Below are 48,236 nucleotides of genomic sequence, written 5' to 3' on the forward strand. Positions count from 1 at the left end.
GAAGAGTCTTGGTGACGCGCCCGCGTGAGCGGGCCGAGGAGCTGTGCTTCCTCCTGGAGGATGAGGGCGCCGAAGTGCTGAGCGTGCCCTTGCTGGAGCTGCATCCTCCGGAGGACCCACGTCCGCTGGCGTCAGCGGCCGAGCACATCCAGCGCTACACCTGGGTGGTGTTCGCGAGCCCGTCGGGCGTGGAGGCGCTGATGGAGGCGCTGCGTGAGGCGGGCACCCAGGACCGGATTCAGCGGGTGAAGGTGGCCACCGTGGGTCCGCGCACGACGCGTGCCGCGGAGGGCTACGGCCTGGACGTGGTGGCCGAACCTTCCGAGGGCACGGGCGAGGCCCTGTTCAACCTCATCAAGGACGCGCTGCAACCGGGAGACGAGGTCCTGCTCCCCGCCGCCGAGGAGGGCCGGCGCGAGCTGGAGGACGGGCTGCGGGAGCGCGGCGTCCTGGTGACGCGGGTGACGGCGTATCGCGCCACGCCCGCGCCCCTGCCACCGGAGGCCCTGGCCCTGCTGGATGCCTCGCCGCCGGACGTCGTGCTCTTCGCTTCACCGCGCACGGCCGAGGCCTTCGTGGAAGAGGCCGGACGCGAGCGCCTGGCCACCGCGCGGGTGGTGGCGATTGGGCCGACGACGGCGTCCACCCTGGAGCGGCTGGGCGTGCCCGCGGCGGCCGTGGCGGAGCGTCCGACGCCAGAGTCCCTGGTGGATGCCGCCGTGCTCGCGGTGACGAGCACCGTGCACTGACGGTGGCGCGCCGCCGTGCCCGCACGGCCGCAGGACGGGCCTGACGGCGGCTCCATGCCTGGCTGGTGGCGCGGAGGGCGCCCTGGGTGTTTTCCGCTCGGCGCACCGCCGTGTGCCGAAGGTCGTCTGGTACGCTGTGGGGTCGCGCTCCGGCGGGCGGCCGGGGTGAAAGGAGACGCGCTTGGTACTGCCTGTGAGTGGCGTGGGGAGCACTGCTCCGAAGAGCCGGGATGACTTCACCACGCTGTTCGTGCTGGAGGCGCTCGTGGCCCAGGGGCTGCTGCAGCCCCAGCAGGCCCAGGAGGTGCTGGCCCGCGAGGGCGCCGCGCGCGCCCGGGTGCTCAAGGCGCACCAGGGGAGCACGGGCGGCAAGGAGGCCGCGCGGTACGACGTGTCTCCGGTGGAGGTCGTGGCGGCGTTCCAGGTGCCGCTGTCCAACGGCCGGGGCGTGCTGGACGAGGACCGCGTCACGGAGGCCGCCGCGCGCGCCGCCGGCATGAGCTACCGGAAGATTGACCCGCTCAAGCTCGACATGGCGCTGGCCACGCGCACCGTGTCCAGGCCCTACGCACAGAAGCACGTGCTGCTCCCCCTGGAGCGCACCCCGCAGGGCCGGCTGCTGGTGGCGGTGGCCAACCCCTTCGACGGGGAGCTCTTCGAGAGCTTCCACCGCCTGACGGGCCTGCCGGTGGAGCCCGTCCTCAGCGCGAAGGCGGACATCCTCAAGTCCATCAGCGACATCTACGGCTTCAAGAAGACGCTGGCGCAAGCCGCCGACGACTTCAGCGCCGCGGCCGGAGCCCAGGTCGCCAACTTCGAGCAGCTCGTCTCGCTCAGTGGCACCCAGGAGCTGGAGGCGTCGGACCGGCCCGTGGTGCAGGCGGTGGACTACCTGCTGCGCTACGCGTTCGACAACCGCGCCTCGGACATCCACATCGAGCCCAAGCGCACCACCAGCATGGTGCGCCTGCGCATCGACGGCGTGCTGCACCCGGTGCACACGCTGCCTGCGCCGGTGCATCCGCCCATCGTCTCGCGCGTGAAGATGCTGGCGCGCATCGACATCTCCGAGCGCCGCAAGCCGCAGGACGGCCGCATCAAGACGGAGCGTGATGGCCGTGAAGTCGAGCTCCGCGTGTCCACGCTGCCCACCGCGTTCGGCGAGAAGGTGGTCATCCGTATCTTCGACCCGGAGACGCTGGTGCAGGACATCGCTCAGCTGGGCTTCGAGCCGGACGAGAAGAGCGCCTTCGAGTCCTGGATTGACCAGCCGCACGGCCTCATCCTCGTCACCGGCCCCACGGGCAGCGGGAAGACGACGACGCTCTACTCCGCGCTCAAGGCGCTGGCGGGCCCCGACGTCAACGTCACGACGATTGAGGACCCCATCGAAATGGTGTGGGACGCCTTCAACCAGGTGCAGGTGCAGCCCAAGGTGGGGCTCGACTTCGCCGGGGCGCTGCGCCACATCCTCCGCCAGGACCCGGACGTCATCATGGTGGGCGAGATTCGCGACCCGGAGACGGCGGAGAACGCGATTCAGTCCGCGCTCACCGGCCACCTGGTGCTGTCCACGCTGCACACCAACGACGCGCTCGGCGCGGTGGCGCGCATGCGGGACTTGGGCGTGCCGTCCTTCCTCCTGGCGCAGAGCCTCCTGGGCGTCATGGCCCAGCGCCTGCTGCGCCGGGTGTGTAGCCATTGCGCGCAGGAGACGACGTTGACGCCGGACGAGCTGCTCGCGCTCCAGGCCCCCCTGCCGCTGCTTCCCGGTGGCGTGCGCCTGCTCAAGGGCGCGGGCTGTGTGCGTTGCCGTGGCACCGGCTTCGTGGGGCGCACGGGGGTCTTCGAAATCGTCACCAGCGCGGGCGAACTGAGAGACCTCATCGCCCGGGAGGCCCCCTATTCACAGATGGTGGACGCGGCCCGACGCTCCGGCATGCGGACGCTGCGCGAGGCCGCAGTGCGCAAGCTGGCGCAGGGCTTCACCGCCTTCGACGAGGTGGTACGGATGACGACCGTCTGACGCGCGACGGCCCGGCCTCCCACGAGGAGAGACCGGGCCGAGCAAGGCCTTTCGGCTGCCCCGGTGGGGCAGGGCGGTGGACTAGAAGCGCGCCTGGAGCAGCGTGTTGAAGCCCAGCGCGTGCGGGCGCTCGAAGCTCGGCTGCGCCACGCCCGTCACGTCGTCCCGGAACGTGGTCCGGTTGGTGTCGTAGGTGTAATAGACCTCACCGACGGCGGCGACGGAGTCCGATATGTCCCAGCGGAAGGTGGCCTTCGCGGAGTAGATGGGCTCCGCCTTGCACGCCGCGCTGCCGCGGCCGCACGTCTCCGGAAGGATGCTGAGCTGATTCACGTCACGCACCACGACGGTGCGCGTGCCGATGAGGCTCGGCGGCGGGTCGTTGCCGCCCAGCACCGGCGAGGGGCTGCGGAACGAGGCCGGCTGCTGCACACCGAGGATGAAGCCCGGCGTGATGTGCAGCTTCGGCAGGTGGTAGTCCGCACCCACCGCGAGGAACATCTCCGGCTTCAGCTCCGTGCCCTCCGGGAAGTCCTGGAACGGGGGGAAGCCCGGCACCTCGAACTGGATGAAGGACAGGCTGCGGTACAGGCCGAGGAGGCTGACGCGGAGCAGGTCATACTTCGCGCGCGCCTGGAGGGCCACGGCGGTGGCGCCCTGCGGCTTGGTGGCGCCGAAGTCGTTGGGCTTCTCCAGCGTCTGCGACAGGTAGCTGCCTTCCAGCGACACGGTGTACGACAGGCCGCCCGGGTACTGCTCCGGCGCGAAGAAGCGCTGATAGATGTCCGGGTCGTTCTTGTAGAGCCGGAAGTCCACGCTGGTGCCGACGGGCACACCCACGTGGTAGACGACCTGGCCGGACACGCCCGCGGCGTTCACCGGCGCCTCCACGCCGAGCGTCGCCAGGCCGGGCACCAGGCCCTTCTGGAAGTAGCCGCCGCCCGCTTCGACGCGCAGCGTCTCCAGGATGTCCCAGCCCGCGCCGGCCATGAGGCCGTACTTGGTCTCTTCCTCGCGGATGAGCTCGTTCTGCATCAGCGCCGTCTTGCCGCCGACGTACGCGTACCAGTTGTCGCGGGTGATCTGCAGCTTGCCGCCGGGTACGCCGTTGGTGACGGCGCGGGTGGTGAACACGCCGCTGCCACCCCAGGAGATGCGGTACGCATAGCCCAGGCGGAAGCGGTCCGCGGACACCGGGAAGCCGACGAGCGAGATGCCTTCCTTCTCGCTCCAGCCCGGCGGCTGGTAGTTGAGGCGGATGTAGCTGGAGTTGTCGCGGATGTCGACGCCGCCCGACGGCCGCTCCAGCACCAGCAGCGTCAGCGCCGCTTCAGTCGTCAAACCCTCGAAGAAGGCCGGTGCCCGCTTGTAGAGCACCACGTTCGACAGGGACTCGAAGCCGGAGAACCGGGTGTTGAAGTTGTCGTAGAACTGCGTGTTCTGGTTGCCGGCGCCGAACCGCGCATTGGGGCTGTTCGGCGTCGTCTCACCAGAGCCCGCGAGCACGTTGTCGTCCGCGAAGACGAACGACAGACGGGTGTCCACGAAGTCACTGGCCCACGCGGGCGCACTCAGGGAAATCAGGCCGGTCAGGGCCAGCTTCTGCAGCGTTTTCAATGTCCCTCTCCACGGAGCGGTCCGGGGGACCGCTCCTCCCTGCTTCCCGTCACCGGGTCGCGAGAATCATCAGAAGACTACGGAATGACGCAAGGCCGGATGGGCCGCGGGCACTCCATGCCCGGGCCGGGGTAGCAGCAGATGTCGTCCACGTCGCGAGGCAGCACGTTCCACCGCGGGCGAGCAGCGCTTACCTGCCGCAGGTGACCCACGACGTCGAAGCTGGCCGCGCGCAGATTGCGGCACTGCTGAGCCGCCTCGGCGTCCGGGTCATCCTCGCTGCAGTCGGGCGCCAGGTCCGGCACCGCGTCCTTGGTGACCAGGTTGATGCGCGTGCGCGCGTCCGCCGCCACCTTGCAGGTGAGGGTGCCGTCCTCGCGGTTCTGGACGGAGGCGTACACGGTGCCCTCGCCCGCCGCCATGGTGTGCTGCAGCGGCGTCTGGGCCGCCAGCGCCACCGGGGTGCCGCTGGCGCCGAAGCGCACGTTGGCCGGCTTGTCGCAGGACACGTTGATGCGCAGGTCCGTGCTGAACGTGTCCGACTGGGCCCAGTTGACGATGGTGGGGTCCGCGTTGACGGTGGCGGTGAAGGTCTGGATGCGGCCGGGGACGGACTCGTCCAGGCCCGCCTCGGCGGCGCCGGTGGGGTTCATCTCCACCACGAACTGGCCGAAGCCGTTGTACGTGTTGCGCTCGGCGCAGTGGACCCCGGCGAACTGGCCAACGCCCAGCGTGCAGTCGATGTTGCACTGCCGCTCAGAGATGTCCGGGTCGCTCGGGTTGTCCGTGCCGCAGCTGCCCCACGTGCCCGCGCGGGTGTTGGGACAGAAGAAGGGGACGGTGCCGTTGCCGTTGGCGTCACAGTTGTGGAAGACGCGCGGGAACTTCACCCGGCTGAGCTTCACCAGCGACGACTCCAGGCTCTCCATCTTGTAGTTGCCGTAGCTGTAACCACACAGCGGGTCCGTCATGTAGAGCGAGCCGCTGTAGCCGCACAGCCGGCCGTTGATCTCCACCGGCGGCGACAGCTTCAGGTACTTGTCCCACTCCGTCTGGGGCAGCAGCCGGACGCGCTCGCGCACCGTCCAGGCGGGGAAGGTGAGCTGCGTGGTGGCGGTGAACTCCTGCACGGAGCCGGACACCGACCACAGCAGGTCGCCCGGGTCGAGCCCTTCGGGGAAGGAGTAGTTGTAGATGTAGAGCGAGTTGAAGCGGCCGGGGTAGTAGCCGTCCGGCTCACCCGTCTGGATGTTGGCGCCCGGGACGCTGTTCTCTCCCACGCGGCAGGCCGTCATGTCCGTGACGAAGAAGCCGCCCGGGTCCGTGCCCGTCACCAGCAGCGTCACCGGCTGCTTGTCGTTCGGGTCGCCCTCGGGGCAGTTCTGCAGCAGCGGCGGTCCGGCCTCCGGGTTGCGCCCGATGCGCATGTACGTCCCGGCATACGCGGTGAGCTGATCGCTGTTCTGCGGAACCTGGACCGTGGGGATGGTCGGCTCCTCGAACTTCATCAGCCGCGACAGGCCGGTGGAGTTGGTGCGGGTCGCCGGCTCCTGGGGCAGCTCGCCGGGGATGACCTGCCCGTCGGCGTAGTCCACCTGGGGCGCCTCGTCCTGCACCCAGACGTGGGCGTCGCCGTAGAGCTGGCCGGAGCGCACCGTGCCGGTGCCCCGGCCGTTGGTGAGCTGGGTCCAGCGGTAGCGGTACTCACCGGTCAGGTTGCCCGGCACCGTGCGGAAGGACACCGGCCCGTTGAACGACTCCATGGGCTGGCCGTTCGCGTCCAGGGCGGTGATTTCCACGTCGAAGTCCACCGGCGTGAGGGGCAGGGACAGCCGGCAGTCCGCCGTGCCGCGGACCTCCAGCGGCACCTGGTCCTGGCCGCCGTGCGCGGTGGCGCATTCGTTCACCACCGGCAGCGGCGTCCGCGTGCCGCCGGTGTAGATGCCCGTGAGGTTGACCCGGAACGAGGCGACGCCCTCTGGCTGAGGTGTTTCCTGGGTGTAACAGCCGGCCGCCACCAGGGCCGACAGGAAGAGCAGGCGCTTCATTTACTTCACCCTCCGGCCGATACGGGAATCCTCAACCGCGTCCGCGATGGACACGGAGGTGGGGTTCTCACAGAAGTTCCGCAGCTGGTTCGTCACCGTGCCGCAGATGGGGTTGTTGCCCGCCAGCACATCCCGGCAGTTGCAGCGGCCGGTGTACGGGCCCTCGGGCACGTTGCACTGGCTCTGGATGTCCTCGGCCGTCAGGCCCGGCACGCCGCAGCGCTCCGCGGCGTCCGAGGGGAGCGACAGCAGGTCCTTGCAGGCGCAGCTGCCCACCTGCTTGTTCAGCGCGGCCTTGAAGTCGGAGGCGGCGCGGCAGGAGCCCACCACCTGTTCGTTCACCGTCCAGCGGCCATTGATGAGGTTGCCGCAGTAGTGGCCCGCCTTGGACGTCTGGTTGCCCGCGAGGATGTCCTCACAGGTGCAGAAGTCCTGCATGTAGCCGATGAGCGAGTCGCGCAGCGAGATGCCCGTCTCGATGCGGGTGGTGTTGCGCTTGAGGATGTTGAAGCCCGAGCCACCCTTGGCGATGTAGTCGTTGACGGCGATCTTGTACGTGCCGGTGATGTCCAGCGGCTTGCCGTTGATCTGGATGTCGGTGCCGGGGTGCGCGTAGCAGCGGCCCACGCTGGAGTCGGTGCTCTGGTCCACCAGGCACTGCCACGGCGCGTGGCCCTGGCGGTCCTGGTTGGGGCAGTCCGTGCCGTTGAGCGCCGGGTCGCAGGCGGTCTGCAGGTCGTTCACCTGCACCTGGGCGCAGTCCATGGTGAACCGGGCGCCGGAGATCTGCGCCTGGCTGACGCAGCCGCGCTCCGCGGAGCGCTCGGTGACGAAGTCGAACAGCTCCTGCATCTCCTTGCCGGAGAGGTACATGATGTTGATGGTGTTCTCGAACGGGAACACGTTGAACATCGACTCCTGGCTCACCACGCCCGCGTAGAGGTTGTCGCGGATGCCCAGCGAGTTGGTGAGCGCCATCTCCGCCTCGACGCGGCGGCGCTTGCGCATGGAGTCCGCGGCGATGTTGCCCAGCGGCGAGTCACCCCCCGTGGAGTTGTTGCGGCGCTGCACGTCGCGCGGCGCGTAGGAGAAGATGGACGTCAACTGCAGGTTGAAGTCCATGCCCAGGATGTACGGCTGGAGCAGGTGCGTGGTCATCCGGTCCTCCTGGTTCCTGCACGCCTGGATGGCCTGACGGACGCGCTCGTCGCGGAGGAACTGGCCCTCCTCCCAGAACACGCTGCTGTCGTGGCGGAAGCGGCGCATGGCGTCGTCGCACCACAGGGCGTCCATGGGGAACACGCGGAAGTCCTGGCTGACGATTTCGCCGCCCTCACCGGCGCCGAGCACCTCCGGCATCTTCACCACCAGATCCAGCCGGCCCACGTACTTGGCGAACGCGCCGGAGTGCGCGAGCACCACCTTGCGGCCCGCGGGGTCGGTGAGCAGCTGCGGCGGGTTGAGCACGACGTGCAGGTGGCCGCCCATCACCGCGTCCACGCCCACCACGCCGGGGATGCGCACGCGCACCACGGACTTGTCGTCCCCTTCGGGGCCGAACCACTCCAGGACCTCCCAGGGCTCCTTCTGGCGCTGCACGTAGGCCTTGGCGCGGCCGAACTCGTAATAGGCCTCGTAGCCCTGGATGACGTCCTGGTCCTCGTGGAGGCCCAGGTGGCTGACCAGGACGATGAGGTCCGTGACGGGGCGCAGCAGGTCCACGTAGGCGCGCGCCGCCTCGTTCTGCTCCAGCGGCGTCACCTGGAGGCTGTTGCCACCTTCGACGATGGAGTTGAGCGAGGAGATGTTGGCCATGCCGATGATGGCCACCCGGAGGCCCTTCACGTTGCGGATGGTGTACGGCTCCACTTCCAGGGCCGTCTGGTGGTTGCCGTTCGCCCGCCAGTCGTCCCAGAAGTAGTTGGCGGCCAGCAGCGGGAACACCGCGTGCTGCTGCGCCATCTGGGTGAAGTTGAGCAGGCCCGCGTCGAACTCGTGGTTGCCCACGACGGCCGCGTCGAGCCGCGCCTCGGAGAGGAACTTGAACTCCACCTCGCCGGTGTTGAGGTTGAAGATGGGCGCGCCCTGGAAGCAGTCGCCCGAGTCCACGTGCAGCACCCGCTCGCCACGGGAGCGCTCGCGCTTGAGCAGCGCCCCCATGCGCGTGGCGCCACCGAAGGGGCCCGCTTCCGGGATGGTCCCCAGGTCCACGTCCGTCTTCAACGGCGTGAAGTCGTAGGGGATGAGGCGCGAATGGATGTCCGAGGTATGAAGGAGCGTCAGACGCACCTCCTGCCCCTCGAGGTTGTAGTCCTGGCCTTCCAGCACCGGCATGCACGAAGCAGAGGCCAGGGCGCAGCAGAGGCCGAGCAGGAGGCGACGCATCAAGAGAATTCCGTGTTTCGGGGGGGAGACAGCGGTAAAGCGGGCGCAAGGTACGGGATCGAGCTTTGTCGAGCAAGCAACGCCACCATGGCGGGCCAGGTTCCGGCCATTGGCGTTCCTACTCCTCAGGAGAGCAGGCGGACATGCGGCAGCGTCATTCCAGTGTGACTGACATCGAGATCATCGAGGATTTCTCGTCTACCGCGAGATGCGACGAGGGCTTTCTCCGGGTTCGGCGGCTGCGCTGCCGCAACCGGCGCGCGGACGGCTCCTCCTCTCCCGTCTACCGGGTGGACGTGGTGGACCGGCCCCGGTTGGACGCGGTGGCGGTGCTCGTTTACCGCCGCGGTGCGTCAGGCCTGGAGGTCCTGACGCGGATGAACCTCCGGCCCGCGGCGTATTTCCGGAAGGACAACCGCGGCGCCATGACGGTTCCAGACCCCGCGTCTGGCTACTTGCGCGTGGAAGAAATCGTCGCGGGACTGCTGGAGCCGGAGGACAAGGGCGAGGAAGGCCTGCGTCGCCGCGCCGCGGCGGAGGTCCATGAGGAGGCCGGCTTCAGCGTGAAGCCGGAGGACATCCGGCTGCTGGGCGGCGCCTTCTTCCTGGCGCCGGGCATCCTGTCCGAAAAGGTGTTCCCCGCGGCGGTGGATGTCACCGACCTTTCACCCGAGGAGCCCGAAGGGGATGGGTCGCCGCTGGAGGAGGGCACGCAGCTGCACTGGCGCCCCATCCAGGAGGTGTTGGACGCGTGCCGGCGCGGTGACATCCCGGACGCGAAGACGGAGGTCTCCTTGACGCGGCTGCTCGCGCTCCCGTCCTGACGGGCGTGCATTGGTTTCGCGCCGTCGCGTGCCGGGGTAGGGTGCGCGGCGTTCCGAAATCCACCGCAGAGGTCGCTGCATGTCGTCGCTGCCCCCCTGGCTGGCCCAGTTCCTGCCCATCCTCATCCTCCTGGGGGCCATCGGCCTCGTCCTCGCGCGCCTGCCCAAGGTGGAGCTGGGACACTCGGAGGCGTTCAAGCGCCGCCGGCTCTTCAACTGGTTCCCGTTGGGCATGACGTACGCGTTCCTCTACATGGGACGCTACAACCTCAACGTGGCCACCAGCGCCATGGGGGACCGCACCTCCAACGCGGACTTCGGCACCATCTTCGCGTGGGGCACCGCCGTCTACGGCGTGGCCTTCCTGCTCAACGGCCCGCTGACGGACAGGCTGGGGGGCCGGAAGACCATCCTGATGTCGGCCGCGGGTTCGGCGGTGGCGAACCTGGCCATGGGCGGCGTGGTGTACGCGGTGCTGACGCGGGACTGGGCGCCGCCGGGCGGCCTGGTGGCGACGCTGTCGTTCCTCTACGCCGTCAACATGTACTTCCAGAGCTTCGGCGCGGTCTCCATCGTCAAGGTGAACGCGGCCTGGTTCCACGTGCGCGAGCGCGGCCTGCTGGGCGGCGTGTTCGGCATCCTCATCTCGCTGGGCGTCTACTTCGCCTACGACTGGAGCCGGCTCATCGTGAAGGCGGCGCCCACCTACTGGGCGTTCTTCGTGCCCGCGGCCGTCCTCGCCGTGTTCCTGGTGTTGGACTTCTTCGTCATCCGCGACACGCCCGGCCACGCGGGGCACCCGGACTTCGACACCGCGGACGCGTCCTCCGGAGAGACGGGGCCCGCGCTGGGCGTGGCGGGCGTGCTCAAGCGCATGCTGACCAACCGCGCCATCATCATCATCCTCTGCATCGAGTTCTGCAGCGGCTTCATGCGCAACGCCATCATGCAGTGGTACCCCAAGTTCGCGAAGGCGACGGGCATCGGCGAGACGTTCGTCGCGGCCAACTGGGGCATGCTGCTGTGCGTGGCGGGCATCACCGGCGGCATGTTCGCCGGCATCATCAGCGACCGCGTCTTCGACTCGCGCCGCGGCCCGGTGTCCGCCGTGCTCTACGCCGGCATGTCGGTGGGCGCCGTCATCTCCTTGTTCGTCCTGGAGAGCGTCGCCCTGGGCTGGACGGTCATCTTCATGTCCCTGTGTGTCATCGGCGTGCACGGCATGTTGTCCGGCACGGCCAGCATGGACTTCGGGGGCAAGAAGAACGCCGGCCTCGCGGTGGGCATCATCGACGGCGCCGTGTACGCGGGCACCGCGCTGCAGTCCATCCTGCTGGGGTCCATCCTGCCCATGGGCGACGAGGCGAAGACGGCCGCCAACTGGGGCAACTGGCCCTACGCCATGCTGCCGCTGTCCTTCCTGGGGCTGCTGCTGGCCACCCAGGTGTGGAACGCCCGGCCCCAGCCGAAGTCCACGCCCGTGCCGGCCACCCTGCCGGTGCCTCCAGCGGCGCCAGCGAACCGGACCGGCACTGGCGGGTGATATCCGTGTGGCCCCAACGAGGTGTGGCGTCGGGGTCACTCCCGCGTGACAGGGATGTAACGTAGACTCCAGGGGTGTCCCAGTTACCCGCACCCCTGCAGAGCCGCTTTGAGGTCCACGACCGGAAGCAGTTCGAAATCAAGCTCGAGTACCAGCCCTCCGGGGTGGAAGAGACGCGCTACCTCGTGGAGGCGTATCTCTTCCTGCCCGGGAGCCTGAACATCGACGCGGAGACGTACCCGCGAGCGGACTTCTACGCGGACATCCACAACTACGTGCGCTTCAAGACGCCGGTGATGGCGGTGAACGAGCTGCTGACCTCGGACACCTCGCCGCTGGTGCGCCTGGAGGCGTGGCTGCGCACGGGGATGGGGTCCGAGAAGGACGTCGTGTACCAGGCCAAGCTCCTGTCCTGTGTGCTGCGCGGGGCGCTGCGCCGCTTCGCCACCGGGGTGGAGTCGCGGTGTGAGGGGCCGGTGGCGCTGCCCACGGACGCGTGCGCGGTGCTGGAGTCCGAAGTCATCGCCATGCAGGCCGGCGTGACGCGGGTGCTGGAGCGCTTCCGCATGTGGCTGCGCGCGGTGGGGGAGCTGCACCTGCAGGAGCGCTCGCGGGCGTCGCTGCGGCTGGTGGACGAATACGTCAGCCTCCTGGTGGAGGGCGGCTTCCGGCGCTCGGTGGCGGACATGAAGGCGCTGCCCCGCGGCGAGCCGTGGCATGGGCTGCGCAAGGGCCTGATGGAGGCGGTGCTGCGGGAGGAGGCGTACCGCAAGGAGCACCGGCTGCGCAGCGTGCTCAGCCCCACGGGGGACAACGAGGAGTACATCCTCCGGCTGGGGTTCCTGAAGAAGTTCTGCATGAACGTGCTGTTCCTGTCGTCGAAGCGGCGGCAGAAGCGGCAGGGCTGGGAGGAGATGCTCTTCGCGCTGGCCGCGGGCGTGGCGATGACGGTGGCCACCTCGGTGGCCTTCTGGGCCCAGGAGCGCTACGCGCAGGCCAGCCTCAACTTCTTCCTCATCCTCGTGGTGGGGTACATGGTGAAGGACCGCATCAAGGAGGGCCTGCGGCGGATGCTCAGCCGGGTGGCGGCCATGCACCTGGCGGACCGGACCACGAACCTGGTGGACCCCGTCACCGGGCGCGTCATTGGCGCGTGTGAGGAGCGGGTGGACTACGGGCCCGCGCTGAAGGTGCCGGAAACGGTGTCGGCGCTGCGGCAGCGCGACGACTTCCTCACCGCGACGCAGGGCGAGCTGTCCGAGACGGTCATCCGGTACCAGAAGCAGATTGTCCTGGATGCCCGGCACCTGCCGCGCACGCAGCGGGGCCTGACGGGCGTGACGGACATCCTCCGCCTCAACGTGGAGCGCTTCCTGCGCGACATGGACGAGCCGGAGCTGGCGCTGGAGTACGTGGACCTGGCGGACCTGTCGGTGGGCCACATCCGGGGCACCAAGCGCTACCCGGTGGACATGGTGTTCCGCTTCACGGTGGTGGAGGAGGAGAAGGACCGCCGTCAGGACTCCGTCCAGTTCGTGCGCCTGGTGCTGGACCGCAACGGCATCCAGCGCATGCAGCGCTTCACGGACCCCGGCCCCGGGACGCCGCCCAGCCGTTCGGGGTGGAAGTCCGCGGCGTGAGGTGGGCGCGACGCTCCAGGCAGGGAGGGGGGCGCATGACGCCCCTGGTTGAGGTTTCGGCGGCACCCTGGCGCGCGCGCGGGTAATCTCCCGGGCGCACATGGCTTACGACGACTTCAAGAAGCGCATCCGCGACGACTGGCGTGACACCCTGCGTTCCATCCTGGCGCGCGCCAGCTCCCTGGGCTCCTCCGCCGTGCTGGCGTTCGACCTGGACTCCACCCTGTTCGACAACCGGCCCCGGCAGGCCCGCATCCTCCGGGAGTATGGCGCCGCCCGCTCGCTGGCCGTGCTGGCCGCCTGCGAGCCGCGCCACTGGGTGACGGGTTGGGACATGAAGGAGGCCATGCGCGCCTGCGGCCTGGAGGACGCCCTGGTGGAGTCCCAATTCGCCGATGCCCGCCGCTTCTGGGCCGAGCGCTTCTTCACCAGCGACTACTGCGTGGACGACGAGGCCATCGACGGCGCGGCCAGCTTCACCCACGCGGTGGTGGCCACCCGCGCGCGGCTCGTCTACGTCACCGGCCGCCACGAGGCCATGCGGGAGGGCTCCGTCTCCTGCATGCTCCGCCACGGCCTGGCGCTGCCGGATGACGACCGGGTGCACCTGGTGATGAAGCCCACGCTGGCCGAGGACGACGACGCCTTCAAGCGGGAGGCGCACGCGCGGCTGGGCCGGCTGGGGAGCGTGGTGGCTGCCTTCGACAACGAGCCCACGCACGCGAACGACTACCGGCGGAAGTTTCCAGAGGCCACCGTCATCCATCTGGCCACGGACCATTCGGGCCGGCCGGTGGAGTTGCTGGACGGCGTCATTTCCGTCCCGCACTTCGCGCTGGGCTCCTGACGCACCGCGCCTGAATAAGGCCCGGTGTTGACGGGGTTTGAAAGGCTTTGAAGTCCCCCTGCCGCGCGCTATTGAGTCGCTCGGCGTTCGCCGCCCCGGGAGCCCCGGGGGCGGCCTGCATGGAGGCATCCCGCGGTGGCCAGCCCGTACTCGAAAGAACTGCTGTTGGACATGTACCGGAAGATGTACCTCATCCGTCGCTTCGAGGAGCGCGCGGGTCAGCAGTACACGCTGGGGAAGATCGCCGGGTTCTGCCACCTCTACATCGGCCAGGAGGCCGTGGCGGTGGGACCGGCGGAAGCCCTGCGTCCGGACGACTACATGCTCAGTGCGTACCGTGACCACGGCCAGCCGCTGGCCCGTGGCAGCGACGCGGGCATGGTCATGGCCGAGCTGATGGGCCGGGGCACCGGCTACAGCAAGGGCAAGGGCGGCTCGATGCACATCTTCGACATCGAGCATCACTTCTATGGCGGCTACGGCATCGTCGGCGGCCAGATTCCCCTGGCGGCGGGCATGGCCTTCGCCAGCCGCTACCGCAACGAGGACCGCGTCACGCTCTGCTACTTCGGCGACGCGGCCGCCAACCAGGGCTCCTTCCACGAGACGCTCAACATGGCGTCCAAGTGGAAGCTCCCGGTCATCTACATCTGCGAGAACAACCGCTACGGGATGGGCACGGCCATCTCCCGGACGTCGGCGGTGCCGGAAATCTACAAGCGCGCCAGCGCCTACGACATGCGCGGCGAGCCGGTGGACGGCATGGACGTGCTGACCATGTACGAGGCCGTCAAGGACGCCGCCGAGTACTGCCGCGCCGGCAAGGGCCCCGTGCTGCTGGAGGCCAACACGTACCGCTTCCGCGGTCACTCCATGGCCGACCCCGCCACCTACCGCACCAAGCAGGAGGTGGAGGCGGAGCGCAAGGGCGACCCGATCCCGAAGCTGCGCGCCTACATCCAGAAGCAGGGGCTGGCCCAGGACGACGTCTTCGAGTCCATCGAAGAGGAGATCAAGGCGCGGGTGGACCAGGCGGTGAAGTTCGCCGACGAGTCGCCCGAGCCCAGCCTGGACGAGCTGTGGCGCGACACCATCGTGGAGGAGGGCGAAGAAGACGTGCGCCCCCGCGAGCGCGTGTTGGGTCAGAAGGTGAACTGGCCGAAGTACCCCAGTGGCCAGGAGCTGAAGGTGACGTGGGACCTGGAGCCGCGCGAGCAGGCCGAGGCGGCCGACAAGAAGGCGGGCCTCATCCGCTAGGCGCGCGCTGACCTGTCTACCAACCCTTTTTCAGATTCGAGTCGGAGCCGACGATGCCCGAGTTGATGTACCGCGAGGCGCTGAACCAGGCGCTCGCCGAGGAAATGGAGCGCGACGCCAACGTCTATCTGATTGGCGAGGAAGTGGGCCGCTACAACGGCGCCTTCAAGGTGTCGCAGGGCCTGCTGGACAAGTTCGGGAGCGCGCGCATCATCGACGCGCCCATCGCCGAGCTGGGCTTCACCGGCCTGAGCGTGGGCGCGGCCATGGTGGGCTTGCGCCCCGTGGTGGAGATGATGACCTGGAACTTCGCGATTCTCGCGATGGACCAGATCGTCAACAACGCCGCCAAGCTGCGGCACATGTCCGGTGGCCAGCTGCGCTGCCCCATCGTGTTCCGCGGCCCGGGTGGCGCCGGTGGCCGGCTGTCCAGCCAGCACAGCCAGGCGCTGGAGGCCAACTACGCGCACTTCCCGGGCCTGAAGGTGATTGCGCCCGCCACGCCCGCGGACGCCAAGGGCATGCTCAAGGCGGCCATCCGGGACGACAACCCGGTGGTCATGTTCGAGGGCGAGCGGCTCTACGCCATCAAGGGCGAGGTGCCGGAGGGCGAACACGTCGTGCCGCTCGGCAAGGCGGACGTGAAGCGCGAGGGCACGGACGTCACCATCATCACCTGGAGCCGCATGTACTACTTCTGCATGCAGGCGGCCGAGGAGCTGGCGAAGGAGGGCATCAGCGTGGAGGTCCTGGACCTGCGCACGCTGCGGCCCCTGGATGAGGAGGCCATCCTGGCGAGCGTGCGCAAGACGAACCGCGCCGTCATCGTGGAGGAGGGCTGGGTGCTCGCCGGCGTGGGCGCGTCCGTGGTGGACATCATCCAGTCCAAGGCGTTCGACGACCTGGACGCGCCGGTGGAGCGCGTCACGGGCCTGGACGTCAACATGTCCTATGCCGCGAACCTGGAGAACGCGACGCAGCCGGACGCACCGAAGATCATCGCCGCGGTGAAGAAGGTGCTGTACCGCGAGGGAGCCTGAACGCGCATGGCCATTCCCATCCAGATGCCGAGCCTGTCCCCGACGATGACGGAGGGGAAGATCGTCAAGTGGCTCAAGAAGCAGGGGGACAAGGTGTCCTCCGGCGAGGCCGTGGCCGAGGTGGAGACGGACAAGTCCAACCTCGAAATCGAAGCCTACGACGACGGGTACCTGGTGCAGGTGCTCGTCGGCGAGGGCGAGCTGGCCAAGGTGGGCGCGCCCATCGCCTACCTCGGCGCGAAGGGTGAGAAGGTGGACGCCGGCAAGCAGGCCGCGCCCACCCCCGCCGCCGCGACGCCTCCCGAGCAGAAGCCCCCGCCGGCGCCCGAGGCCCCCGCGCAGCCCGCGCCGTCGGGTGGCGGCGACAACCGCATCGCCATCCAGATGCCGAGCCTGTCCCCGACGATGACGGAGGGGAAGATCGTCAAGTGGCTCAAGAAGCAGGGGGACAAGGTGTCCTCCGGCGAGGCCGTGGCCGAGGTGGAGACGGACAAGTCCAACCTCGAAATCGAAGCCTACGACGACGGGTACCTGGTGCAGGTGCTCGTCGGCGAGGGCGAGCTGGCCAAGGTGGGCGCGCCCATCGCCTACCTCGGCGCGAAGGGTGAGAAGGTGGACGCCGGCAAGCAGGCCGCGCCCACCCCCGCCGCCGCGACGCCTCCCGAGCAGAAGCCCCCGCCGGCGCCCGAGGCCCCCGCGCAGCCCGCGCCGTCGGGTGGCGGCGACAACCGCATCGCCATCCAGATGCCGAGCCTGTCCCCGACGATGACGGAGGGGAAGATCGTCAAGTGGCTCAAGAAGCAGGGGGACAAGGTGTCCTCCGGCGAGGCCGTGGCCGAGGTGGAGACGGACAAGTCCAACCTCGAAATCGAGGCCTACGACGACGGCACCCTGGCGGAAATCGTCGTCGGGGAGAACCAGATGGCGAAGGTGGGCGCGCCCATCGCGTACCTCACCGCGAAGGGCGCCAAGGCGGCTCCGTCCGCGCCTGCGGCGAAGCCCGCGGTGTCCGCTCCGGCTCCCGAGAAGCCCGCGGCGCCCGCTCCGGCGGCGCCGAAGGCCGCGCCTGCTCCGGCGGCCCCGGCCCAGGCGGGGGGCCGGCGTCTGCGCGCCAGCCCCGTGGCGAAGAGAATCGCGCGTGAGAAGGGGCTGGACCTCACCCAGGTGAGCGGCTCCGGTCCGTCCGGCCGCGTGGTGAAGCGCGACATCGAGGAGGCGCTCGCGCGTGGACCGGCGGCGGCTCCCGCCGCGAAGAAGGCCCCGGCCGCGCAGCCCGCTCCGGGCGTGCGTCCCGAGCCGACCGTGGTGCCCCTCTCGTCCATGCGCAAGGTCATCGCGCAGCGGATGACGGAGGTGAAGCCCGGCGTGCCTCACTTCTACCTCACCATCGAGGTGGACATGGAGGCGGCGTCGAAGGTGCGCGAAGAGGCGAAGGCGTTGGACCTCAAGGTCTCCGTCAACGACCTCATCGTGAAGGCCGTGGCCATGGCGGTGCGCCGCTACCCGAAGATCAACGTCTCGCTGCAGGGCGACAAGGTCGTCCAGTTCCACAGCGTGGACGTGGGCATCGCGGTGGCGCTGGAGGAGGGCCTCATCACGCCCATCCTCCGGGATGCGGACCAGAAGGGCCTGCAGGCCATCGCGTCGGGCGTGCGGGAGCTGGCGGAGCGCGCCCGCAAGCGCGCCCTCCGGCCGGAGGAATACACCGGCGGCTCCATCACCGTCAGCAACCTGGGCATGTACGGCATCGACCAGTTCGTCGCCGTCATCAACCCGCCGCAGGCCTCCATCCTCGCGGTGGGCGCCGTCTCCGAGAAGGCGGTGGTGCGCGACGGTCAGCTGGCGGTCCGGAAGATGATGACCGCGACGCTGTCGTGCGACCACCGCGTCATCGACGGTGCCATTGGCGCCGAGTTCCTGCGCGAGCTGCGCGGGCTGCTCGAGCACCCCACGCGGCTGCTGTTCTAGGCCGTCCCGTTGCCCCGCTCCGCGCGCCCGTCCTGGGGCACGCGAGGGCGGGGCAGGGCCTGCCCTTGCTACTTGCGCGTCGGCTCCTTGCGGCCATGCGCCTCCTGCTCCAGCTTGCGCTGGGTCTCCGTCACGCCTGCCTGCCGCTCGCGCGACGTCCCCGTCGGCAGCTCGTTCTCCTCGTCGTCCGAGCGACCGCGGATTCCGGGCCAGGGCTGTGGGTGCGTTCCCTCCACATGCTCGATGCGCTCCGCGTAACCGTTGTCTCCGGCTGCGTTCTGCTTCGTCTCCTCGGATTTACCCTTGCTGTCCGCCATGTCGTGTCCTCCCAAGCAGGTGCCATCCGGCACGCTTCGTGGCGGTAACGGTGGGACGTGCGCCGTGCGCTGACCACCCACAAGCGGGTTGCATGGCTTGCCCCCCTGCCTGCCCCACGAGCGCGAAAAAAAGGTCGGCGGCCGTGGGTGTTCGCTGCTTAACTTGCTCCCAATGAACGACGACATGACACGCGAACGGCTTGCCCAGGGTGTGTCGGAGTTGGAGTCGCGCGGAGGCCCGCCGCTGCCGCTCGCGGCGTCGCTGCACCAGGCGCTGGAAGGCGCCGTCTTTCCGCTGTCCGCGCGGCAGTTGACCTGGGTGGCCCGTGAGAACGAGGCCCCGGCCCTGGTGCTCTCGCTCCTGGGTTCACTGCCCCGGGCCAGCTTCGGCTCCGTGGACGCCGTGGCCCGGGCGCTGGAAGGCGACCTGGAGGCCACGGTTCCGCAGCAGTCGGCTTCTTCGCGCTGAGAGGTGCGGCGCGTCAGGCGCTCGCTCTATCCTGGTGGTGCGCGCGGTACCCAGCAGATCGCGAAGGGGTTGAGGCGCTATCCTGGGCCTTACCAGCCTGGCCCCCTTCATGGGACGCTGGCCAGGAGGAGCGTCATGAACCCGTCTGAACTCCCCGCGGTCCTCTACGTCGACGACGACGCGCTGAACCTCCGGGTCTTCGACGCGAACTTCGGGCAGCGCTTCCGCATCTTCCGCAGCTCCTCGCCCAGCGAGGCCTTGGCGCTCCTGGAGCAGCGCAGGGGCGAGATTGGCGTCATCCTCTCCGACCAGCGGATGCCCGGCATGACGGGCGTGGAGCTGCTGGAGCGGGCGCGCACGATTGCGCCGGACGCCAAGCGCATGCTCGTCACGGCCTACGCGGACATGCAGGCCGTCATCGACGCCGTCAACCGCGGTCAGGTGACGCGCTACTTCGTCAAGCCGTGGGACCGGACGGAGCTCCAGGCCGCGCTCGACGACGCGCTCAAGATTGCCCGGCTGGAGCTGCGCATCCGCGAGGTGGAGGGCCGGATGATGAAGTCCGAGCGTCTGGCCACCCTGGGGCAGGTGACGGCGGGCATCGCGCACGAGCTGATGGGGCCGGTGGGCTACCTGTCGCAGAACGTGGTGTCGCTGCAGCGCGACCTGGGCAGCGTCATCCAGTACGTGTCGCGGCACCTGCAGACGGACCCCGACGCCACCGTGGCGGAGACGGTGGAGGACCTGCCCGCCCTCATCAAGGACCTGGCGGAGGGCGCGGAGCACCTGCGGCAGGTGGCGCTGGGCCTGCGCGCCCAGGCGCGCGGTGAGGACCTGGAGGCCACGGCGGACGTCGCGGAGGTGGTGTCCTTCGCGGTGAAGCTGGCGCGCGCCGAGGTGCGGGAGCGGGCGCGGCTGACCAGCAACGGCGAGGCCGTGCGCGTCACCTTCGGCCCGGTGAAGCTGTGCCAGGTGCTGCTCAACCTCATCGTCAACGCGGCGCAGGCCATGGGCACCACGGGACGTCCCGGGCGCATCGAGGTCCGGTGGACGGCGCGTGCCGACGACGTGGTGCTGACCGTGGCGGACAACGGCTGCGGCATTCCCATGGAGCTGCAGGAGCGCGTCTTCCAGCCCATGTTCACCACCAAGCCCGTGGGCGTGGGGACCGGCCTGGGCCTGTCCATCTGCCGCGAGCTCGTCACGCAGTTCGGCGGCAGCCTCCGGTTGTCCTCCACGCAAGGGGAGGGCACCGAAATCGAAATCACCCTCCGGCGAGCCCCGCTCCCCTGAGTCCGAAGGCGTTGCTGAGCATGCGCCACACGCGGTGCAGCGTCTGTGTCTCGGCGGCGCGGATATCCTCCACCAGCACCGCGCGGCGCAGCGGGCCCTCTTCGTTGTCTTGCGCGTACTCCACCACCAGCGCGTAGCGAGGCCCGGGACGCTCCACCATGTGGACGGCCCGCACCGCGTCGAAGGGCACCACCGCCGCGCGGGTGGCGCCGGGTGTCCGGGCCAGTTGTTCCAGCCGCAAGGACTCGGTGCGGAAGTGAAGGATGAAGCGCCGGCGGCCCAGCCGCGACTCCAGCTTGAGGGCCAGCCCCACCAGGGCCGCCGCCAGCAGGCCCAGTGTGAAGGCCGCCGTCGCGCCTTCCCGGACGCCCACCAGGATGGCGGCGCCCACCGCGCACCCCAGCCCAACGCCGACGAACAACCCAGGCAGGACACGCCGCGCCCAGGGCGGCGGCAGGGATTCGCCCACCAGCCGTCCGCCGTCATAGCGCAGCCTCACGTCGCCCAGCCGCCCGGGGACCCGGTTGTCCTGCAATGCGTCCTCGAAGCTCGCCACGCCCCCAGCATAGCGGGCCTGAAATGCGGGCTTCGTAGTTGGAAGTAAGCTGTGCGAATCTGCGTGGCCATGGAGCTCCCGTTCGAAACCGGTGAGGGTGAAGGAGGGGAAGGGGGGACGCTCGCGTCGACGGTGCTGGTGGTGGATGACGAGCCCGTCGTGCTGGACATCTGCGCCCGCCTCCTGGAGCGAGATGCCGACCTGGTGGTGACGCTGGCAGCGAGCGCGGAGGAGGCCCTCCCGCTGCTGGCCGAGCAGCGCTTCGATGTCCTGGTGACGGACAAGAACCTGCCCGGCATGGGCGGCGTGGAGCTCATCGCCGAGGCGCGCCGTCTCCAGCCGTCCCTGGAAGCGGTGATGATTACCGGCTACGCCAGCTCCGAAAGCGTCGTCGCCGCCTTCGCCGCGGGCGCCAGTGACTACATCCTCAAGCCCTTTGACGACTTGCGGGTGCTGCGCGCCAAGGTGCGCGCCGCCCTGGAGCGCCGGACGGCGGGCCTGCTCGTGCGGGAGCAGGCGCGAGAGGTGGCCCGAGAGGCCGCGGCCCTCCTGGCCTCCGGACAGGACGCGCCGGAGCCCGCCTACGAAGCCCTGGAGGCGGAGCTGCGGGCCTACGAGGAAGCGGTGCGCCTGGGCCTCAATGGCCGGGTGGCCGTCGTGGGCAGCGCGAACACCGTCGCCGTCATGCAGGACGCCGGCTTCGAGGCGGTGGAGCTGCCGCCCTACGCGCCCGAGCTGGAGCGCGTGGACGTCGTCATCGTGGAGACGGGCGACCCCCAGTGGCGCACGTTGGCCGAGCGCCTTCAGCGCAAACCGCCGGACGTGCTGCTGCTCGCCAGTCCCCAGGCGGACCTGGGCGACTTGTTGGAGGCGATTACGCTGCGCATGGACCTGGTGGGCTTCGGCACCAGCCAGGGCGCCGTCGCGCTGCCGGAGAAGGTGCGCATGTTGCTGCTGCGCAGGGGCGTGCAGCGGGCGCAAGATCGGCTCGCGGCGGCGCTCGCCACCTTCCGGCAGAGCATCGCCGCGCCGCTCCCCTGAGGCCCCCGCCGAGGCGTGGGGAGGAGCGCGCAGGCCGCGCCTCGACAGCGTCGCCGGGCCGTCGGCGTCTAGCCCGCAAAGCGAAACGCCCACCTTCTTTTCAGAAGGTGGGCGTCTCAGTGTGACCCTGCCGGGATTCGAACCCGAGTTTGAGCCGTGAGAGGGCTCCGTCCTAACCGCTAGACGACAGGGCCAAAACTTGCTTCAGGCGCTGCTAACTGCCCGCGATTTCTACCTTTTTTCGTCTGCCTTCGTCAACCCTTTTTGTTTCGTGCTGCCCAGGTTGCTTCGGACTGACGAGGACTGCAACTGCGGGACGACAAGCTGGGGAACTAGGATTCGAACCTAGATAAGCAGAGTCAGAGTCTGCTGTCCTGCCGTTAGACGATTCCCCAAGGACCTGCTCGGCTGCGGCGCTTCTCTACCAACACCACTTCGGGACTGCAACAACTTCGGTGCGGCGTTTACTTCTTCCTGCTCTTCGTCGTCGTCGGCTTCTTGGCGGGCCTGGCTGCCTGCTGGGTCGGGACGATGTAGATGCGAACCTCGTCGTTCGCCTCGTAAATGTTCAGCCCCGCGAAGTTCTTCCCCGAGGGGTTGGTGATGTGCACCGCCTTGACGCCCGGCTGGTTCACGATCTGCCGGCGGGGGTAACCGCTCGTCGAGTAGACCGCGCGGTAGTAGTCCATCGTGCCATCGAAATCCCTGGGCGACCGGTAGCGATTCTCGCCGACGCGCCTGGACCCATCCGGCAACTGCGCGCCATTGACGACTTCGGCGCCCGCTGAAACCGCCCAGAGCGCCACCAGCGCCGCTCCGAGCGGGCGCGCCTTATAAAAACCACGTTTCAGGCTGTCAAGGGCACCCATCATGGGTCCGAAAGATAGGGGCCTGCGCTGCTGACGTCCACCGCTACCTGCGCCTGACGGCTCAACCGCGCGTCAGCGCCGCGTCGATGCGCCGCAGGGATTCGTCGCGGCCCACCAGCACCAGCGTCTCGCCGATGCCTGGGCTGGTGGTGTTTCCGGTGAGCGCCACGCGGATGGGCTGCGCCACCTTGCCCATGCCGACGCTGGAGGCCTCGCTCACCTGCTTCACCACGCCGTCCAGCGCCTCCACTGACCACTCCGGCAGCGCGGCGAGCGTCTCGCGCACCTTGCGCAGCAGATTGAGGGACTCTCCGGAGAGGTGCTTGGTGGCGGCCTTCTCGTCCAGGGTGATGCCGGCGCGGAAGTAGACGTTGGCCGCGGTGGTGGCGATCTCCTCCAGGGTGTTGGAGCGCTCGCGCAGCGTGCGCACCAGCGTCTCCAGCCGCGGGTCGCCCTTCGCCTGGACGCCCTTGGCCTCCAGGAAGGGGAGCAGCCGCTCCACCACGGTCTCCACCGGCAGCTGCTTCATCCACTGCTGGTTGAGCCACAGCAGCTTCTCCGGGTTCCACACGCCGGAGGTGGTGCCCACGTCGCTGAAGTCGAACCACTCGAGCATCTGCTCGCGGCTGATGACCTCGTCGTTGCCGTGGCTCCAGCCCAGCCGGATGACGAAGTTGAGCAGCGCCTCCGGCATGACGCCGTTGCGCTTGTGCACCATGACATCCGCTTCCGGGTGCTTGCGCTTGGAGAGCTTCTCGCGGTCCGGGCCCAGGATGAGCGGCAGGTGGGCGAAGTCGGGAGGTGTCCACCCGAGCGCCTGGTACAGCATGAGCTGCGGGAAGGTGGAGTTGACGTGCTCCTGGCCGCGCGCGACCAGGGTGATGTCCATCAGGTGGTCATCAATGACGCACCCGAAGTTGTACACGGGGATGCCGTCCGCCCGCATCATGACCCAGTCATCCAGGTCGCTGTGCGTCTTGGTGATGGTGCCCAGCGCCTTGTCGGTGAAGGACACGGAGCCCTCGCCCGCGGGCATCTTGAAGCGGATGACGGCGTCCGCGGCGGCGCGTCCAGCGGGGGGCTCGGTCCGCTCACGGCAGGTGCCCGGGTACTTGAACGCGCCGCCCGCCTTCTCCGCCGCCTGCCGCTGCGCGTCGAGGTCCTCCTTCGTGCAGTAGCACCGGTAGGCCTTGCCCTCGGCGATGAGCTGGTCGGCGTGCTTGCGGTAGGTGTCCAGCCGCTGCATCTGGAAGTAGGGGGCGTAGGGGCCTTCCTTCCCGGGGCCCTCATCCCAGTCGATGCCCAGCCAGTTCAGCCCGTCCAGGATGGCCTGCACCGACTCCGGCGTGGAGCGGCCCTGGTCCGTGTCCTCCATGCGAAGGACGAAGGTGCCACCCTGGCGCCGCGCCTGGAGGAAGTTCATCAGCGCCGTACGGGCACCGCCAATGTGAAGGTAGCCGGTAGGCGAGGGAGCGAAGCGGACGCGAAGGGCAGGAGGCATACGGGCGCGCGGATTAGCAGGGCGAGGATGGAGGGTCAACGCGGAGGGGCATTCCTGGAGTAAGTTGGATGGCCAGGGAGAACTCGTATGTCGATTCGTCAGGTAGTTCGCACGTTGCTCCTGGCTGTCCTCCTGGTGGGCGTGCCCGTGGCCGCCACCACCCAGCTCCGCGTGGACCTGTCCGGGCTCGCGGTAGGCGCGGACACCGTGGTCCACGGGGTCGTCCGGCGCGTGGAGAGCCGCTGGAGCGGCGACAAGATGCGCATCCTCACCGATGTCGAAATCCAGGTGACGGAGTCGCTCAAGGGCCAGCCTGGGAGCACGGTGCTCGTCACCCAGCCCGGCGGCCGCATGGGGGACATCGGCCAGGTGGTGCACGGCCTGGCGTCCTTCACGCCGGGCGAGGAGGTGGTGGTCTTCCTGCAGAGGCGCGGCCCGCGGGCCTTCCGCGTGTCCGACATGGCGCAGGGCAAGTTCCAGGTGAAGCGCGAGGGAAAGACGGCGCTGGCCGTCCCGGAGCCCTCCGAGTCGCAACTGCTGGACCCCGTCACCCGCAAGCCGGCCGCGTCCGCGCTCCAGTCCATGACGTTGGTGGAGCTGAAGGCCGCCATCCGTGAAGCCCTTGGGGAGCAGACGCCGTGATGCCGCTCGCGCCCCTGCTGCTGGCCATGGCGCTGGGCCAGACGGACCCCTACGTCCGCAGCCGTGTCGATGCGGGTGACACGGGCACGCAGTGCCTCTACTGGACGTCCCACCGCATCGTCTGGAACCAGAGCACCTACGGCAACCCGGACACGGCGGGAGACTCCGAGTTCGACGCGATTCGCGCCTCGTTCCAGAGCTGGCAGGACATCTTCGCCGAGTGCGGCAACCTCACGTTGGTGGAGGGCCCGCGCGTGGACGAGCGCCAGGTGGGCTACCGGCGCCAGGGAGACAACACGAACCTGGTGCTGTTCCGCACCCGGGACTGCAACACCGTGGTGCCCGAGCGTGACGCGTGCTGGGACGACGACACGTGCGCCAACACGTATGACTGCTGGGATGACGACGACAACACCATCGCCATCACCCTCACCACGTACGACGAGCGCTCGGGCATCATCTACGACTCGGACATCTCCTTCAACGCGGCGCGCTTCTCCTTCACGACGGCGACGTGCTTCCCCCCGACGACGACCCAATGCGTGGCCACCGACGTGCAAAACACCGCGACGCACGAGGTCGGCCACCTCATTGGCCTGGACCACACGCGCGCCAACGGCTCCACCATGAATCCCAGCGCGCCGCCGGGCGAGGTGTCCAAGCGCGTGGTGGACTCGGGCTCGCGCGGCTTCGTCTGTGACGCCTACCCTCAGGGACAGGCCAGCCAGTCGTGCCTCCACCCGGTGACCTCCATCGACCTGGGGCCCAAGGCCGGGGGCTGCTCCGCGGCGGGCCCGGGCGGGGCGCTGGCCCTGGTGGCCGTCTGGTCGCTGTGGCTGGCGCGCCGCCGTCGTCACGAGGAGGCGGTCCGGTGAGAAAGGCGCTGGTGCTCGCGGCCGCGTGTCTGGCCACCTCCGCCCAGGCGCAGCGGGGGGAGGAGCCGTCCTATCGCCGCACCCTCGTGCCCGGGCACCCGCTGTGCCTGCTGTGGCCGGTGCGTGAGTACGTCTACCACCTGGACGCGGCGGGCAGCTCGCGCACGCCGGGAGACTCCGAGGTGGCGGCCATCGAGGCGTCCTTCGACTCGTGGCGGCGCGTCTCCGATGGGTGCAGTGACTACCGGTTCACCCGGGGCGAGGACCGGCGAGCGCCCATCGCCGTGGGCTACGACGAGACGCGCCCCCGGGAGAACTACAACATCATCACGTTCCGGGAGACGGCGTGCCACGAGGTCGCCCCGGCGGACGATGCGTGCTGGACCGAGGAGAGCTGCGGCAACGTCTACCGCTGCTGGGAGCATGGGTCCGGCACGATTGGCCTCACCACGTCCACGTTCTCCTACCGGGACGGGCGGGTGTTGGACTCGGACATCGAGCTGAACGCGTCCCAGCCGGCGGGGGGCTACAGCTTCCTCTTCACCACGGTGGACTCGCCGGTGTGTGAAGGCGAGCCCTCGGTGGACTGCGTGGCCACGGACCTCCAGAACACCATGACGCACGAGATTGGCCACGTGGTGGGGCTGGACCATGTCTTCGTCCCGGGCGCCACCATGGAGGCCACCGCCCCGCCGGGGGAGACGCGCAAGCGCGTCATCGACTCGGGGTCGGCCGCCGGGCTCTGTGACATCTACCCGCGTCACCTGCCGCCCACCCAGTGCTTCGTACGGGAGGGCGCGGGGTTCGCGTTGAAGGCGGACGGTCGGGGCAGCGGCTGCGCGGCGGCGCCGGGACCGGTGGCGCTGGGGCTGGTCGCGCTCATCCTGACGCGTGTGCGGCGGCGCGCGGTCCGCGCCGCGGCGTCCCTCCGGCGGGATTAGGGGGCCTGGCGTGACCGTCGCATTCTTCGACCTGGACAAGACGCTCATCGCCGCCAACTCGGGCTCGTTGTGGATTCGCCGCGAGCTCGAGCTGGGGCACATCTCCCGCTTCCAGGCGCTGCGCGCGAGCCTCTGGATCGCGCGCTACCACCTGGGCTTCGTGTCCATGCAGGACGCCGTGGCGCGCGCCATTGCCCAGCTCGCTGGTACACCCGCGAAGCCGCTCCAGGAGCGCACCGCCGTGTTCTACGAGGAGCAGGTGCGGCCGCTCTACCGGCCCGGCGCCTGGGCCGCGCTGGACGCGCACCGGCGCGCCGGGGAGCGGCTCGTCCTGTTGACGTCGTCCACGGGCTACCTGTCGGAGCTGGTGGCGCGGGAGCTGGGACTGGACGCGGTGCTGTGCAACCGCTTCGAGGTCGACGGCGCGGGTCTCCACACCGGACGCGCCCTGGGCACCATCTGCTTCGGCCAGGGCAAGCGCGTCTGCGCCGAGGCCTACGTGCGCGAGGCGGGCGTGGCCCTGTCGGCGTGCGCCTTCTACACCGATTCGTATTCGGACCTGTCGGTGATGGAGGTCGTGGGGCGGCCCGTGGCCGTCCACCCCGACCACCGGCTGCGCCGCCACGCCCGGAAGCGGGGCTGGCCGGTGGTGGACTGGGGCGTGCCGCCCGGCGGCGCCGTTCCGGCCGTTCCGCCCGCGCCGCCGGTGGTGCCGTCCACCGGACCCTGATTCGCATCGGGTCCGGCGGGGACGTCAGCGATGCCGCCTCAGCGGCGCGGTGCCACCAGGCGCATGCTGAAGGTGTAGTCCACGTTCACCGGGTAGCCCTTGTAGACGATGGGCTTGTAGGTGCGGGACGCGAGGGCCTCGAGCACCACGCGCTCCATGTGGGCCACGGCCTTGATGGTCCGGCACTTCTCCACGCGGCCCTGCTGGGTGATGGTGCAGCGGACAATCATCACGCCGCTCGACTTCGCGGCCATCGCTTCGCGCGTGTAGATGATGTCCTTGCCCTGGCCGACCATCTCCGGGCGAGGCATGTCCTCATTGTAGGGGAGCACATCGCCACGCGCGGAGGCCACCGCCGCGTTGGAGAGGACCGGCAGCGCCAGCCCGGTCGCCGAGCCCCTGGCCGGAGCCGCGTCGGCCGCCGACGCCGTGGCGCCTCCCACGGCCGCCGCGATGGGGAGCTCCGCGGCGGGCGAGGCCGTGGGGGCGAGCAGCACCGGCGCGGACATGCCGCCCGGCGTGGCCACCGGCTCCTCGACTTCCTCCGCCGTCTCATCCGCGCTCACGGAGGCCACCCCGACGTGCCGGCCGCCGCCCCGGCGCTTCTGGAGCTTCTGCGACAGCACCACCTCGCCCGTGCCGCCCGTGACGACGGTCTCCATCTGGTAGCCCTCCATCGCGAAGGTCAGCTCCACCGTGACGGAGCCATCCTGTCCCGCCGGAATCTCCAGGGTGAGGGGCGTGACGCCTCGCTCCTTGCCCCGGTAGAAGACGCGGGCGCCGGAGGGCTGGCTCATCAACTTGAAGCGGACCTTGCTCGCGTTGGCGGCGGCCGCGGGCTCGGGGGCCGGCTCCGCGGCGGGCGCGGCGGCGACGGGCGCCGGGGCCTCCGCCTGGGGCGCGGGGGCCGGCGGTGCCGCTTCCTTGTTGGCCATGAAGAACACCGCGCCGCCCGCGATGAGGGCCGCCACGACGAGGCCGCCCAGGCCGCCCGTCAGCAGCGTGCGCTGCCGGGCGCGCTCGACGTCCTTGGGCACCTCCACGCTGATGTCCACCGCCAGCGTGTCACCGGACTCGGTGTTGTTGCCCACGTTGGAGAACAGCGCGGGGGACGGGTAGGGGCCCGTCGTCGTCGCGCCGCCGGGCCGCTTGAAGATGCCGCTGTTGCCGCCCGCGGCCATGCTCGCTTCGCGCAGGCCCTCCAGCAGCTCGTCCATCGTCTGGTAGCGCCGCGCCGGGTCCTTCTCCAGGCAGCGCCGCACCACCGCCTCGATTTCCGGCGGGATGTGGAGGTCCGGGCGCACCTGCTGGAAGGTGGGCGGGGCTTCCTTGTAGTGGGCGAAGATGAGCTCGATGTGGTCGCGCGCGATGAACGGCGGACGCCCCATCAGCATCTGGAAGAGGACGATGCCCAGCGAGTACACGTCGCTGCGCGCGTCGGTGGCGTTGCGCGCCTGCTCGGGCGCCATGTACTGCGGCGAGCCCAGGAACGTGCCGTTCTGGGTGATTTCGGGGGAGAGCTGCCCCTCCTGGGGCGCCGCCACCGACTTCACCAGGCCGAAGTCCAGCACCTTGACCAGGTCCTGATCCTGCTCGTTGAGGAGCATGATGTTGGCTGGCTTCAGGTCGCGGTGGATGATGCCCTGGCTGTGCGCCTCGCGCAGCGAGCGGCAGATCTGCTGGGTGACGGAGATGGCGCGGGACCACGACAGTGGGCCGACCTGCCCCAGCACCTGGGCCAGCGTGCGGCCGTCCAGGTACTCCATGGCGATGAAGAAGATGCCGTCGTCCGTCTGCCCGTAGTCGATGACGGTGACGGTGTTGGGATGGCGCAGCTTCGACGTCAGCGACGCCTCGCGCAGGAAGCGCTTCTGGAAGCCAGGGTCCCGGCTGCTGGGGAAGCTGGGGTTGAGCACCTTGATCGCCACCACGCGCTCGAGCGGTGCCTGCAGGGCCCGGTAGACCCGGCCCATGCCCCCGATGCCCAACGGTTCCAGGATGCTGAAGCGGCCGTTCAGGGTCCGCCCGATGAGCGGATCCGCGCCCGTTCCAGTGGGTGCCTCGGGATTCGGCGAGTCGCCCTTGATCATTCGTAGCCCCAGACAGCAAGCAACATCGGTTCTCCAGAAGTGTCGCCGCACTTCATCAAACCATACCTGCCGCGCGCTTCGCACCAGGGGGTTGTCCGATCCAGCACGTCTGATGCCTTCCGTTGCCGCCATCACTCGTCGTTCGTGTGAGAGTGAATGCCGGTTAGCCCGCATTGACGCTTCTTTGTCTGGCAGACTAGCGTGCTCCAATCCCGCGCTTCAGTGACAGGCGGGAGTTCCCCTGATGGCAGACACAGCAGATAATTCCATGGCCGCGCAGTCGCGCCGCCTCTCCGTCGAGGAGCGGCTGGGTCAGCTCGAGACGGAGCAGGCCCAGCTGCGCCAGGAGCTGGCGTCGCTGGCGGGTGAGCTGCGACTGCCGGGCATGTACCTGGCGGTGGACGCGGCGGGTACCAGCGCGCTGATGGACGCGGAGACGGTGCAGGAGGTGGTGCGGCTGGTGGAGCTGGAGCCGCTGCCCGGGGCGCCCGCGCACGTAGCGGGGACCTTCGTCTACCGGGGCAGCCCGGCCGTCGTCGTGGACCTGGCGGCGCTCCTGGGGGTGAAGCGGGAGGCCTCCCTGGATGCGCACCTGGTGGTCTGCGGTGGCGGCGCGCGCACGGTGGCCGTGCTGGTGGACCGCGTGCGCGACCTGGTGGAGTCCCCGGTGCTGGTAGACGGGACGCCGGATGGGGCGTCGCCGCTGCCGTGGGATGCCAGCGGGCTGATGGCGGGCCTGTGCCGGACGCCTGAGGGCGTGCGCCCGTTGCTTCGGACGTCCGCGGTGCTCGTGGGGCCGGAGGCGCCGTGAGCGAGGGGGTGCTCGACGACGCGACGCTGGCCCGGGTCGAGGACGTCCTCCAGGCGGCCTGCGGGGTGACGTTGGCGCGCAGCCTGCGCCGCTCGCTGGAGACGGCGCTGGGCCGTGCCGCGCGTTCGCGAGGCCTGGCGCCCGACGCCTTCCTGCGCAAGCTGCTGGTGCGCGAGGCCGCGGCGGTGGAGTGCTTCATCGAGCACGCCGTCATCGGCGAGACGTACTTCTTCCGTCACCCGGAGCACCTGCGCACGCTGGCGCGCCTGGCGCAGACGCACCCGGCTCCGTGCTTCCAGGTGTGGAGCGCGGGCTGCGCCAGCGGCGAGGAGCCCTACAGCATCGCCATGGCCCTGCTGGCGGAGGGGCTGCCCGAAGGCCGCTTCCGCGTGCTGGCCACGGACGTGTCGGAGCGGGCGCTCCAGCGCGCGCGGGCTGGCGTGTACGGCCCGTGGTCCCTGCGCCGCATCGAGCCGGAGCAGGAGAAGCGGTTCCTGGTCGCCAGCGGCGACGACTCCTCCGTCATCCCCCAGGTCCGGCGCGCCGTGGAGTTCCGGCGCCACAACCTGGCCGTGGACCCACCGCCCTTCATGGGCCTGGGCGCCATCTTCTGCCGCAACGTGCTCATCTACTTCCCGACCGAGCTGGCGCGGGAGGTGCTGAAGCGCTTCCTCGCCGCGCTGGCTCCCGGTGGGCTGCTCTTCGTCTCTCCGGCGGAGGTGCCGCTCACCAATGGCCTGGGCCTGGAGACGGTGGACGCCGAGGGCAGCGTGGCGCTTCGACTCCCGGTGCCGGGCGCTCCTCGCGCCGTGACGTCCGAGGCGCGGCTTGCTCGCCTGGGGGCGGGCCGCAACCAGGTGGCCTCGGCGGTGCCTCCAGCCCGGTGGCCGCAGGCGTTGGCCGCTTCAAGGGCGCGCGTGCCGACCCGGGGCGCAGCGCCGTCCACGCAGGGCAGGCCGCTGACGTTTGACACGTCCCCGGGCGCGCCCGGAGCGTCGCGTCCTGCGTGGGCCGCGCCCGCGCCAGCCTCCGCCGCGCTGACCGTACCGCGGCCCGTGGACGCGCCCGTGGCCGTGGAGGGCCCTCCCCTGGAGCGCGCCATCATCGCCGCGCGCGGGGGCCACTTCGAGGCGGCGGAGGCGCTGGCGCGCGAGGCCGCGAAGGCGCTGGTCCCCGAGGCGTACCTGCTGCTCTCCATGGTGGCCGAGGTTCGTGGCGACCTGAACGGGGCGGTGGAGGCGGTCCGCAAGGCGCTGTACCTGGAGCCCCGGTTGGCGCTGGGGCACGCCACGCTGGTGGCCCTCTACGGGCGCATGGAGCGGCGCGAGGACGCGGAGCGTGCGCGGCAGAACGCCCTGCGCGCGCTGGACGGACTGGATGATGAGCACCCGCTGCGTGGGGTGGAGACGATGACGGCCGGCGGCCTGAGGCAGGCCCTGGCGCCAGTCGAGCAGGCTGGCTGGCATGGCGTGCGCTGAGAGGCGCGCGCTCCGCACGAGGTGGGAGGCAACGTGGACGTCAAAGAGACGCACCTGACACCGCCGGGCCGCGCGCCGGGGAGCAGGCTCAGTCTGCGGATGAAGATCCTCGCGCTCACCGGGGCGACGGGGGGGCTGGTGGCCGTCATCCTCATCACCACGACGTGGATGCAGATGGGCGATGCGCTTCGCAATGACCTGTCCCGCCGCGCCAGCTCCGTGAGCGTGGAGCTGGCGAAGTCGCTGACGCCCTTGCTGGGCGCGAAGCGCGACCCGGAGCGGCTCGAGGAACTGGTGCAGGGCGCGCTGAGCCTGGGACCCGAGGTCGCCTATGTCCGCGTCCATGACGCGGACGGCGTCCTCCTGAGCGAGGCCTCGGCGGAGCGCTACGTCGGCGAGGCGCAGGCTCCGGCCTCCGTCGAAGGCGATGCCTCGGTGCTCCGCCGCAGGTCCGTGAAGGGCACGGGCCTGGTGGAGACGACGACGCCCGTGCTCGCGGCCGGCGCCACCGCGCACCTGGGCACCCTCCAGCTGGCGCTCCACGAGGAGGGGTTGAGCCAGACGCTGCGGGAGGCCACGCGCTTCACGGCCATCATCAGCCTGCTCGTGCTGGTGGCCTGCCTGGTGGCGGCATGGATTGTGTCCGGGATGCTCGTGGTGCCGCTGGAGCGGCTGGCGCGCGCGGCGGCGGGCATCGCGGCGGGGGATTTGCGCCAGCAGGTGGACCTCCAGGGCTCGGATGAGATTGGCGACGTGGCGCGCAGCTTCGCGGTGATGACGGACGCGCTCTCCCACCTGCTGCAGGACCTGCGGAGCGCGGCGGCGGAGATGGAGCGCGAGGCGGCGGGCGTGCTGGCCACCTCCACCCAGCAGTCGGCCATGGCCCACCAGCAGGCCTCCGCCATCAATGAGACGAGCACCACGGTGGCGGAGATTGCCCAGACGTCCAAGCAGGCCACGGCCTACGCGGACTCGGTCATCTCCCAGACGCAGAAGTCCGAGGCCCTCAGCGCGGAGGGGCAGAAGGTCGTCGGCGAGAGCGTCTTGGGCATGGAGAACCTGGGCGAACAGGTGAAGGCCATTGCCCTGTCCATCACCGACCTCAGTGAGCGCACGATGCAGATTGGCGACATCATCGGCACGGTGAAGGACGTGGCCGAGCAGTCCAACCTGCTGGCGCTCAATGCCTCCATCGAGGCGGCCAAGGCCGGGGAGCAGGGCCGGGGCTTCGCGGTGGTCGCCACGGAGATGCGCACGCTGGCGGAGCAGTCCCGCATCGCCGCGGAGCAGGTGCGCGGCCTGCTCAACGAGGTGCAGAAGGGGACGCGGCAGGCGGTCAGCGCCACGGAGGAGGGCAGCCGCCGGGCGCAGTCGGCCATGGAGCTGGCGCGCGAGGCGGGGACGACCATCCTGGGCCTGTCGGAGGTCATCCGCGAGTCGTCGGGCGCGGCGCGGCAGATTGCCGGCAACACGCGGCAGCAGACCATTGGCGTGGAGCAGATCTCCACGGCCATGAGCGAGCTGACGTCCGCCATGGGTGACTCGGTGGAGAGCACCCGGCGCATCGAACAGGTCGCGGGCAACCTGACCAATCTCTCGAAACGGTTCTCGGACCTGGTGGGTAGGTACCAGCTATGAATGCAAAGGTGCTCATCGTCGAAGACACGAAGACCATCACCAACCTCCTTCAGGTGTACCTGATGGGGTGGGGGCTGGAGTTCTTCGACGCTCCGAATGGCGCGATTGGACTGACCAAGGCGCGGGAGCTCAAGCCGGACCTCATCATCTCCGACGTGCAGATGCCGGAGATGGACGGCTTCGCGCTGTGCGCGGCGGTCCGCGCGGACCGGCAACTTCACGACACCCCTTTCATGATGCTCACCTCGCTGAAGGACGACGCGAGCCGGCAGAAGGGCAAGCTGGTGGGTGCCAGCGCCTTCCTCAACAAGCCGGTGTCCGTGGACGACCTTCGTTCGAAGGTGCGCGACATGCTGAAGCTGCCCGCGACCCGGTACTGAGCGCATGTCGAAGGACGACGCCAAGATGGATTACGCCGGGCTGCGACGCCAGCTCACCGAGGCGCACGCGCTGCTGGACGGCAAGCAGGGGGTGAGCCCCGAGAAGCGGCGCGAGGTGCTGAGCGCCCGTGCCCGGGCCCTGGCCGAAGCCCGCCACGAGGAGCGCCAGGAGGTGCTCTCCGTGCTGGCCTTCCAGGTGGGCGGCGAGCGCTATGCGGTGCGAATCGAGCACGTGGACCACGTGATTGAAGCGCGCGGCATCGCCTCGCTGCCCGGGGCTCCCCGGCACGTGCTGGGGGCGCTGGTGAGCCGCTCGCGCGTGGTGCCGGTGTTGGACCTGCGCCAGCTCCTGGGACTGGAGGGCGGCGGCATGTCGGACCTCAGCAAGGTGGTGGTGGTCGAGGCGGATGACAGCGAAGAGGGGTTCGGCCTGGCGGCGGAGTCCGTCGAGGGGCGCAAGGAGTTGCCGAAGGGGGAGCTGTCCCAGCCTCCGCCCGGACCCTTCTTGTTCCTCACTCCGGACCGGCTGACCGTGTTGGACCTGGAGCAGCTCGGGGGCCCGTCCGCCACGCGGCCCGAAGGGGAGTAGGCACGCGCCATGGATCCTCAGCTCTTGCGCAGCATCTGGCCGGTGTTCTCCGCGGAGACGCGCGAGCAGATTCAAGCCATCGGGTCGAAGGTGTTGGGGCTGGAGGGCCCGGCGCAGGGGCGTGAGCCGGACCTGCTCCCGTCGCTCAAGCGGCTGGTCCACAGCCTCAAGGGCTCCGCGGCCAGCCTGGGCCTGGACGACATCGAGCAGGTGGTGCACGCCATCGAGGACGGGCTGGCCACCTTCAATCAAGAGGAGCGGCTGCCCCGCGACCTGGTGGAGGCCATGCTGCGCGGCCTCTCCGCCATCGAAGGCGCCATGGCCCGTGGCGACGCCGGCCAGTCGCCCGTGGTGGAAGGCCTGTCCTCGCTGCTGGCCGCCCTGGGGCACGAGCCCGCGGAGGCCGTCCCCCAGACGGCGGCCTCGGGCGCGGCCGCGCAGGGGCTGGAGGTGCTGGACCTCCTCGAGGCGGGGTTGAGCGCGCTGTGCTCGCCGGACGTGCCGGACCGGGCCGCGGTGGTGCGCACGGCGGTGGAGCGGGCCCGCGCGTTGAAGGCGTCCGCCGAGTCCGCCGGAGCGCGGAAGGTGGCCACGCTGGCGGAAGCCGCGGCGCTGGGCTTCACGCGCATGGAGCCGGGCGGTGACTCCGCGGGGCTGGCCGCCGCGGACGTGGCTGGCACGCTGGTGGAGCTGCGGACGGCGTTGGAGGCCGCGGGTGGGGCAGGGGCGGTGGCTCGCGCCGTCCATGCGCTGCGCGAGTCGCCGTCCCCCGCGCCGGTGGAAGGCGCGGCGGCGCAGGGGGCCCCGGCCGCGGTGGCCATGCCGGAGTCCCGAGGCCCGGCGGACCAGACGGTGCGCGTGTCGGTGAAGACGCTGGAGTCCATCGCGCTTCAGGTGGAGCTGCTCCTGGCCGGACGCGCGCAGCAGACGCGGCGGGGCGCGGCGCACCGCGTGTTGATGGACGGCATGCGCGAGGTGCTGATGCACCTGGAGCGCGCGTCGTCGCAGCTCGCGATGGCGGGCGGCGGTCCCGCGCTGGAGCCGCTCCGCGCGGGCGTGACGCAGATGCGCGGGCTGCAGAAGCAGCTCCTGGAGCTGACGAAGGAGTCCCACCGCGACGGTGAGCAGCTCACGCTGGTGGCCCAGGTGGCGCGCGATGACCTGCGCGACCTGCGCATGGTGCCGGCCTCGCAGGTGCTGGAGCCGCTGCGGCGCACCGTGCGCGAGACGTCCGCGCGGCTGGACAAGCAGGTGACGCTGGAGCTGACGGGCGGCGAGGTCCGGTTGGACCGGCGCATCCTCGACGCGCTGAAGGACCCGCTGCTGCACCTGGTGCGCAACGCCATTGACCATGGCCTGGAGTCCACCGAGGAGCGGCGGGCCGCGGGCAAGCCCGAGGCGGGACGCCTGACGGTGCGGGTGGAGCCCCGGGGCCCGCGCATCGCGGTGGTGGTGGAGGATGACGGCTCCGGCTTGTCTCCCAGCCGGGTGCGCGCCACGGCGGTGCGGCGGGGGCTGCTCCCGGCCGACGAGGCGGAGAAGCTGTCGGACGCGCAGGCGGCGCGCCTCATCTTCCAGCCGGGCTTCTCCACGCGGGAGCAGGTGACGGCGACGTCCGGGCGGGGCGTGGGCCTGGACGTGGTGCAGGCGACGGCGCAGCGGCTCCAGGGCTCGGTGGACGTGGCCTTCACGGCGGGGCAGGGAACGCGCTTCACCGTGGACCTGCCGCTGACGCTGGCCGCGGCGCTGGGGTTGCTCGTGCGCACGGGCACCACGGTGTCCGCCATTCCCTCCGACAGCGTGAACCGCATCCTCCGGCTGAACCCGGATGACGTGGGCACCGTCGCGGGCCGCGTGGTGGCGCGCCTGGACGGGGCGCAGCTCACGTTCCTGTCGCTGGCGGAGGCCATTGGCCTGCCCCGGCTGCCGCTGGCGCTGGACTCCGGCAAGGTGCAGGCCGCCGCGCTGCTGACGGTGGGCGAGGACAAGGTGCTGTACGCCATCGACGAGGTGGTGGGGCAGCAGGAGATTGTCGTCCGCTCGCTGGGGCGTCACCTCAAGGGGGTGCGGCACTTGGCGGGCGCGGCGGTGCTGGATGACGGCCGCGTGGTGCCGGTGCTCAACGCGGCGGAGCTGGTGCGCGCGGCGCGTCCGGAGACGCGCTCGGTGGCGCGTGAGACGACGCGGCCGCGCATCCTCGTGTGTGACGACGCGCTCACCACGCGCTTCGCCATGAAGTCGCTGCTGGAGATCGCCGGCTACCCGGTGGTGACGGCGGCGGATGGGGAAGAGGCGTGGGGCATCCTGGAGCGCACGCCCTGCCAGCTGGTGGTCAGCGACTGGCAGATGCCCCGGCTGGACGGCGTGGGGCTGGCGCGGCGAATCAAGTCGCACCCGCAGCTGCACCGCACGCCCATCATCCTGGTGACGTCGCTCGACAGTCCCGAGGACCGCGCCGCCGGTCTGGAGGCGGGCGCGGACGGGTACCTCGTCAAGCGCGAGGTGGAGCGAGGCCGCCTGCTGGAGCTGGTGCGCCAGCTGCTGCCCGCGTCCTGACGGCGGCGCGCCTCACGCGTCGCGCGGCGCCACGGGCACGGTGTCGTCCACCGGCAGGTGGACCACCCAACCGTTGCCGGTCTCCTCCGGCGACGAGAGGCCTCCCCGCAGCCGCTGCGTCAGGTGCCGCAGCAGCGTGACTGTCTTGTCCGGCAGCGCCTTGCCACTCCGGAGGTTGACGCGCAGCTGCCACACGCCCGCGTCCCCCGCGGCTTCCACGCGCACCGCCGCGGGCGCGCCCGACGCCGCCACCGCGCGGGCCAGCGTGCGCACCAGCAGCTCCACGTCATCCCGGGAGCCGGAGATGGCCACGGGCCGGTCCGGAAGCGTCAGCGTCGTGTCCACGCCGCGCTGGCCGCGCGCGGCGGGGATGAAGGCCGTGCGCAACATGGGGCGCAGGTCCTCCACGCCCTCGTCCCGCACCTTCGCCAGCCGGCGCTCGATGATGGCGCTCTGGTCGTCCGCCGAGCGGCGCAGCCGCTCCAGGTAGCGCTGGAGGGGGGCCGTCAGCCCGCCCGCCGTTCCCTTCAGCATCATGTCCACGTATCCCTTGATGACCATCAATGGTGTCCTGAGGTCGTGTGAAGCCCGGGAGCGCCGGTGCTCCTGGTTCACCACCTGCCGCTCCAATCGCCGCTGCGTCTTCAGCAGGTGCACGTGCCGCGCCGCCGCGTCCGATTCGCGGGCATGCGCCGCGAGCAGCACTGCGCCGAGGGCCGACAGCCGCGCGAGCACCCGCGCGTCCCGGCCGGTGGGCCGTTCGGGCCACACCACCAGGGCCGGCCGACGGCTCACCCTTCCCCTGCCGCGCGTGGCCGTGACGACCCCTGTCGCCGCGACGCAGACGCGCCCGTCATAGAAGGCCGCTCCGGAAGCGCCCGTCATCCGCTGGGCCTCGCGCACCAGGGACTCCAAGCCCGCACGAGCACCACAGCGGAAGGCACGCTCGGCGACCGCCGCCAGCGTCTGTTCCACCCCTGCATCGGACTCGTTGCCGATGCGCCACCCCGTCCAAGCACCTGCCAGCACACGGGAAGGTATGGGCACGCCACGCGCGCGCCGCAACACTGCTCAGGGTGGGAGCCGGGCGGCCACGAATCGGAAATCCTTTTCCCTGCAGGGCGTGTGAACCCCCCACTTTTTACCGTCAGGGGGAACGGAGCCGCCGCGCAACCCCGCTCAACTCCTGAGAAAGCCCCCCTGGCCAGGCACTTGCTAACGGCATCCGGCACGGGTGGCGGAAGGGGCGAATGGGGACTCTCGATTACTACGCGGCGATCGCTCGACTTGCACCAGGCGCACTGGCGCGCAGCGCGGTGCGGCGTGTCCAAGGTGTGGCGCGGCAGGCGCTCTATCGTCGGCGTGAGCGCGCGGACGAGGTGCAGCTCCTCGAGTGCTACGGCGCGGCGGATGGCGCGGAGCTGGTGGAGCTGGCGCTGGGCCAGCGCACCTCACGCATCTGGTGTGAAGTCTCCCAGCGCGCGTCCGTGCTGGAGGCGCTCGCCGCGGTGCCCGGCGGCCTGGAGCGCGCGCGGGCCCGTGCCCAGGCCGCGCTTCGCCAGGAGTGGGACGTCTTCGGCACCCCGGTGGCTTTCGGCGAGGGCCGTCCCGTGGACTGGTCCTTGGACCCGGTCAGCGGCCACCGCTATCCGGTGGAGCCCGTGGAGCGCCTGTCGCTCGCCGTGACGGGGAGCGATCCGAAGTACCCGTGGGTGATGGGCCGGCTCGACAGCGTCGTGGCGCTGGGCCAGGGCTACTGGGTGGAGACGGCCGCCGACGTGCGCGCGCGACTGGCGGAGGCCTTCGTGGCGCAGGTGCTGGACTTCCTCCAGGCGAACCCCGTGGGGCGGGGCGTGCACTGGACGTGCGCCATGGAGGTGGCGCTGCGCGCCGCGAACCTGGCGCAGGCGCTGGCCATGTTCTCCGCCGCGCCCGCGGTGGCCCGGCCGGACTTCCTGGTGCCGGTGCTGAGCGCGCTGGCCGAGCACACCGCCTGGGTGGAGGCCCACCTGGAGGACCGCGGCGCGGTGCCCAACAACCACCTGGTCTCCAACTACGTGGGCCTGCTGGTGGTGGGCCTGCTCTTCCCGGAGCTGCCGGGCGCGCCGCAGCAGGTGTCGCTGGCGGTGGGCGGGCTGCGGGAACAGATGGAGAAGCAGGTGCACCTCGAGGGCACGTCCTTCGAGGGCTCCATTCCCTATCATCGCCTGTCGGTGGAGCTGTTCACGCTGGCGTACCTCGCCGCGCGCGGCGCGGGTGTGCCGCTGGGACCCAGGTACGAGTCCCGGCTGCGTCGCATGTTCCACGCCGTGCGCGCGTGGTGCTCCGAGCAGGGGTTGGCGCCGCAGATTGGCGACAACGACTCCGGCCGCGTCTTCCCGCTGCGCGAGCGCGAGGACAACGCGCACGGCTATCTGGTGGGCCTGGGCGCGGCGCTCTTCGGCGATGCGGGCCTGGGCGGTGGCGAGCTCGTGGACGAGGCCGCGTGGCTGCTGGGCCGCGCCGGGCAGGCGCGTTTCGCCGCGCTCGCGCCCGCGCCCGAGCCCGTGTCGGTGAGCTTTCCGGAGGGTGGTTTTCACATCTTGCGCGGCGCGGGTGTCGTTATCACTGTCAGCGCCGGCAAGCAGGGACAAGGCGGAGTCGGGGGACACAGCCACAACGACAAGCTTTCTTTCGAGCTCCACGTCGACGGGCGTCCCGTCATCGTGGATCCAGGCACCGGCACCTATACGCGTGAGCCCGCGCTGCGGAACTGGTTCCGCGGAACGGCCGCGCACAACACGGTGCAGGTGGATGGCGCGGAGCAGGCGCCCCTGGACGCGGCGCGGCTGTTCGCGCTGCCGGAGGAGGCTCGGGCGCGGGTGGTGGCCTTCCTGCCGGGGAAGTCGGTGGACAGGTTGTTGGTGCGGCACGACGGCTACCGCCGGCTGGCCGCGCCCGTGGGAATCGAGCGCACGTTCCGGCTGGACCGGGGCGAGCGCGCTCTGGCCGGACGTGATCGCTTCGTGGGCATGGGCCGGCATGACGTGGTGGGCAGATTCCATCTGCCAGATGAACAGGCGCGAGTGGTGTCGCCTCAAGCGCAGGTCCTGTCACGCGCGGGTCGTGTGATGGAGGAGCCGGTGTCGTTCGAGCCGCTCGTGGTGGAGCTGGGCCCGGAGGGGGCCCCGCTCGCCTGGGTGGTGCTGGAGCAGGGACTGACGGCGCGGTTGGTGCCGTCGAGGTATTCGCCAGGATACGGGCGGGTGGTGCCGTCGCTGGCGGTGGAGTTCCGGGGGCGGGTGACGCCTCCGGCGTGGCTGAGGTGGGTGGTCGTTTTTCGCTGAGTGTCGGGTCGGGGCGTGACCGTCTTGACGGCACGTCGCATGAGGAGAGGTGAGGACGATGAGGGTGATGGTGAGCAGCCCGCTGCTGGAGCGCATCAAGAAGCGGGACGCGAGGGTGGGTGTGGTCGGACTTGGCTACGTCGGTCTTCCGCTGGGCATGGCCTTCGCGGAGGCGGGCTTCCCCGTCATGGGGCTCGACATCGACAAGCGGAAGATTGACAAGATTGAGAAGGGGGAGAGCTACATCAAGCACATCCCCAGCGCTCCGCTGTCGGAGCTGAGCAAGTCAGGCAAGCTGAAGGCCACCACGGACTTCGCCAAGGCGAAGGACATGGACTGCGTCATCATCTGCGTGCCCACGCCGCTCACCGCGTCGCGTGAGCCGGACATGAGCTACATCATCCAGACGGGTGAGGCGCTCGCGCCGCACGTGCGCCGGGGACAGCTGTTCATCCTGGAGTCCACGACGTACCCGGGGACGACGGAGGAGGTGCTCAAGCCGCTGTTGGAGAAGAACGGCCTCAAGGCAGGCGAGGACTTCTACCTGGCCTTCAGCCCCGAGCGTGAAGACCCGGGCAACAAGAGCTTCAACACCAAGACGATTCCGAAGATCGTCGGTGGCTACTCGCCCGCGTGCTCCGAGGTGGCCGCGGCCCTCTACGGCAGCGCGCTGAAGGAAGTGGTGCCGGTGTCCTCCACCCGCGTGGCGGAGCTGACGAAGCTGCTGGAGAACATCTTCCGCTGCGTCAACATCGCCATGGTCAATGAGATGAAGATGCTCTGCGACCGGATGGGCGTGGACGTGTGGGAGGCCATCCAGGCGGCGAGCACCAAGCCCTTCGGCTTCATGCCCTTCTACCCGGGCCCGGGCCTCGGTGGGCACTGCATCCCCATTGACCCGTTCTACCTGACGTGGAAGGCGCGCGAGTACGAGTTCCACACCAAGTTCATCGAGCTGGCCGGCGAGGTGAACTGGCAGATGCCGTACTACGTGGTGCAGCGCACGATGGAGGCGCTGAACAAGAACAAGCAGACGCTCAACGGCGCGAAGGTCCTCTGCCTGGGGGCGGCGTACAAGAAGGACATCGATGACATGCGTGAGAGTCCGTCGCTGCGCATCTTGACGCTGCTGGCGGAGAAGGGCGCGGACCTGGCGTACCACGACCCGTACGTCCCGGAGCTGCACAAGGGCCACGGCTTCAACATGGAGATGAAGTCCGTGCCGCTGAATCCGGAGGCGCTGGGCCAGTACGACGCGGTCCTCATCCTCACGGACCACTCGGACATCGACTACGCCATGGTGGTGGACCGCTCGAAGGTCGTCATCGACACGCGCAACGCCACCAAGGGTGTCAGCAAGGGCCGTGAGAAAGTGACGAAGGCCTGACAGTCATCCGCCGCTCGCCCGGAAACCGACCCTCCGGGCGGGGGGCCTCTCGTTCACGGATTCCGCCTTCGCGGCGTCCGTGAGCGCGGAGCTGCTCGTATCGTGGAGGGGATGGGCTAGTGTCGGGGCGTGCAATCCCTCCTTCGAACCGTGTTTCCCCTGCTGGCACTCTGGGCGCTGCTGACGGCGGCGGCGCCCGTGCCGGATGCGCGTGTGAAGCTGCTCGAGGCGATGTCCGCTGAGCTGGCGCGCAACCACCAGCAGCTGAAGATGCAGAACCACGAACCCCCGTACTTCATGAGCTACCAGCTCAAGGACTACGAACAGCACGCGATCTCCGCGCGCTACGGGGCGCTGTTCATGGACGACGGCTACCGCGAGCGGAAGCTGTACGTCGACGTGCGCGTCGGTGACTACGACTTCGACAGCTCGGTGGCGGAGGGGCTGGAGTTCAGCTTTTCGACCAAGGGCACCAGCTACGTGTCGCGCAAGGAGGGCCCGCTGGACGACTCGCCGCTGGCGCTGCGCACGTCGCTGTGGCTCATCACCGATGAGAAGTACAAGTCCGCGCTGTTCCAGTACCTGAAGAAGAAGGGCGAGGGCGTCTACGCGGTGGAGGACCCGAAGCGCCCGCCGTCCTTCACGCGCGAGAAGCCGGTGAAGCACGTGGCGCCGCCGATGAAGGCTCCGTTCGACCGCGAGCGCTGGGTGAAGGTGGCCCGCGACGTGTCGGCGCGCTTCAACGCGCACCCGGAGCTGTTCGACTCGGAGGTGCGCGTCACCAAGGACAAGGTGACGCGGCTGTTCGTCTCCTCGGAAGGCAGCCGCATCATCACCGAGGAGACGCTGTACGGCCTGCATGTCTCCGCCGTCACCCGCGCGCCGGACGGGCAGCTGCTGGACAACTCACGCAACTTCTACGTGCCCACCGAAGCGGGGCTGCCGGACGCGGCGCGCCTGGACAAGGCGGCGGATGACGTCATCCGGGAGCTGCTGGCCCTGCGCGCGGCGCCCGCCATCGACCCGTACACGGGCCCCGCCATCCTCGCGCCGGAGGCGGCCGGGGTGCTCTTCCACGAAGCGGTGGGCCACCGGCTGGAGGGAGACCGGCAGGAGGGTGACAACGAGGGCAAGACGTTCAAGGGCCAGGTGGGCAAGCAGGTGCTGCCGGCGTTCATCTCCATTCACGACGACCCGACGCGGCGCGTGCTCCAGGACGAGCCGCTCAACGGCTACTACCTCTTCGACGAGGAGGGCGTGCGCGGCCAGCGGGTGACGCTGGTGGAGAAGGGCGTGCTGCGCAACTACCTCCAGGGGCGCCGGCCGGTGGAGGGCTTCCTCCAGTCGAACGGCCATGGCCGCAGCCAGGGCAACCTGAAGCCGGTGGCGCGCATGGCGAACCTGCTGGTGGAGAGTACGAATGGCGTGAGCGACGCGGAGCTGAAGAAGCGCCTGATCGCCGAGGCGAAGCGCCAGGGCAAGCCGTTCGGCCTCATCATCCGCGACATCACCGGGGGCAACACCAACACGTCCGGCTACGGCTACCAGGCCTTCAAGGGCGTGCCGCGCATGGTGTACCGGGTGGACGTGAAGACGGGGAAGGAGACGCTGGTGCGCGGCGTGGAAATCGTGGGCACTCCGCTGTCGGCGGTGAACCGCATCCTCGCCTCGGGGCAGAAGCCCGGCATCTTCAACGGCTTCTGCGGCGCGGAGAGTGGCAACGTCCCGGTGTCCACCGTGGCGCCGGCCATGCTGCTCCAGGAGCTGGAGCTCCAGCGCACCATGGAGGGGAAGGACCGCCCGCCGATTCTCACCAGCCCGGCGGCGCTGGAGTCCCCGGCGGCGAAGCCGTAGCCCTCGCGCCTTCAGTGCCCCAGCCGCTCGTGGGCGGTCGCCAGCACGCCCTGAAGCCGCTGGGGCTCGAAGGGCTTGGTGAGCAGCGGGTTCTTCACCTGCTTGAGGAAGCGCTGCATCTCCACCGAGAAGACGCCGCCCGACATGAAGACGATGCGCTCGTGCAGGCCCGGCCACGTCGTACGCACCGTCTCGTAGACGTCCATGCCGGTCAGCTCCGGCATCATCAAGTCACAGAGGATGACGTCGAAGTCCGGGGTGGCGCGCAGCCGCTCCAGGGCTTCCCGGCCGTTGGCCGCGGAGACCAGCTCATGGCCGCGCATGAGGCGGCGGAGCAGGTCCACCACCCGGGGCTCGTCGTCCACCACCAGGATGCGCCGGTGCGTGGGCGCGGCTTCGCGTGAGGCCACCTTCGGCGCGGGTCGCGCGGCGCGCCGCAGCGTCACCTCCACGGTGGTGCCCTTGCCGGGCTCGCTGTGCATGCGGAGGTCTCCGCCCAGCGACGTGACGATTTCGCGGCAGATGGGCAGCCCCATGCCCATGCCCTCGCCGCGCGTGGTGAAGAAGGGGTTGAAGACGTGGGGGAGTATCTCCGGCGGGATGCCTCGGCCAGTGTCGGTGACGGACAGCACCACCGCGTCGGTCTCCTCGCGCAAGGAGAGCGTCAGCTGATTCTCCGAGACGCGCCCTTCGGGAAAGGCCTGCGCCGCGTTGACCACCAGGTTGAGGACGACCTGGCCCAGCTTGGTGGGCGTGCCCAGGACGCGAGGCACGTCCGGCCCATAGTCCCGCACCACGCGCGCTCGGTGGCGCAGGTGCGTCGCCGCCATGCGCAGCGTGCGCTCCAGGACGGCCGGGAGGTCCACGGGCTCGTCGGCGCTGGTGTCACCCTGGGAGAGGGCGCGGAGGTCCGCCACGATGCGCCGGATGTGCCGCGCGCCTTCCAGCGCCTCCTCCAGTACCTGCTGGCACTCGTCGGCCAGCGGGGCGGGCAGGGTGTGGCAGGGAAGCCGCTGCCGCAGGTACTCGATGTTCCCCATCGTGTACGCGAGCGGGTTGTTGATTTCGTGCGCCACCCCCGCGGCGAGGAGGTTGAGCGGATGCGTCCGCTGCTCGCGCCCCTGCTCCATGCTCAGCCGGGCGGACCGTTCCTCACGCGTCAGGGCTTCCCGCGACAGCAGCGCTTCCAGTTCGCCCCGCACCTGCTGAAGGGTGGCCGTCTCACGCTGGAGCGCCTCGCGGACGTCCGCGGGAAGGTCCGCGCGCGCAGGCGGCGCCAGCTGCTCCAGCGCGGCGAGCGAGGCCCGCATGCGCTCCAGCAGCGTTGGTCCGTCCGACGTCGCGCCGGACCGAGGCTTCGGCGTGTCCTCCTGCTCCATGGTGTGCCCCTCGCGAACCGAGGCCGACGACGCCCCGCGGCTACCGGTTTCCCATCCAGTGAGAAATATATTCGCGTCTCTATACACTGCATCCAATGTGCACTTTTGCAAAATGCAGGGACGCAGCCGCGCCTCACTGCGGGGTAGGTAAGGGTGCGATGGGGATGGGGCTCGCGGGCCGGGGACGCGCCGGGTGGAGCTGTCTGGCGCCCTTGAAGCCGCGCAGGCGCACGTACCGGCGGAAGTCCTGGAGGAAGCGCTCCTGGGGGACGCCCACGGCGCGCTGGAAGGCGCTGTCGAAGTCCGGGCCCTGGCTCATGCCGCGCAGCACCCTCCGGATGGTGTCCTCGCCATAGCGGCGCGCCAGGAAGGTGAAGGCGTGGTGGGCGGCGCCATACACGACGCCGCTCTCGGACTGGTAGAGCGCGTCGGCTTGCGACAGGGGGTCGGCGTTGGGGTGCTGGCGCCAGTAGTGCTCCAGGTCGTCCAGGCTGGAGACGCGGTAGCCCTGTTCGGCGGTGTAGGAGGCCATGCCTTCGCGGAACCAGAGGGGAATCCGCTTGCGCGTCCAGCCGAGCCGGTCCGAGGCCACCTGGTACATGAGGCTGTGGGTGAGTTCGTGCAGGAGCAGCTCGTCCACCTGGCCCTGGCTGGCGCCCCGGGACGTCCAGGTACGAGGGCTCTGCAGCTCGATTTGCTCGTAGCGCGCCCAGGCGCGAAGGAAGTCATGGCCCGGGCGGTTGGCGGCGCGTTCCAGGGCCGCGTGGTTGGGGTGGACAACGATGGTGACGGTGTCGTCGAAGGTGCCCCAGCGCTGGAGACGGGGAATGGCGCGTTCGACGGCGAGCCTCACCTGCACGGCCGCTTCGGTGTCGCGCGGCTGGTATTCGACGTCGATGCCGGTGCCCCGGCCGCCGAGCACGCGGGCGCTCTGGGAGGCGGCGCAGCCGGTGAGCAGCCCCAGGACGAGCAGCGCCGCTGCCCAGCCGGGACTGCCGCGACGCAACCTTGCTGCGGGTGACGCCTGACTCACTCCGCACCCAACCAGCGAAGCACCGCGCGTCCGACATCGGCCACGGTGGAGAAGGACTCCACCTCGGGCGCGGGCGGGCCGAAGTAGAGCACGGGCACGGGGTGAAGCGTGTGTCCCCGGATGGAGAGGTCCTCCACGTTGCCGTGGTCGCTGCAGACGAGCACCCGGGCCTCGGCGGGGCGCGTGGCCACGAGCGCGCGGGTGAAGGCGTCGAACGCGTCCAGCGCGGCCAGGGCGGCCGTCCAGTCCTGGGCGTGGCCGGCCTCGTCCGCCAGGTAGTGCTCGAAGAAGGTGAAATCCGCGCCTGAGGCGATGTCCCAGAACACGGCGGCGGCTTGCTCGGGCGAGCGCAGCGGCGCGGGCAGGCCGTAGGCACGGGCGCTGGCGCCGGTGATGTCGTGGGTGAGGCCCTCCCCGGCGCGGGCGTCATCGAGCGTCCGCAGGGGGACGCCCCCCGCGGCGAAGGCCAGCTTGGAGGCGGAGGGCTTCACCTTGCGGAGCGACTCCGGGGAGAGGACGAACTCCGGCGGGGACGTGCTGGGCCGGCGGGGAACCCCCAGCGCGTCCAGATAGGGGGCGGGGTAGGCGTTGGCGAAGGTGGCGGTGCGGCCCGCCGCGCCCAGCCGCCGGACGATGGAGCGGTCCGCCATCAACCCCCGCAGCGGCGCGTTGGGGTAGCCGAGGACGTGGCGGCCCAGCAGCACGGGCGCCGGGTCTCCTGTCAGGATGGCCGTCTGGTTGGACGCGGACTGGGGCCGGCCGGGGACACCGAAGGTGGTGTCCGTGGGGATGCAGCGGCCCCCGTGAGGCAGGGGCGGGCTGGGGGCGTCCTCGAAGTGGGATAGCAGGTGTTCCCGGTGGGCGAGCGGATTCACGGCCGGGTCCTTCCGGCCAATGCCCACACCATCGATGAACAGGAGCGCGACGCGCACGGCTGGGGACTGTATCCTCGAATCCGACACACATGGCCCTCCACGGCGACCTCTTCAGTTATCCGCTCCCTGAGTTCCTTCAATGGTTGGACAGCTCCCGCAAGACGGGGACGCTCCAGCTTTCGTGGGAGGCGGGCGAGCGCAAGCTCTTCCTGCTCTCCGGTCAGGTGGGTGCAACCGCCGCCGAAGGGCTGCGCGGACGCGTGGCGCGGCTGCTCACGCTGTCCAAGCTGGCGTCGGGGACGAAGGTGCTGGCCGGCTTCGACGAGCTGGCGCGCACCCCGGACGTGGACGCCGCGTTCGACATCCACGGCATCCAGGCGCGGTGGATTCGCGACCTGGGCCGCGAGGAGCTGTTCGCCGCGATGATGGACCTGACCATCGCCGGCCGGGGCACCTTCCACTGGACGGAGGACGCGGACCGCTCCGGTGAGGACTGGGTGCCGTCCGACATGGGCATCCGCGAGCTGCTCTTCGAGTCCCTGCGCTGGGTGGACGAGCAGTCCGACGTGGACAAGGCGCTGCCCATCGACGCGCTCAGCGTGCGCGCGCTGGCGCCGCCGAGCCCGAGCCAGCCGCTGATGCACCGAATCATCCTGGGGCTGTGCACGTCGCCGCAGAACCTGGGGCGGCTGCGCCTGTCCATGGGCGTGTCCCGCTCCTCGGTGACGCGGCGGGTACACGAGCTGCTGCGGTCGAAGCTGGTGGAGGTGGACGGGGCGCCGCAGGTGGAGGCGGATCCGGTGGCGGAGATGCTGGAGAAGGGCGCGGTGCTGATGCGCGAGGGCCAGTACGACGCCGCGGGCATCGTCTGCGCGTCCCTGCTGGCCAGCGACCCGGCGGACCGGCGCGTGCGCGAGTTCGCCCGGCTGGTGCAGCGCGAGCACGTGGCGGCGCTCTACGCGGACATGCCGCCCCTGATGGTGCCCCTCATGATTCACGACCCGCAGGGGCAGGCGCTGCTCAAGCCCGAGGAGCGGCAGATTGCCGGGCTGGTGAACGGCACCTGGGACGTGTCCACGCTGGTGCTGGCCAGTCCGGCCCGGGAGCTGGAGACGCTCAAGACGCTGGCGAAGCTGCAGCGCATGGGGCTGCTGCAGTTCGTCTCCCCGCGCTGAGCGGGGCGGAGGCTACTCCGCGTTGGGCAGGCCCACCGCGTTGAGCCGGATGAAGACCTGCATCATCACATAGAGGGAGAAGGCGGCGTCATCCACGCGCAGGTGCTGCTGCGTGGCCAGGCCCTGGAGCCGGAGCAGGTCGGCGCCGTCCACGCGGAGCAGGAAGGCCTGCTGCCCCAGGGAACCTTCGCCCGCGAAGGCCAGCGCGCGCCGGATGGCGTCCGTGCAGGCGGTGACGCAGGTGGTGTAGTCCCCCGTCATGAACGCGGCCTCGGCGGCGCGGGCGTGGTCGAACATGTCGCCCGGCGCCAGGGCGCTGGCGGGGCCCAGCAGGGTCGGTCCGGGCTGGGGCACGGGGATGGGGGCCGGCTCCACGCGCGGCGGCGGCGCCACGGCCACCGGGGCCACGCGAGGCACCGGGCCGCCAGCCTGCGCCGGCTGGGGCGCGGGCGCGACGGCGCCGGGCTGCTGCCGGTGTTGCAGGTGC

38 protein-coding genes, 2 tRNA genes and 1 pseudogene (1 of these 41 cut by a window edge) are annotated in these 48,236 nt (G+C 70.2%); 26 read left to right on the top strand and 15 right to left on the bottom strand.

Annotated features, from left to right (window positions below; translation table 11 throughout):
• Window positions 1-749, top strand: partial view of a uroporphyrinogen-III synthase gene (locus HV826_RS02305; RefSeq protein ID WP_176415367.1) — the 3' portion only. The gene continues 22 nt to the left of window position 1, outside the view; the window shows 749 of its 771 coding nt (coding positions 23-771); the start codon falls outside the window, past its left edge; its stop codon occupies window positions 747-749.
• Window positions 750-930: 181 nt separating this feature from the next.
• Entirely contained in the window at window positions 931-2,775 is a 1,845-nt protein-coding gene (locus tag HV826_RS02310; RefSeq protein ID WP_176415368.1) for a GspE/PulE family protein, read from the top strand.
• Window positions 2,776-2,856: 81 nt separating this feature from the next.
• Here the strand turns inward: HV826_RS02310 and HV826_RS02315 are convergent, their stop codons facing one another.
• The 3 genes from HV826_RS02315 to HV826_RS02325 all read right to left on the bottom strand — a co-directional run bounded on the left by HV826_RS02315 (window position 2,857) and on the right by HV826_RS02325 (window position 8,825).
• Entirely contained in the window at window positions 2,857-4,392 is a 1,536-nt protein-coding gene (locus HV826_RS02315) for a hypothetical protein (protein WP_176415369.1), read from the bottom strand.
• Window positions 4,393-4,469: 77 nt separating this feature from the next.
• Entirely contained in the window at window positions 4,470-6,440 is a 1,971-nt protein-coding gene (locus HV826_RS02320) for a hypothetical protein (protein ID WP_176415370.1), read from the bottom strand.
• The gene (locus HV826_RS02325) at window positions 6,441-8,825 is read right to left on the bottom strand and encodes a bifunctional UDP-sugar hydrolase/5'-nucleotidase (RefSeq protein ID WP_176415371.1); all 2,385 of its coding nucleotides are present in this window, start codon (window positions 8,823-8,825) and stop codon (window positions 6,441-6,443) included.
• A 143-nt stretch (window positions 8,826-8,968) separates the two neighbouring features.
• Between HV826_RS02325 and HV826_RS02330 the strand changes: the two genes are divergently transcribed.
• The 7 genes from HV826_RS02330 (at window position 8,969) to HV826_RS02360 (ending at window position 17,944) form a co-directional block, all read left to right on the top strand.
• On the top strand, window positions 8,969-9,649 hold the full coding sequence (locus tag HV826_RS02330; RefSeq protein ID WP_176415372.1) for an NUDIX hydrolase: 681 nt from the start codon (window positions 8,969-8,971) through the stop codon (window positions 9,647-9,649).
• Between the two features lie 79 nt (window positions 9,650-9,728).
• Window positions 9,729-11,192 (top strand): MFS transporter, encoded by a 1,464-nt coding sequence (locus tag HV826_RS02335; RefSeq protein ID WP_176415373.1) that lies wholly within the window; start codon window positions 9,729-9,731, stop codon window positions 11,190-11,192.
• A gap of 74 nt (window positions 11,193-11,266) precedes the next feature.
• Window positions 11,267-12,832, top strand: coding sequence for a hypothetical protein (locus HV826_RS02340; protein ID WP_176415374.1), 1,566 nt, complete (start codon window positions 11,267-11,269; stop codon window positions 12,830-12,832).
• Between the two features lie 100 nt (window positions 12,833-12,932).
• A complete protein-coding gene (locus HV826_RS02345) occupies window positions 12,933-13,679 on the top strand; it encodes a hypothetical protein (protein ID WP_176415375.1) in 747 nt (248 codons plus the stop codon).
• 135 nt (window positions 13,680-13,814) lie between these two features.
• Window positions 13,815-14,936 (top strand): pyruvate dehydrogenase (acetyl-transferring) E1 component subunit alpha, encoded by a 1,122-nt coding sequence (pdhA, locus tag HV826_RS02350; RefSeq protein ID WP_163779968.1) that lies wholly within the window; start codon window positions 13,815-13,817, stop codon window positions 14,934-14,936.
• A 53-nt stretch (window positions 14,937-14,989) separates the two neighbouring features.
• Entirely contained in the window at window positions 14,990-15,976 is a 987-nt protein-coding gene (locus tag HV826_RS02355; protein ID WP_013939245.1) for a pyruvate dehydrogenase complex E1 component subunit beta, read from the top strand.
• 6 nt (window positions 15,977-15,982) lie between these two features.
• Window positions 15,983-17,944, top strand: a complete 1,962-nt coding sequence (locus tag HV826_RS02360) for a pyruvate dehydrogenase complex dihydrolipoamide acetyltransferase (RefSeq protein ID WP_176415376.1) — start codon at window positions 15,983-15,985, stop codon at window positions 17,942-17,944.
• A gap of 68 nt (window positions 17,945-18,012) precedes the next feature.
• On the opposite strand, the gene HV826_RS02365 is transcribed toward HV826_RS02360, so the two are convergent.
• Window positions 18,013-18,261: a hypothetical protein gene (locus HV826_RS02365; RefSeq protein WP_176415377.1), complete on the bottom strand. Its 249-nt coding sequence runs from the start codon at window positions 18,259-18,261 to the stop codon at window positions 18,013-18,015.
• 184 nt (window positions 18,262-18,445) lie between these two features.
• Between HV826_RS02365 and HV826_RS02370 the strand changes: the two genes are divergently transcribed.
• Both HV826_RS02370 and HV826_RS02375 read left to right on the top strand, forming a co-directional pair.
• On the top strand, window positions 18,446-18,730 hold the full coding sequence (locus HV826_RS02370; protein ID WP_176415378.1) for a DUF2795 domain-containing protein: 285 nt from the start codon (window positions 18,446-18,448) through the stop codon (window positions 18,728-18,730).
• 135 nt (window positions 18,731-18,865) lie between these two features.
• Entirely contained in the window at window positions 18,866-20,023 is a 1,158-nt protein-coding gene (locus HV826_RS02375) for a sensor histidine kinase (RefSeq protein ID WP_176415379.1), read from the top strand.
• Here HV826_RS02375 and HV826_RS02380 read toward each other — a convergent pair.
• Window positions 19,995-20,579, bottom strand: a complete 585-nt coding sequence (locus HV826_RS02380) for a hypothetical protein (protein WP_176415380.1) — start codon at window positions 20,577-20,579, stop codon at window positions 19,995-19,997. The genes HV826_RS02375 and HV826_RS02380 overlap by 29 nt on opposite strands.
• 51 nt (window positions 20,580-20,630) lie before the next feature.
• On the opposite strand from HV826_RS02380, the gene HV826_RS02385 reads away from it, so the two are divergent.
• Window positions 20,631-21,620, top strand: coding sequence for a response regulator (locus HV826_RS02385; protein WP_176415381.1), 990 nt, complete (start codon window positions 20,631-20,633; stop codon window positions 21,618-21,620).
• Between the two features lie 122 nt (window positions 21,621-21,742).
• Here the strand turns inward: HV826_RS02385 and HV826_RS02390 are convergent.
• From HV826_RS02390 to gltX, 4 genes are all read right to left on the bottom strand, one after another.
• Window positions 21,743-21,814, bottom strand: a tRNA-Glu gene (locus HV826_RS02390).
• Window positions 21,815-21,944: 130 nt separating this feature from the next.
• Window positions 21,945-22,015, bottom strand: a tRNA-Gln gene (locus HV826_RS02395).
• Between the two features lie 69 nt (window positions 22,016-22,084).
• Entirely contained in the window at window positions 22,085-22,492 is a 408-nt protein-coding gene (locus HV826_RS02400; protein ID WP_176415382.1) for a hypothetical protein, read from the bottom strand.
• Window positions 22,493-22,550: 58 nt separating this feature from the next.
• Entirely contained in the window at window positions 22,551-23,990 is a 1,440-nt protein-coding gene (gltX, locus tag HV826_RS02405) for a glutamate--tRNA ligase (protein ID WP_176415383.1), read from the bottom strand.
• Window positions 23,991-24,077: 87 nt separating this feature from the next.
• On the opposite strand from gltX, the gene HV826_RS02410 reads away from it, so the two are divergent.
• Genes HV826_RS02410 through HV826_RS02425 form a run of 4 tightly spaced genes read left to right on the top strand, consistent with a single transcriptional unit; the run spans window position 24,078 to window position 27,178 of the window.
• The gene (locus HV826_RS02410) at window positions 24,078-24,632 is read left to right on the top strand and encodes a hypothetical protein (RefSeq protein WP_176415384.1); all 555 of its coding nucleotides are present in this window, start codon (window positions 24,078-24,080) and stop codon (window positions 24,630-24,632) included.
• Window positions 24,629-25,507 carry a myxosortase-dependent metalloprotease, MXAN_2677/MXAN_2678 family gene (locus HV826_RS02415; RefSeq protein ID WP_176415385.1) on the top strand — a complete coding sequence of 293 codons (879 nt, stop codon included), beginning with the start codon at window positions 24,629-24,631 and terminating at the stop codon, window positions 25,505-25,507. Before HV826_RS02410 ends, HV826_RS02415 begins: the two co-directional genes overlap by 4 nt.
• Window positions 25,504-26,448: a myxosortase-dependent metalloprotease, MXAN_2677/MXAN_2678 family gene (locus HV826_RS02420; protein WP_407938381.1), complete on the top strand. Its 945-nt coding sequence runs from the start codon at window positions 25,504-25,506 to the stop codon at window positions 26,446-26,448. Before HV826_RS02415 ends, HV826_RS02420 begins: the two co-directional genes overlap by 4 nt.
• Window positions 26,449-26,458: 10 nt before the next feature.
• Window positions 26,459-27,178, top strand: coding sequence for an HAD-IB family hydrolase (locus HV826_RS02425; protein WP_176415387.1), 720 nt, complete (start codon window positions 26,459-26,461; stop codon window positions 27,176-27,178).
• 38 nt (window positions 27,179-27,216) lie between these two features.
• Here the strand turns inward: HV826_RS02425 and HV826_RS02430 are convergent, their stop codons facing one another.
• A complete protein-coding gene (locus HV826_RS02430) occupies window positions 27,217-29,268 on the bottom strand; it encodes a TonB family protein (RefSeq protein WP_176415388.1) in 2,052 nt (683 codons plus the stop codon).
• A 244-nt stretch (window positions 29,269-29,512) separates the two neighbouring features.
• On the opposite strand from HV826_RS02430, the gene HV826_RS02435 reads away from it, so the two are divergent.
• From HV826_RS02435 to HV826_RS02460, 6 genes are read left to right on the top strand one after another with little or no spacing between them, the layout of a single operon-like run.
• The gene (locus HV826_RS02435; protein ID WP_176415389.1) at window positions 29,513-30,079 is read left to right on the top strand and encodes a chemotaxis protein CheW; all 567 of its coding nucleotides are present in this window, start codon (window positions 29,513-29,515) and stop codon (window positions 30,077-30,079) included.
• Window positions 30,076-31,557, top strand: a complete 1,482-nt coding sequence (locus HV826_RS02440; protein ID WP_176415390.1) for a protein-glutamate O-methyltransferase CheR — start codon at window positions 30,076-30,078, stop codon at window positions 31,555-31,557. Before HV826_RS02435 ends, HV826_RS02440 begins: the two co-directional genes overlap by 4 nt.
• Before the next feature lie 21 nt (window positions 31,558-31,578).
• On the top strand, window positions 31,579-33,195 hold the full coding sequence (locus tag HV826_RS02445) for a methyl-accepting chemotaxis protein (RefSeq protein ID WP_176415391.1): 1,617 nt from the start codon (window positions 31,579-31,581) through the stop codon (window positions 33,193-33,195).
• Entirely contained in the window at window positions 33,192-33,575 is a 384-nt protein-coding gene (locus HV826_RS02450) for a PleD family two-component system response regulator (protein ID WP_176415392.1), read from the top strand. The genes HV826_RS02445 and HV826_RS02450 overlap by 4 nt, the downstream gene beginning before the upstream one ends.
• Window positions 33,576-33,579: 4 nt before the next feature.
• Window positions 33,580-34,164 carry a chemotaxis protein CheW gene (locus HV826_RS02455; RefSeq protein WP_176415393.1) on the top strand — a complete coding sequence of 195 codons (585 nt, stop codon included), beginning with the start codon at window positions 33,580-33,582 and terminating at the stop codon, window positions 34,162-34,164.
• 9 nt (window positions 34,165-34,173) lie between these two features.
• Window positions 34,174-36,720 carry a response regulator gene (locus HV826_RS02460; protein ID WP_176415394.1) on the top strand — a complete coding sequence of 849 codons (2,547 nt, stop codon included), beginning with the start codon at window positions 34,174-34,176 and terminating at the stop codon, window positions 36,718-36,720.
• Window positions 36,721-36,732: 12 nt separating this feature from the next.
• Here HV826_RS02460 and HV826_RS02465 read toward each other — a convergent pair whose 3' ends face one another.
• A complete protein-coding gene (locus tag HV826_RS02465) occupies window positions 36,733-37,695 on the bottom strand; it encodes a sensor histidine kinase (protein WP_368670821.1) in 963 nt (320 codons plus the stop codon).
• A gap of 359 nt (window positions 37,696-38,054) precedes the next feature.
• On the opposite strand from HV826_RS02465, the gene HV826_RS02470 reads away from it, so the two are divergent.
• The 3 genes from HV826_RS02470 (at window position 38,055) to HV826_RS02480 (ending at window position 43,287) form a co-directional block, all read left to right on the top strand.
• Entirely contained in the window at window positions 38,055-40,046 is a 1,992-nt protein-coding gene (locus tag HV826_RS02470; RefSeq protein ID WP_176415405.1) for an alginate lyase family protein, read from the top strand.
• 67 nt (window positions 40,047-40,113) lie between these two features.
• Window positions 40,114-41,433, top strand: coding sequence for a nucleotide sugar dehydrogenase (locus tag HV826_RS02475; protein WP_176415406.1), 1,320 nt, complete (start codon window positions 40,114-40,116; stop codon window positions 41,431-41,433).
• A gap of 129 nt (window positions 41,434-41,562) precedes the next feature.
• On the top strand, window positions 41,563-43,287 hold the full coding sequence (locus HV826_RS02480) for a TldD/PmbA family protein (protein WP_176415395.1): 1,725 nt from the start codon (window positions 41,563-41,565) through the stop codon (window positions 43,285-43,287).
• Window positions 43,288-43,298: 11 nt separating this feature from the next.
• Here the strand turns inward: HV826_RS02480 and HV826_RS02485 are convergent, their stop codons facing one another.
• From HV826_RS02485 to HV826_RS02495, 3 genes are all read right to left on the bottom strand, one after another.
• Window positions 43,299-44,666, bottom strand: a complete 1,368-nt coding sequence (locus HV826_RS02485; RefSeq protein WP_176415396.1) for a hybrid sensor histidine kinase/response regulator — start codon at window positions 44,664-44,666, stop codon at window positions 43,299-43,301.
• 133 nt (window positions 44,667-44,799) lie between these two features.
• Window positions 44,800-45,699, bottom strand: coding sequence for a hypothetical protein (locus HV826_RS02490; RefSeq protein ID WP_176415397.1), 900 nt, complete (start codon window positions 45,697-45,699; stop codon window positions 44,800-44,802).
• Window positions 45,696-46,631 (bottom strand): metalloenzyme, encoded by a 936-nt coding sequence (locus HV826_RS02495; RefSeq protein WP_176415398.1) that lies wholly within the window; start codon window positions 46,629-46,631, stop codon window positions 45,696-45,698. Before HV826_RS02495 ends, HV826_RS02490 begins: the two co-directional genes overlap by 4 nt.
• Window positions 46,632-46,663: 32 nt before the next feature.
• Here HV826_RS02495 and HV826_RS02500 point away from each other — a divergent pair, with 32 nt between their 5' ends.
• Window positions 46,664-47,749, top strand: coding sequence for a DUF4388 domain-containing protein (locus HV826_RS02500; RefSeq protein ID WP_163787569.1), 1,086 nt, complete (start codon window positions 46,664-46,666; stop codon window positions 47,747-47,749).
• Between the two features lie 12 nt (window positions 47,750-47,761).
• Here the strand turns inward: HV826_RS02500 and HV826_RS02505 are convergent.
• Window positions 47,762-48,236: pseudogene (locus tag HV826_RS02505) on the bottom strand (GTP-binding protein); the annotation flags it as partial.

The organism is Myxococcus sp. AM010 (assembly GCF_013372585.1).
Lineage (GTDB): Bacteria > Myxococcota > Myxococcia > Myxococcales > Myxococcaceae > Myxococcus > Myxococcus vastator.

Coding starts and splice junctions, on each gene's coding strand:
- HV826_RS02345 (WP_176415375.1), top strand. CDS start 12,933: ATGGCTTACGACGACTTCAAGAAGCGCATCCGCGACGACTGGCGTGAC.
- HV826_RS02455 (WP_176415393.1), top strand. CDS start 33,580: ATGTCGAAGGACGACGCCAAGATGGATTACGCCGGGCTGCGACGCCAG.
- HV826_RS02460 (WP_176415394.1), top strand. CDS start 34,174: ATGGATCCTCAGCTCTTGCGCAGCATCTGGCCGGTGTTCTCCGCGGAG.
- HV826_RS02450 (WP_176415392.1), top strand. CDS start 33,192: ATGAATGCAAAGGTGCTCATCGTCGAAGACACGAAGACCATCACCAAC.
- HV826_RS02365 (WP_176415377.1), bottom strand. CDS start 18,261: ATGGCGGACAGCAAGGGTAAATCCGAGGAGACGAAGCAGAACGCAGCC.
- HV826_RS02320 (WP_176415370.1), bottom strand. CDS start 6,440: ATGAAGCGCCTGCTCTTCCTGTCGGCCCTGGTGGCGGCCGGCTGTTAC.
- HV826_RS02325 (WP_176415371.1), bottom strand. CDS start 8,825: ATGCGTCGCCTCCTGCTCGGCCTCTGCTGCGCCCTGGCCTCTGCTTCG.
- HV826_RS02485 (WP_176415396.1), bottom strand. CDS start 44,666: ATGGAGCAGGAGGACACGCCGAAGCCTCGGTCCGGCGCGACGTCGGAC.
- HV826_RS02435 (WP_176415389.1), top strand. CDS start 29,513: ATGGCAGACACAGCAGATAATTCCATGGCCGCGCAGTCGCGCCGCCTC.
- gltX (WP_176415383.1), bottom strand. CDS start 23,990: ATGCCTCCTGCCCTTCGCGTCCGCTTCGCTCCCTCGCCTACCGGCTAC.
- HV826_RS02410 (WP_176415384.1), top strand. CDS start 24,078: ATGTCGATTCGTCAGGTAGTTCGCACGTTGCTCCTGGCTGTCCTCCTG.
- HV826_RS02335 (WP_176415373.1), top strand. CDS start 9,729: ATGTCGTCGCTGCCCCCCTGGCTGGCCCAGTTCCTGCCCATCCTCATC.
- HV826_RS02370 (WP_176415378.1), top strand. CDS start 18,446: ATGACACGCGAACGGCTTGCCCAGGGTGTGTCGGAGTTGGAGTCGCGC.
- HV826_RS02330 (WP_176415372.1), top strand. CDS start 8,969: ATGCGGCAGCGTCATTCCAGTGTGACTGACATCGAGATCATCGAGGAT.
- HV826_RS02375 (WP_176415379.1), top strand. CDS start 18,866: ATGAACCCGTCTGAACTCCCCGCGGTCCTCTACGTCGACGACGACGCG.
- HV826_RS02355 (WP_013939245.1), top strand. CDS start 14,990: ATGCCCGAGTTGATGTACCGCGAGGCGCTGAACCAGGCGCTCGCCGAG.
- HV826_RS02400 (WP_176415382.1), bottom strand. CDS start 22,492: ATGATGGGTGCCCTTGACAGCCTGAAACGTGGTTTTTATAAGGCGCGC.
- HV826_RS02430 (WP_176415388.1), bottom strand. CDS start 29,268: ATGATCAAGGGCGACTCGCCGAATCCCGAGGCACCCACTGGAACGGGC.
- HV826_RS02360 (WP_176415376.1), top strand. CDS start 15,983: ATGGCCATTCCCATCCAGATGCCGAGCCTGTCCCCGACGATGACGGAG.
- HV826_RS02500 (WP_163787569.1), top strand. CDS start 46,664: ATGGCCCTCCACGGCGACCTCTTCAGTTATCCGCTCCCTGAGTTCCTT.
- HV826_RS02475 (WP_176415406.1), top strand. CDS start 40,114: ATGGTGAGCAGCCCGCTGCTGGAGCGCATCAAGAAGCGGGACGCGAGG.